This is a genomic window from Sphingobacterium siyangense (assembly GCF_023277505.1).
Taxonomy (GTDB): domain Bacteria; phylum Bacteroidota; class Bacteroidia; order Sphingobacteriales; family Sphingobacteriaceae; genus Sphingobacterium; species Sphingobacterium siyangense.
Window position 1 is genome coordinate 3629959 of the sequence record NZ_CP080574.1, and the last position, 57671, is coordinate 3687629.

The 57671-nt window shown below is 41.4% G+C and carries 52 protein-coding genes and 3 tRNA genes (2 of these 55 only partly in view); 24 read left to right on the top strand and 31 right to left on the bottom strand.

Going from position 1 to position 57671, the window contains the following annotated elements; all coding sequences use genetic code 11:
* The 14 genes from K2F45_RS14995 to K2F45_RS15060 form a co-directional block, all read right to left on the bottom strand.
* Positions 1-1528: the 5' portion of a GMC oxidoreductase gene (locus K2F45_RS14995; protein WP_075992888.1), read on the bottom strand. It extends 158 nt beyond the left edge of the window; 1528 of the gene's 1686 nt are visible here — the first part of the coding sequence; it begins with the start codon at positions 1526-1528; its stop codon lies off the left edge, out of view.
* Positions 1529-1570: 42 nt separating this feature from the next.
* Entirely contained in the window at positions 1571-2815 is a 1245-nt protein-coding gene (locus K2F45_RS15000; RefSeq protein WP_075994834.1) for a nucleoside permease, read from the bottom strand.
* Positions 2816-2910: 95 nt separating this feature from the next.
* Positions 2911-3834 carry a hydroxypyruvate isomerase family protein gene (locus K2F45_RS15005; RefSeq protein ID WP_075992889.1) on the bottom strand — a complete coding sequence of 308 codons (924 nt, stop codon included), beginning with the start codon at positions 3832-3834 and terminating at the stop codon, positions 2911-2913.
* A 15-nt stretch (positions 3835-3849) separates the two neighbouring features.
* The gene (locus K2F45_RS15010; RefSeq protein ID WP_075992890.1) at positions 3850-4872 is read right to left on the bottom strand and encodes an FAD:protein FMN transferase; all 1023 of its coding nucleotides are present in this window, start codon (positions 4870-4872) and stop codon (positions 3850-3852) included.
* 12 nt (positions 4873-4884) lie between these two features.
* Positions 4885-6198, bottom strand: coding sequence for a Gfo/Idh/MocA family oxidoreductase (locus K2F45_RS15015; RefSeq protein ID WP_046672915.1), 1314 nt, complete (start codon positions 6196-6198; stop codon positions 4885-4887).
* A gap of 26 nt (positions 6199-6224) precedes the next feature.
* On the bottom strand, positions 6225-7193 hold the full coding sequence (locus tag K2F45_RS15020; RefSeq protein ID WP_248931753.1) for a formylglycine-generating enzyme family protein: 969 nt from the start codon (positions 7191-7193) through the stop codon (positions 6225-6227).
* A gap of 236 nt (positions 7194-7429) precedes the next feature.
* On the bottom strand, positions 7430-8020 hold the full coding sequence (locus K2F45_RS15025; protein ID WP_075992892.1) for a hypothetical protein: 591 nt from the start codon (positions 8018-8020) through the stop codon (positions 7430-7432).
* Positions 8021-8025: 5 nt separating this feature from the next.
* Positions 8026-8769 (bottom strand): hypothetical protein, encoded by a 744-nt coding sequence (locus tag K2F45_RS15030; RefSeq protein ID WP_075994835.1) that lies wholly within the window; start codon positions 8767-8769, stop codon positions 8026-8028.
* A gap of 324 nt (positions 8770-9093) precedes the next feature.
* Positions 9094-9357: a 50S ribosomal protein L27 gene (gene rpmA / locus K2F45_RS15035; RefSeq protein WP_046672918.1), complete on the bottom strand. Its 264-nt coding sequence runs from the start codon at positions 9355-9357 to the stop codon at positions 9094-9096.
* Positions 9358-9401: 44 nt separating this feature from the next.
* A complete protein-coding gene (rplU, locus tag K2F45_RS15040) occupies positions 9402-9713 on the bottom strand; it encodes a 50S ribosomal protein L21 (protein ID WP_028068281.1) in 312 nt (103 codons plus the stop codon).
* A 160-nt stretch (positions 9714-9873) separates the two neighbouring features.
* Positions 9874-11916, bottom strand: a complete 2043-nt coding sequence (locus tag K2F45_RS15045) for a M13 family metallopeptidase (protein WP_248931754.1) — start codon at positions 11914-11916, stop codon at positions 9874-9876.
* 29 nt (positions 11917-11945) lie between these two features.
* Positions 11946-13454: a carbon-nitrogen hydrolase family protein gene (locus tag K2F45_RS15050; protein WP_248931755.1), complete on the bottom strand. Its 1509-nt coding sequence runs from the start codon at positions 13452-13454 to the stop codon at positions 11946-11948.
* A 418-nt stretch (positions 13455-13872) separates the two neighbouring features.
* Positions 13873-14214, bottom strand: coding sequence for a DUF3467 domain-containing protein (locus K2F45_RS15055; protein WP_046672455.1), 342 nt, complete (start codon positions 14212-14214; stop codon positions 13873-13875).
* Positions 14215-14250: 36 nt separating this feature from the next.
* Positions 14251-15369: a M42 family metallopeptidase gene (locus tag K2F45_RS15060; protein WP_248931756.1), complete on the bottom strand. Its 1119-nt coding sequence runs from the start codon at positions 15367-15369 to the stop codon at positions 14251-14253.
* Positions 15370-15640: 271 nt separating this feature from the next.
* On the opposite strand from K2F45_RS15060, the gene lgt reads away from it, so the two are divergent.
* From lgt to K2F45_RS15080, 4 genes are all read left to right on the top strand, one after another.
* Positions 15641-16456 (top strand): prolipoprotein diacylglyceryl transferase, encoded by an 816-nt coding sequence (gene lgt, locus K2F45_RS15065; protein ID WP_075992897.1) that lies wholly within the window; start codon positions 15641-15643, stop codon positions 16454-16456.
* Positions 16457-16610: 154 nt separating this feature from the next.
* Entirely contained in the window at positions 16611-17801 is a 1191-nt protein-coding gene (gene trpB / locus K2F45_RS15070; RefSeq protein WP_216640366.1) for a tryptophan synthase subunit beta, read from the top strand.
* Positions 17802-17895: 94 nt separating this feature from the next.
* A complete protein-coding gene (locus K2F45_RS15075) occupies positions 17896-18438 on the top strand; it encodes a L,D-transpeptidase family protein (protein ID WP_075992898.1) in 543 nt (180 codons plus the stop codon).
* A 422-nt stretch (positions 18439-18860) separates the two neighbouring features.
* Positions 18861-19427: a helix-turn-helix domain-containing protein gene (locus K2F45_RS15080; protein WP_075992899.1), complete on the top strand. Its 567-nt coding sequence runs from the start codon at positions 18861-18863 to the stop codon at positions 19425-19427.
* Between the two features lie 166 nt (positions 19428-19593).
* Here the strand turns inward: K2F45_RS15080 and K2F45_RS15085 are convergent, their stop codons facing one another.
* The 7 genes from K2F45_RS15085 to K2F45_RS15115 all read right to left on the bottom strand — a co-directional run bounded on the left by K2F45_RS15085 (position 19594) and on the right by K2F45_RS15115 (position 30904).
* Positions 19594-21774 carry a DUF4954 family protein gene (locus K2F45_RS15085; protein WP_075992900.1) on the bottom strand — a complete coding sequence of 727 codons (2181 nt, stop codon included), beginning with the start codon at positions 21772-21774 and terminating at the stop codon, positions 19594-19596.
* An 8-nt stretch (positions 21775-21782) separates the two neighbouring features.
* Positions 21783-23624 (bottom strand): glutamine--fructose-6-phosphate transaminase (isomerizing), encoded by a 1842-nt coding sequence (gene glmS, locus K2F45_RS15090; RefSeq protein WP_075992901.1) that lies wholly within the window; start codon positions 23622-23624, stop codon positions 21783-21785.
* 150 nt (positions 23625-23774) lie between these two features.
* Positions 23775-26957 (bottom strand): efflux RND transporter permease subunit, encoded by a 3183-nt coding sequence (locus K2F45_RS15095; RefSeq protein ID WP_248931757.1) that lies wholly within the window; start codon positions 26955-26957, stop codon positions 23775-23777.
* 64 nt (positions 26958-27021) lie between these two features.
* Positions 27022-28077, bottom strand: a complete 1056-nt coding sequence (locus tag K2F45_RS15100; RefSeq protein WP_088161778.1) for an efflux RND transporter periplasmic adaptor subunit — start codon at positions 28075-28077, stop codon at positions 27022-27024.
* A 14-nt stretch (positions 28078-28091) separates the two neighbouring features.
* Positions 28092-29435, bottom strand: a complete 1344-nt coding sequence (locus tag K2F45_RS15105; RefSeq protein ID WP_075992904.1) for a TolC family protein — start codon at positions 29433-29435, stop codon at positions 28092-28094.
* Positions 29436-29463: 28 nt separating this feature from the next.
* Positions 29464-30063, bottom strand: a complete 600-nt coding sequence (locus K2F45_RS15110) for a TetR/AcrR family transcriptional regulator (RefSeq protein WP_088161779.1) — start codon at positions 30061-30063, stop codon at positions 29464-29466.
* Positions 30064-30232: 169 nt separating this feature from the next.
* Positions 30233-30904, bottom strand: a complete 672-nt coding sequence (locus tag K2F45_RS15115; RefSeq protein WP_075992906.1) for an NUDIX hydrolase — start codon at positions 30902-30904, stop codon at positions 30233-30235.
* 185 nt (positions 30905-31089) lie between these two features.
* On the opposite strand from K2F45_RS15115, the gene pfkA reads away from it, so the two are divergent.
* The 13 genes from pfkA (at position 31090) to K2F45_RS15180 (ending at position 39761) form a co-directional block, all read left to right on the top strand.
* The gene (pfkA, locus tag K2F45_RS15120; RefSeq protein WP_075994837.1) at positions 31090-32067 is read left to right on the top strand and encodes a 6-phosphofructokinase; all 978 of its coding nucleotides are present in this window, start codon (positions 31090-31092) and stop codon (positions 32065-32067) included.
* A gap of 17 nt (positions 32068-32084) precedes the next feature.
* A complete protein-coding gene (locus K2F45_RS15125; RefSeq protein ID WP_075992907.1) occupies positions 32085-32936 on the top strand; it encodes a hypothetical protein in 852 nt (283 codons plus the stop codon).
* A 4-nt stretch (positions 32937-32940) separates the two neighbouring features.
* A complete protein-coding gene (gene gap / locus K2F45_RS15130) occupies positions 32941-33939 on the top strand; it encodes a type I glyceraldehyde-3-phosphate dehydrogenase (protein WP_070561154.1) in 999 nt (332 codons plus the stop codon).
* 176 nt (positions 33940-34115) lie between these two features.
* A tRNA-Phe gene (locus K2F45_RS15135) sits at positions 34116-34191 on the top strand.
* 50 nt (positions 34192-34241) lie between these two features.
* Positions 34242-34314: transfer RNA gene (locus K2F45_RS15140), tRNA-Gly, on the top strand.
* Between the two features lie 5 nt (positions 34315-34319).
* A tRNA-Leu gene (locus K2F45_RS15145) sits at positions 34320-34404 on the top strand.
* Positions 34405-34594: 190 nt separating this feature from the next.
* Positions 34595-34924 (top strand): ArsR/SmtB family transcription factor, encoded by a 330-nt coding sequence (locus tag K2F45_RS15150; protein WP_075992909.1) that lies wholly within the window; start codon positions 34595-34597, stop codon positions 34922-34924.
* Positions 34925-34963: 39 nt separating this feature from the next.
* Complete coding sequence (locus K2F45_RS15155; RefSeq protein ID WP_248931758.1) at positions 34964-35533, top strand: DUF6428 family protein; 570 nt, start codon at positions 34964-34966, stop codon at positions 35531-35533.
* 15 nt (positions 35534-35548) lie between these two features.
* Positions 35549-35968 carry an arsenate reductase ArsC gene (locus tag K2F45_RS15160; protein ID WP_248931759.1) on the top strand — a complete coding sequence of 140 codons (420 nt, stop codon included), beginning with the start codon at positions 35549-35551 and terminating at the stop codon, positions 35966-35968.
* A 22-nt stretch (positions 35969-35990) separates the two neighbouring features.
* Entirely contained in the window at positions 35991-37064 is a 1074-nt protein-coding gene (gene arsB, locus K2F45_RS15165) for an ACR3 family arsenite efflux transporter (RefSeq protein WP_248931760.1), read from the top strand.
* 45 nt (positions 37065-37109) lie between these two features.
* Positions 37110-38018 (top strand): SMP-30/gluconolactonase/LRE family protein, encoded by a 909-nt coding sequence (locus tag K2F45_RS15170; RefSeq protein WP_248931761.1) that lies wholly within the window; start codon positions 37110-37112, stop codon positions 38016-38018.
* 163 nt (positions 38019-38181) lie between these two features.
* On the top strand, positions 38182-38520 hold the full coding sequence (locus K2F45_RS15175; RefSeq protein ID WP_248931762.1) for a YciI family protein: 339 nt from the start codon (positions 38182-38184) through the stop codon (positions 38518-38520).
* 5 nt (positions 38521-38525) lie between these two features.
* A complete protein-coding gene (locus K2F45_RS15180) occupies positions 38526-39761 on the top strand; it encodes an RNA polymerase sigma factor (protein ID WP_237241692.1) in 1236 nt (411 codons plus the stop codon).
* Between the two features lie 88 nt (positions 39762-39849).
* On the opposite strand, the gene K2F45_RS15185 is transcribed toward K2F45_RS15180, so the two are convergent.
* Together K2F45_RS15185 and K2F45_RS15190 are read right to left on the bottom strand one after the other, a co-directional pair.
* Positions 39850-40446: an FMN-dependent NADH-azoreductase gene (locus tag K2F45_RS15185; protein ID WP_248931763.1), complete on the bottom strand. Its 597-nt coding sequence runs from the start codon at positions 40444-40446 to the stop codon at positions 39850-39852.
* A 141-nt stretch (positions 40447-40587) separates the two neighbouring features.
* Positions 40588-41541, bottom strand: coding sequence for a hypothetical protein (locus tag K2F45_RS15190; RefSeq protein WP_075992916.1), 954 nt, complete (start codon positions 41539-41541; stop codon positions 40588-40590).
* Positions 41542-41667: 126 nt separating this feature from the next.
* On the opposite strand from K2F45_RS15190, the gene K2F45_RS15195 reads away from it, so the two are divergent.
* From K2F45_RS15195 to K2F45_RS15225, 7 genes are all read left to right on the top strand, one after another.
* The gene (locus K2F45_RS15195; RefSeq protein ID WP_248931764.1) at positions 41668-42789 is read left to right on the top strand and encodes a hydroxymethylglutaryl-CoA reductase; all 1122 of its coding nucleotides are present in this window, start codon (positions 41668-41670) and stop codon (positions 42787-42789) included.
* 1 nt (position 42790) lies between these two features.
* Entirely contained in the window at positions 42791-43372 is a 582-nt protein-coding gene (locus K2F45_RS15200) for a CDP-alcohol phosphatidyltransferase family protein (RefSeq protein ID WP_075992917.1), read from the top strand.
* A gap of 2 nt (positions 43373-43374) precedes the next feature.
* Positions 43375-44085: a phosphatidate cytidylyltransferase gene (locus K2F45_RS15205; RefSeq protein ID WP_083663652.1), complete on the top strand. Its 711-nt coding sequence runs from the start codon at positions 43375-43377 to the stop codon at positions 44083-44085.
* A 10-nt stretch (positions 44086-44095) separates the two neighbouring features.
* A complete protein-coding gene (locus K2F45_RS15210; protein ID WP_248931765.1) occupies positions 44096-44767 on the top strand; it encodes a diacylglycerol/polyprenol kinase family protein in 672 nt (223 codons plus the stop codon).
* A gap of 146 nt (positions 44768-44913) precedes the next feature.
* Positions 44914-45771: a retropepsin-like aspartic protease gene (locus K2F45_RS15215; RefSeq protein WP_088161791.1), complete on the top strand. Its 858-nt coding sequence runs from the start codon at positions 44914-44916 to the stop codon at positions 45769-45771.
* A 43-nt stretch (positions 45772-45814) separates the two neighbouring features.
* Entirely contained in the window at positions 45815-46819 is a 1005-nt protein-coding gene (locus tag K2F45_RS15220) for an alpha/beta hydrolase (RefSeq protein ID WP_232475543.1), read from the top strand.
* Positions 46820-47032: 213 nt separating this feature from the next.
* Positions 47033-49363: a GAF domain-containing protein gene (locus K2F45_RS15225; protein WP_248931766.1), complete on the top strand. Its 2331-nt coding sequence runs from the start codon at positions 47033-47035 to the stop codon at positions 49361-49363.
* A 529-nt stretch (positions 49364-49892) separates the two neighbouring features.
* Here the strand turns inward: K2F45_RS15225 and K2F45_RS15230 are convergent.
* From K2F45_RS15230 to K2F45_RS15265, 8 genes are all read right to left on the bottom strand, one after another.
* Positions 49893-50735: a helix-turn-helix domain-containing protein gene (locus K2F45_RS15230; protein WP_075992922.1), complete on the bottom strand. Its 843-nt coding sequence runs from the start codon at positions 50733-50735 to the stop codon at positions 49893-49895.
* A gap of 221 nt (positions 50736-50956) precedes the next feature.
* The gene (locus K2F45_RS15235; RefSeq protein WP_248931767.1) at positions 50957-51712 is read right to left on the bottom strand and encodes an SDR family oxidoreductase; all 756 of its coding nucleotides are present in this window, start codon (positions 51710-51712) and stop codon (positions 50957-50959) included.
* Positions 51713-51962: 250 nt separating this feature from the next.
* Positions 51963-53282, bottom strand: coding sequence for an NAD(P)-dependent benzaldehyde dehydrogenase MdlD (mdlD, locus tag K2F45_RS15240; protein ID WP_248931768.1), 1320 nt, complete (start codon positions 53280-53282; stop codon positions 51963-51965).
* A 124-nt stretch (positions 53283-53406) separates the two neighbouring features.
* Positions 53407-54333 (bottom strand): helix-turn-helix domain-containing protein, encoded by a 927-nt coding sequence (locus K2F45_RS15245; RefSeq protein ID WP_248931769.1) that lies wholly within the window; start codon positions 54331-54333, stop codon positions 53407-53409.
* A gap of 58 nt (positions 54334-54391) precedes the next feature.
* On the bottom strand, positions 54392-55168 hold the full coding sequence (locus K2F45_RS15250; RefSeq protein ID WP_248931770.1) for an SDR family NAD(P)-dependent oxidoreductase: 777 nt from the start codon (positions 55166-55168) through the stop codon (positions 54392-54394).
* 132 nt (positions 55169-55300) lie between these two features.
* A complete protein-coding gene (locus tag K2F45_RS15255) occupies positions 55301-56395 on the bottom strand; it encodes a sensor histidine kinase (RefSeq protein ID WP_172840701.1) in 1095 nt (364 codons plus the stop codon).
* A 263-nt stretch (positions 56396-56658) separates the two neighbouring features.
* Positions 56659-57309, bottom strand: a complete 651-nt coding sequence (locus tag K2F45_RS15260; RefSeq protein ID WP_145326927.1) for a transcriptional regulator — start codon at positions 57307-57309, stop codon at positions 56659-56661.
* Between the two features lie 326 nt (positions 57310-57635).
* Positions 57636-57671 carry the final stretch of a hypothetical protein gene (locus K2F45_RS15265; RefSeq protein ID WP_248931771.1) on the bottom strand. The gene runs 408 nt beyond the window's last position, so only the last 36 of its 444 coding nucleotides appear in the window; the start codon falls outside the window, past its right edge; its stop codon occupies positions 57636-57638.

Genomic DNA, 57671 nt, shown 5'->3' on the forward strand with positions numbered 1-57671 from the left:
TTAATACCGAAGTTTTTGGATCACGCCCCATACGGGCAGTTCCCATTTCGTGGATACCTTGACCCAGACCATATACGTTATCGTATGTATAGGTATCCTTTACGCCAATGCTTTCCAACATTTCCTTCATTTCATTTTGCATGTCACCACGCATCTTCAATTCATTATCCTTGATCTCAGCGTCAAAAGACAATACAGGTAAGCCCCATTTATCTTTTTTGCTCTTGTCAAGTGTAATTTTATTTTCGTGATATGGCAAGGTTTCCCCAAATGCGGTGAAGCCAACCGTCCAGTCGCCTGGCTCACAGATTGCATCTTTCCAAGCGCCACCTACTTCCATCTCGGCAACAGCACCAGACCAACGTCCACGACCCGCAGCACCTTGGTAGCCAAATCCGCGTACATAGTCTCGTTTTTTGGTATCACCTTCGACGTTCACGAATCGTGGTACATATAAACCTGTTGGTCTACGCCCATATACATAGCTATCCAAATAGCCATCTATTTTACCACCAGCACCACAACGGAAATGGTGATCCATCAAATTGTGGCCCAATTCACCGCTGCTACTACCAAGTCCGCCTTCCCAAACATCTGTAGCCGAGTTCATCAATACCCAAGTCGAGTTCAATGCAGATGCACAAACAAAAATCACTTTAGCAAAAAATTCATAAGTTTGGTTTGTTTCAGCATCAACAATCTCAACGCCTTTTGCCTTTTTCGTGTTTTTATCGTAGATAATTTTTGTTACGATGGAAAAAGGACGTAATGTCAAGTTATTTGTCTTTTTTGCCGCAGGAAGAGTCGCCGATTGTGTACTGAAATAAGCACCAAAGTTACAGCCCAACCAACATTGATTTTGATATTGACAATTTACACGGTCATGATGCGGAACGGTAATGTTTGCTGTTCTACCCATGATGAAATGACGTTGACCACCATATTGTTTTTTCAAACGCTCAGCCAGGTCTTTTTCAACAATGTTCATCGCCATTGCAGGCATGTAATCTCCATCGGGCAAAGATGGCACACCATCTCTATTTCCAGAGATACCCGCAAATTTTTCAGCATAACTATACCAAGGGGCAATATCCTTATAACGAATCGGCCAATCCACACCGTGGCCATCTTTCAAGTTAGCTTCAAAATCCAAATCACCCAAACGATAAGATTGTCTTCCCCACATTAAAGAACGTCCACCAACATGATACCCACGGTACCAGTCAAAACGTTTTACTTCGGTATATGGACTCTCTTTTTCATTTACCCAAAAATCCAGGTTCTTCTCATTCAAAGGATAATCTCTACGCAAAACCGGATAATCTTCGATCATTTGTTGCGTACGACCGCCAGCATGAGGCCATTCCCATGGATTTTTATTTGGCGCAGTATAATCCTTGATGTGTTCAATGTTACGACCACGCTCCAGCATAATTGTTTTCAGCCCTTTCTCTGTCAATTCTTTCGCAGCCCATCCACCACTTATCCCCGAACCGATTACAATTGCGTCATAAGTATTTGTTGCCATCTCTCTTCTAATTATTTGTTTTTAAATAGTTATTTTTTCTGTTTAATGTGCAGCATTTGTACTGTCGATCTTTTCGTCCTTAAATAAAGCTAAAAAGATAAAAAATACAACAGCTGCGATAATTGCAGGTACAACCCAAGTATGATTCCAGAATGCCGCCATATCAGTTGCTTTCAATTCTTTGTACTTGTCTCCGACATAACTTGCTACCCAGAAGCCGATCAATTGTCCAACACCATAGGTTGCCAAAGTGATCAAGCCCTGTGCTGCTGATTTGTATTTAACACCAGCTTTGCTATCTGTATAAATCTGTCCCGAAACAAAGAAAAAGTCATAACAGATACCGTGCAATGCAATACCGATCAACAACATGAACGATAATTCACCCGCATTGCCATAAGCAAATAACAGGTAACGGATTACCCAAGCCAACATCCCCACAAGGATTGTTTTCTTAAAGCCAAATTTTGTAAAAAATACAGGTAAGGCTAATAAAAACAATACTTCCGATGCCTGACCGATTGTCATTTTACCCGTTGGATTTTCCAGACCTATTTCTGAAAGGAACAAATTTGCATTTGAATAGTAAAATGCCAAAGGAATACAGATCAATACCGACGAAATGAAAAAAATCAAAAAGTTTTTGTCTTTCAATAATTTGATCGCATCCAGACCAATGATTGATGCAAAGGATGGTTTTTCATTTTCATCCAGTTTAACCGGCGGTGTTTTAGGCAATGCAAAAGAAAACACCCCGAGTACCAATGAGGCAACACCTGACATTAAGAAGGTATTTTTCAAGGCTCCCTCTGATGCAGCAGCATCCCATCTAAAGATATAACTGATTGCAAGACCTGCAACAATCCAACCGATTGTTCCCCAGATACGTATACCTGAAAATTGTTTTTCCGGATTGGTTAATTGGCGAAAGGAAACCGAACTAGCCAAAGCTAATGTTGGCATGTAAAGTATCATATAGGCCAATACATACGGATAAAATGTCGACATATCTGCAGCACCATACATCTGATACATCAATACCGCACCGACCAAGTGTAAAACACCCAAAATACGCTCCGCATTGAAATAGCGATCTGCAATCATTCCGACAATAAAGGGAGCAATAATAGCACCCAATGACTGTGTTGAAAATACATTGGCCATTTCAAAATCCGTTGCATGTAGATTTTTGCTCAAGAAAGTACCTAATGTGACAAACCATCCCCCCCAAATAAAAAATTCGAGGAACATCATGAAGGATAGTTTAAATTTTATTGTTGATGAAATCATAAAAAAAATGGTGTTTTACAATACTACTAATTGGTTTTACCTGCTCAATTTAAGAAATTAAATCTAATTGTCAATAGTACACTATTAAAATATTACAAAAAGCTATCGACCTCCCGATAAGCCGCCACCAAGCGATCCTCACCCTCTTTACCAGGTTTGGAAATACCATGTTCCATCCCCATGATACCCTTATATCCTTTACTATGAATGTGTTTGAATACGTTTTTATAATTGATCTCTCCTGTAGTCGGTTCTTTACGGCCTGGATTATCGCCGATTTGAATATAAGCAATTTCATCCCAGCAACGATTCATATTTGCAATTAAATCTCCTTCGGTACGCTGCATATGATAAATATCATATAAAATTTTACAGGATGGACTGTTCACGGCCTTACATAAAGCATACGTCTCATGTGTTTGCTGCAAAAATAAATCTGGTGTATCACTTAAGGTTTCCAACACCATCACCAAACCATGTGGTTCAAAGATCTCAGCACCCTTACGCATCGCAGTAAGTATGTTGCTGAACTGATTACCCCAAGGCAGTTTTCTTTCATAAAAGCCAGGGACCACAGTCAGCCATTTTGCATTGCAGCGCTTGGCAGCTTCGACAGACTTCTTGCATGTTTCGACAAACTTGTCTAAATACTCTTGTTTACCCGTCGCTAAAGAAGGCATCCAGTTTTGTCCGCCATCCACAACAAATACACCCATTGTCATGCCTAACTTAGCCAATAAATCACCGATCTTCTTCTGCTCATCCAATGTTCTGCCCAAATAGCCATTATCTTCTATTCCACGAAATCCCAAATCATACATATACCGAATTTCATCCAGGAAATTGTCACCTGCATGATTTTTGAACATCCCCTGATGGGGGGCATAATTTAAGTTAAATGTCTTTCCTTTATCCATCGTATTTGCTGTATTTTGAGTGGTTGACGCAAAAGTCTGCCCAGCTAGTCCTGCCCCGGCGGCCAAAAGACTACCTTTAATAAAATCCGATCTCTTCATTTTATTTATAATTGATTAATTTTTAAATAATTTACCAAATCCATCCGAATAAATCGCTTCAATGGACTGATTTTTATTTTTAAAAATGACAAAAACCTCCACACCCTTCAATTTTTTGGCCTTTGTCTTAATTTGTTCGGGTTCCATGCCCATAAAATAATTATCCAGTGCATCTGCTTCCATAGCAGTCTTCGCATAGACGCTGACACTCAATATATCGGTCATGTATGGAAAACCCGAAACAGGGTCGATATGATGACCCAATTTTTTCCCTTTGTACTTAATAAACTTTTCAAAACTGCCGGCCGTTGTGAGCGCCCCTTCTTTGAGCTGCGCAACAGCGGTCATCAATTCCTCCCCGCCCGCATCATCGGGCTGAACAATACCAATGGAAAAGCCCTGTCCACCTGGCGGAGTCCCCAAAGCCCTGATTTCACCACCGACCTCTACCATATAATTGGCAATTCCCTTTCGCCCAAGAAAGTCGGCCAAAACATCCACCGTATAGCCCTGGGCAATACCATTGACATCTATTTTAATCCCTTTCTTCTTTTTGAACAGCCGATTGCCGCTAACCTTCAGATAGTGCATTCCCATCAGTTCCCTCGCTTTTAGCACTGTCGCCGAATCTGGGGCGACCGGACTCTTATTAGCACCAAAGCCCCATAGGTTGACTAGCGGGGCAATAGTAATATCGAATTGACCTTTCGATAATTTATGATATTTAAAGGAAGCTTTTATCACCTTGGCCATATGACTATCCATCACGATAGACATTACCGTATCTGTATTGAACTTGGATATTCTCGAGTCCTTCCGATAAATTGACATCGACAAATCGATCGCCGTTAAAATACTGTCAACTTCCGACCGTCTAACAAGACTGTCGGAAGCGAAGTAAGTGATATGGAATTGAGTGCCCTGCGCGGGTCCCTCCAGCCGAATTTTATGGAGTTTCGTTGATGGTATTTGCGCCTGTACATCAATGCAACAAATCGTGACAAAAAATAGAAGACACAAATTCCACCTTAATCCCATCGGCCCCAAAACTTAAATATATAGGTTTGTGTTTTGACCAGGCATCGCTACAGGGTAAAAACCTTCTGCATCCGGAAGTAACTTTGGTTTAGCATCCCAGGCAAGTACATCTGGCCCCAGTTTGATAGTAGATTTCAAGGCTTCATCCCATTTGATCACCTTACCTGTATAACAAGCGATACGCCCGATAATACCTGTCAACGTACTATAAGCACCATATTCTGCATTATCAAATTTATATTCGCCTTTCGAAATTGCTGTAAAAAGTTCTTTATGTTCTTGTTGATAAGGATTTGGATTGCCCTTGGCATCATGGCGATAGATTTCTTTTCCTTTCCAGTCGTACAATACAGCCTGTCCACCTGCAGAAAGATAAGCACGTCCTTTTGTTGCCTGGAATTGCTCGTCTACACGGTTATGTATACCCTCAAAGTGTCTACACTGACTATAAACAACACTGTTATCAGCATAGGTTAATTCTAATGCAAAATTATCATAGATTTCACCATACTCTTTGCCTGTACGGTGTGCTCTGCTCCCTGTACCTTGGATCGATACGGGATAAGCGCCTTTTACCCAATTGGCGATATCAATATTGTGCACGTGCTGCTCAACGATATGATCGCCACACAACCAGTTAAAATAATACCAGTTACGCATTTGGTACTCCATTTCAGTTTGCTCTGGCTTGCGCGGACGCACCCATACGCCACCTGAGTTCCAGTAGACTTGTCCAGAGGTAACATCACCGATAGCACCTTCGTGAATACGTTTGATAGCCTCACGGTAATTCGTTTGATAACGGCGTTGCAAACCAACCACAACATTCAATTTTTTACGTTTAGCTTCTGCAGCCACACGTAAGACCTGTTGTACACCAGGTATATCAACCGCTACCGGTTTCTCCATGAAAACATGTTTACCTTGACGGATCGCTTCCTCAAAATGCATTGGTCTAAATCCTGGAGGAGTTGCCAAAATAACAACATCGGCCAATTGAATTGCATCTTTATACGCATCGAACCCTACAAATTTATGGTTGTCACTTACATCGATCTTATCTTGCCATTTTTCTTTCAGCGTTTTATAAGTACTTTCTAAATTATCTTTAAAAGCATCTGCAAGTGCCACCACTTTAATGTTCATTCCCGAACTTAACGCATCAAATGTAGCTCCAGTTCCGCGGCCCCCACAGCCCACTAAGGCAACTTTGATAACATCTGAACCAGCAGCATATGCACCTGATAAAGGCATTGAGCTCAACACAGCGCCCCCAGCAACTACAGCAGAAGTTTTAATAAAATCTCTTCTTTCTAGATTTTCCATAACAGTTTTATATTGATTATTTTATATTAAAAGTCTTTGATTGGCTGTTTGTCGTAATAAGCCATAATTTCTTCGTGACTGGGTGGATTAAGGGGTCTTACCAGTCTCATACCCACAAATGGGGCTTCCGGAAACCACCAGTTACTTTTTGGAATTTGTGGATCCAACTGTTTCCACATGGGATCTGAAGCACCACGCGCTGCAGAGCGCATGTCCTCGGCCCCACTGTCAAAAGCACCACCTCGTACAACATGTGGATACAGGGTTGTCGGAACAACTACGGGGTTGGTCAATACCTTTCCTTTGCCTTCATTGTAACTATCGGCCTTATATTGGTCATAAGTCCACTCAGCAACATTGCCATAAATATCATAAAGGCCCCAAGGGTTCGGTTTCTTCTGTCCTACAATATGTGTTTTCTGTTCACCGTTATCTTTAAACCAGGCATAATCTGCTAATGGCGTTGCTTGATCACCGAAAAAATAAGTTGTCTTTGAACCAGCTCGGGCTGCATATTCCCACTCAGCCTCTGTTGGTAAACGATAAAACACACCCGTACGGACATACAACCACTTACAGAATTGGATGGCATTGTAATGGGTCATCGCCAAGGCCGGGTGTCCTTCTTTTCCAAAACCAAAAGTCATATCCAAATAGGGTTTGGTAGGTCGCGTAACGGCATCAATCTCTTTGGATACTTTACCGTCCTTACTCTTTGCGATCTCATAATCTTTATACAGAAACGGTTCAAAGAGATCCCAGGTTACTTCATACTGCCCCATCCAAAATGGGTCCAACTTCACCTCATGTGCAGGTTTTTCATCTTCTTTCCCGCCGCTTGTAGTTCCCATTTTAAAACTACCACCAGGGATTGCTAGCATTTTGAACGTCAGATTGGTTCCTTCAATGGGTTGCTCATACGGTTCGAACGTCTTCTGAGCCATAGCGTGCACGCCAGCAAATAACAAAACAGGAATAAAGATTCTTTTTAACATATTTAGGTTTGTAATTAGAGACTAAAATATAAAATAAGGTGTATACTTTACACTTTGACACTATAACTTTTTTATTACAGTTTAATTCTTAACATAATAGTCCATTCGTAATAACGATTTAGCAAGATACTGATTAGGATCCTCGGGGAACTTAATTAGCCTGAAAATCAAGATCAATAAAAAAGGTTTTCCATTTTCATGGAAAACCTCGATATCTTATCACAGCATGCCTGTGTCTAAAGCAGAATCTTACGACTTACCGCCTTATCGATGGTAATATACCCCGGGTAGAACACCGACTGCCCTGCGATATTGATAGAAGGTTTAACTTTTAACGTAAATATTCCCTTTTTATTCTCATCGCTTGACATTAAAAAATCCTGCAGGTCCGAATTCTTCAACAAATCATAGATATTGGTGGCTATACGCACATTGGCCACTGTAGATTCTCCGGGCTCTATTTGTAATGATTGATTCACAATCCCTTCCACAAGCTGCTGTCCGCCGTAAAGAATGATATACTGGAACTTATTAATAGACGCTTTTTTGAGCGTCGGGTTATCAATTTTAAGTCGGATAACTGCATCCAATGGAATATCTTTCCGCAAATAGGCCAATGCCAAGCTCGGCGCCGCTCCCAGGTCAATTTGATTATTCCTGATCAGTCGTTGCAATGATGTTCCAGCCAACCGAATACTATCTACCGATTCCACATCGAACTTACATTTCGCCAAATTTTCGATCTGTGCCTTTTGTCGATTCACACCACAGCCGGAAATAAACAAACCCAGCAGAACCAAACATCCAAATAAAATTTTCTTGCTCATAGCCACTATTTTCCTCCAAATTTATATAAAACTCCCAGTGTAAACAATGGGTAACCTGCTTTTAAATAGGTATTACTTTTAAAACCGAATACCATACCGTTCGTATATTGCAACTTCCATCCTTTCCCTAACCCCATTCTTGTATAAAATACAGGTTCAATAAGCATATTATCTTCTTTCTCTGCCGGAAGACCATCAATAGCAAAATTTTTCATACGCATATTGCTCAGCCGGATAATGGTACCGTAATCGATATCATGCCGGTTGCCGAACAATTTCAGAGCATCCTTTTTCTCCGATGAAAAGTTCACCTGCACAAACACCTTGTCAAAATCCATGTCCTTCGTTTCCACAACGGCCTGTCCCATCGTCGACGAACGCTTATCAACCACGCTGGTATTACCCAGCCCATAGCCCCCGTAAACCTCAAATACACGATTATTTTTTCTACCAAAGCGTGTAAAATAACCTATCCCCGCTTCACCCATCTTTTGTGCATAGTCTTTGATATTGGATCTATTATCGACATATGAACCATTGGCAATGACAGCCACATGATCAGTTACAGCTACCCCCAGGTTGGCCGATACATTGGCCTTTGAATTGATATTGCCGGAAACATAGACCTCGCCAGCTTCTGCAAACATCGGCGCTGAAGGCACATTGGGCATGTAAATCGAACTACAGGAATAAAATGAACAGGCAAATAACCCGGCACACAAACCATATCCAAACTTGTTGTATTTCATATGTAAGTATTTATTCAATCGTGCTTGCATCCAGTGATATTTACGAATGCTTTGCCTATTGTCTTAAAAACACCTATCCTTTATAAAAATTGTACCAAAACGGTTACATTTAACAGAAAATAACAATTTAAACAGCCCAAAAAGCTTAAAAAGCTCAGTACCAAGCACGATAAATTCAATATACCAGGTAGCAATTCCGCAGAGCAGCCTGCTATCCTGCTCCAGCATCACCCGATAGCAGACACATCGGAACAGTAGCTAAAAGTATAAACAACAAAAAAAGGCATCAATTTCTTGATGCCTTTCCAATATTGTTGCAAAACCTTACGCTTGTTCTGTAGGAACTACAGATACATAAGATTTATTGTTAGCTTTTTTACGGAAAACTACTTTACCGTCTACTAAAGCGAACAATGTGTGGTCTTTACCAATACCAACGTTTGTGTCAGGATTGTGTTGTGTACCGCGTTGGCGTACGATGATGTTACCAGCGATTGCTTGTTGACCACCGAAGATTTTGATACCTAAACGCTTGCTATGTGACTCACGGCCGTTCTTAGAACTACCCGCACCTTTTTTGTGTGCCATTTCTTTATCTTAATTTAAGACTATTTGTCTGATTAAAAATTCAATTATAACGTAATACCAGTGATCTGGATTTTAGAAAATTGTTGACGGTGACCGTTTTTCTTTTTGTAGCCTTTACGACGTTTTTTCTTGAAAACGATAACTTTATCGCCTTTTAAATGAGACAAAATTTTAGCCGAAACTTTTGCACCAGCAACGCTAGGTGTACCAATGGTAAATTTACCACCGTCTTCTGCTAACAATACATTGTCAAATTCAATACTAGCGCCTTCATCTCCTTGTAAACGGTGTACAAAAAGGAACTGGTCTTTTGCAACCTTAAATTGCTGTCCTGCTATATTTACTATTGCGTACATTGTTAATTAATTAAATGTGTTATTAAATGAAGGGCAAAAGTAATCAGTTTTTATCATAATTCAAAGACAAATTTACTTTTTCGTTTCCAATTAAACGTTATCAGTTGAACAGCATTGTCTTAATCCGTATCGGGACAATGCTGTTCACCCCAGTTTTCGCTTACCAAACCAAAATTCTCTTCTCAGGTGCTACATACATTTTTGCCGTAGGTTGTACATTAAATGCTTTATAGAAGGCCCCCATATTGTATACGGGACCATTTACCCGAAATTGTTCGGGGCTATGTGGATCAACTTTTAAACGTAACCGCATGCGCTCATCGCTGCTCTTTACGCGCCACACTTGCGCAAAACTCAGGAAGAAACGTTGATCTGGTGTAAAACCATCAATTTTATCCTGTCCCTGCCCTTGCTTGGTTAATTTGAAAGCATCATAAGCAATATTCAAACCGCCGATATCTGCCAGATTTTCACCTAAAGTAAGCTCACCGTTTACATGTTGATTGTCCAACAGTGTAAAGCCACCATATAACTTCGCTACCTGATTGGCGCGTTCCGTAAACTGTTTCGCATCCACTGCCGTCCACCAATCGTTCAAGTTACCGTCTTTATCATATTGACGCCCCTGATCGTCAAAACCATGTGTCATCTCGTGTCCGATAACGGCACCGATAGCGCCATAATTGATCGCATCGTCCGCATTGGCATCAAAGAATGGGAACTGCAAGATGCCGGCCGGGAATACTATTTCATTATATGGTGGATTGTAATAGGCATTCACCGTAGGTGTCGTCATCAGCCATTCGGCCTTGTCAACCGGTTTACCAATTTTACCTGCCATTTCTTTATAGGCATGCTTTGCAGCAGACTGTAAATTGGCATAGTAGGTATCTTTGGCAACCTCCACATCACTGTAATCTTTCCACTTCTCCGGATAGCCGATTTTTTTGGTGAACGCTTCCAATTTTTCAATTGCTTTCTTTTTGGTTTCAGGCGTCATCCAGTCCAATTTCTCGATACGGCTCTTATAGACTTTTTGCAAATTGTCGACCAATTCGAGCATTCGTTTTTTTGCCTCGGGTTTGAAATACTCATCCACATACAGCTTCCCGACAATCTCGCCAAGGTTCTCGTCGGCCGAGCTCACCATCAGCTTCCAACGCTCTTTCTCCTGTTTCTGTCCATTCAGGGTTTTTCCGAATAATTCAAACTTTGCATCTCTGAAACCTTTGCTCAGTGCCGTCGCAGAAGCATTCGCTAAATCTGCTTTTAGTTTTGTTTTCCAACTATCTAAGGACTGTGATTTCAACAAATTATTCAAAGCAAGATAAAATTTGGGCTGCTGTACCAAAATGGTATCGGTCTTTACATCCAAACGTTGCAAAATATCTTTCCAATTGAGGTTTGGTGTTTGCTTTTGAAATTCCTGTACCGCAAATTTATGGTAGTTTTTGATGGGATCGCGCAATTCCACCGGTGTAGCATGCGATTTGGCTATTTCTGTTTCCAAGCGCAGCACTTCCTCTGCCGACTTTTGTGCATTTGCCCCTTCGCCGATTAGTCCGAATAATTTTACCAGATACGCAACATAGGCCTCCCGGATTTTCTTCGCTTTGTCATCCTGATCCAAGTAATAACTTGCTTCAGGCAGGTTAAGTCCCCCCTGGAAAAATTGCAATGCATTTTTAGTGCTGATACGGTCATCTGCAGCCACATAAAATGTAAAAAGATCACCATCACCCTCTTTAAATCCATCCGCAGCATAAGCAATCAATTCATCGATACTTTTCAACCCATTGATTTTTTGAATGGCCCCTTCGATCGGTTTCGCGCCCAATTTATCAATCGTCACCGTATCCATACCACTCGCATAGAAATCGCCGGCCTTTTGTTGATCGGAACCTTTTTTGTTATCAGACTTCGCCGCACCTTCCAAAATAGATTTCAGGTTTGCCAGGTTTTCATCAGCAAGAATATAAAATGAACCCCAGCCAGTTTCAGAAGCCGGGATCTGGGTATTTTTCATCCAGCTTCCATTCGCATATTGGAAGAAATTATCTCCTGGATTCACTGTGGTATCCATGCCTGAGACATCAAAAAAATTTGTGCGGACCTCCTGAGCAGTATCGCTTTTCTTATTTGACTGACATGACATCATCATTAAGACTATGGATAGCGTCCCCCATTTGACTTTTTGTATCATATTTTAAGAGATTAAAAGAGTATTTAAATTTACTTCAAAAGTTTAACTTCATACAAATCCTTCCGTCTATCCTTCTTGACTTTAACGGTACCGTACTCATGCAGGTCTCTCAGGGCATAAAGATCAACGTCAGCAATAAGCACCATTTCGGCATTCGGTGTCGCCTCAGCTTTAATGGCATTATTGGGAAAGGCAAAGTCCGAAGGGGTAAAAACAGCGGACTGCGAATATTGTATATCCATATTATTCACACGCGGCAAATTACCTACAGAACCGGCAATAGCCACATAACATTCATTTTCTATCGCCCTAGCCTGTGCACAGGTACGCACCCGGATGTATCCGTTTTGGGTATCCGTCATAAAGGGCACAAATAGGATCTGCATCCCCTGATCGGCCAAAATACGGCTCAGTTCAGGAAACTCTACGTCGTAACAGATCAACAGTCCCACCTTACCACAATCGGTGTCAAACACCTTCACCTCACTTCCGCCCACCATACCATAATATTTAAATTCATTTGGGGTGATGTGAATTTTTTTAAACGCATCCAGCTTACCGTTGCGATGACAGAGGTAGGAAACATTATACAGCTTTTTGTTTTCCATCAAAGGCATCGACCCGGCAATGATATTGACATTGTAGGATACAGCAAACTGTTGAATACGATCGATAATCTCTGAGGTATGTTGCGCAAGCCTCTCCATTGCCAGGCGCTCGGGAAGATCATTATACGGACTCATCAACGGCGTATTAAAGAATTCCGGAAACATAATAAAATCGGTTCCATAATCACTCACCGTATCCACAAAGAATTCTATCTGATCGTAAAATGCCTCAAGATTATCAAATAAGCGCATCTGCCATTGCACCAGTCCCAAGCGGATCGTCTGCTTGGTCGTCGAAATGGAACGCGTCTCTGACTCATAATAAATATTATTCCATTCCAACAGAGTAGCGAATTCCATGGATTCAGCATCTTCGGGCAGATAATGCTTAAGTATTTTTTTGACATGAAAATCATTTGAAAGCTGAAAGGTCAGCGTCGGATCATAGATCTCTTTACGTTTGACTTTCTCGATGTAAACCCGCGGACTCATTTTATCCGCATAGTTATGGTAATTGGGAATACGCCCCCCGGCAACAATACATTTGAGGTTCATCTGTTCACACAGCTCCTTACGTGCATCATAGAGACGGCGTCCAAGACGTAGGGCCCGATGTGCCGGATGGACAAATACTTCTATTCCGTACAGTGTATCTCCATCATCACTATGTTTGGTAAACTTACCGTCATCGATAATATCATAATAACTATCGTAAATATTATTCTTCTTTGAATTCAGGATAATCGACAAGGCACAAGCCACCACATGTCCATCAATCTCCACACATAACTGCCCTTCGGGAAATAATTCTATCAAATCCTGAATATTTTCCTTTGACCAGGTTTCGCCAACACCATCGTAAGCCTCTTCCATCGATTTTTTCAAATCAACATAATCCTTCTTTGTCAAGTTACGCACTTGAATATCCATATAAATCTCCTTTTTGAAATTAGTTATTTAAATTTAGTAAAACTAAAGGCCAAGTCCAAAACTAGCAGGTGGCAACAAGCGAACGCCAGATGGCACCCAGTTTCATATTTTAGACAGTGCTTACTCAGTGATTGTTCAGTGCTCGTTCAGTGATTGCTCAGTGTAGACTGAATATGCACTGACTTATTACTGTTTAAACACTGATTAAAAAATGTTAATAGATACTATCTGGTATGCAGATCTTTCAATTTTAATATAGATCTTGATGATCTTATACCTTAACAGGCAGTTAGGGCAATCGTCTTTTTCATACATGAACCGAATCGGAGTATCGGAAAGACTTTGCTAAAATTAAGGACATAAAAAAAACGCCAATGTTCAATTGGCGCTTCGATATCTCAATGATAGCTGCTATCAACTATGCTTGACCTTGTGGCGTTCCAAAAGGGAATGCAACTGTAGGATCGCCACCTTGTTGAGGTTGTTCAGCAACACCTAAGTCCATTTTAATTGGGCCATTTAATGCTTCGAAACGGTTCACGTTATCAACCAATGCACCTAACAAGCGTTTTGCATGCTCTGGAGTCAAAACGATTCTTGATTTCACTTTTGCTTTTGGCACTCCTGGCATCACACGGATAAAGTCAACCACAAATTCAGTATTAGAGTGAGTGATAATCGCAAGATTTGAGTAGGTACCTTCTGCTACTTCTTCTGTCAACTCAATGCTCAATTCGTTTTGATTTTGGTTATTTTCCATAATAATTCTAATGATAAGTTAATATATTCTTAAATTCTACTTTGTAAATGTTCTAAAGTCTTGTCCGTTCTCAATATTCAATAATGTCTCGTAGATCAATCTGATCACGTTGTCAACATCTTCTTTATGTACCATCTCCACTGTTGTGTGCATATAACGGAGCGGTAAAGAAATCAATGCCGACGGTACACCACCATTGCTATAAGCAAATGCATCCGTATCAGTTCCTGTAAAACGAGAGGAAGCCTGACGCTGGAAAGGAATATTATTCTTTTCAGCAACCTTAACCAACAGTTTATTCAGATTGATCTGAACCGCTGGAGCATACGACAATACAGGGCCTTTTCCTGAAAACAGATCTCCCTGCGTGATCTTATTGATCATCGGAGTTTGTGTATCATGTGTCACATCGGTTACGATAGCGACATTCGGTTTGATACGATCTGCAATCATTTCGGCGCCACGTAAACCAATCTCTTCCTGCACCGAATTTACGATATATAATCCAAATGGCAATTTCTTTTTATTCTCTTTTAGCAAACGAGCAACCTCAGCGATCATAAAACCACCGGCACGATTGTCCATAGCCCGCCCAACATAATAACGGTCGTTGAGGATAGAGAATGTATCTTCGTAGGTAATAACACAGCCCACATGTATACCTAGGGCTTCAACCTCTTCTTTGGTACTACAGCCGCAGTCCAAAAAGATATTTTTCAGCGAAGGATTTTCTTCTTTCTCTCCCGAACGTGTATGAATTGCCGGCCAGCCGAATACAGCTTTGATAATACCCTTTTCCGTATGGATATTCACGCGCTTAGACGGTGCAATCTGGTGATCTGAACCACCGTTACGAATCACATAGATCAGTCCATCTTTTGTAATGTAATTGACAAACCAAGAAATCTCATCCGCATGCGCCTCTATAACGACCTTGTACTCCGCTTTTGGATTGATTACCCCTACAGCTGTACCGTAGTTGTCAACGAATGTATCGTCGACATAAGGCTTCAAATAATCCAACCACAGTCGCTGTCCTTCCCACTCAAATCCTGTAGGAGAAGCATTATTGATATATTTTTCAAAAAATGAAAGCGAATCTTTAGTCACAACCGCGTTGTGCTTCGGCTCTTTTTTCTTGTTTTTTTCTGCCATCTTTTCCTTTTCTATTTACTTTCGTCAAAATATGAAAATTTCAATGAAATGCAAAAGTAAAAATGTTTTTTGAAATATTGTTTGCGCAATTTATTTTAGATCATAGCCCCTTATTTTAGTAAAAAGGATCAGCAAAAGACAATATTTCATTCACGATGAATCAATTAAGTTCGCAGCCCAATGATATTATATTTAAAAACAAATTGTAGGAATAAAAAATGAGATTAAAGCTTATCTTTACTCCAAAGTAATTTAAACAGCTATAAAATTTATGAATTCAATATTAAGTGCAATACATTGGAATATTGACCCGGAAATGTTCAACTTTGGCGCCTTTGCCCTTCGCTATTATGCCTTATGCTGGTTATTAGCGTTTTTTGTTTCATACGTGATCATGTTGCGTATATTCAAAAAGGAAGGCCGCACACAAGAACAGCTGGATCAGCTTTCAATTTATATTTTCCTGGGCACTTTGATCGGAGCTCGATTAGGACACTGCCTATTTTACGATTTTGACTATTACAAAGATCATATACTTGAAATATTCCTTCCATTTAAATGGGATAAAACAGGATTTCATATCACCGGCTTTGCAGGTTTGGCTTCTCACGGCGGCGCCATCGGCATTATTCTCGCGCTATATTTATTCTGCAGAAAAACAAAAACCGACTTTCTATGGCTAGCGGACCGATTGGTTGTCGTAGTCCCTATTGCCGGTGCACTTATCCGTATCGGAAACTTCTTCAATTCTGAAATAATTGGTACCCCTACAGATTTACCTTGGGCTATTGTCTTCGAACGTGTCGACAATGTACCGCGCCATCCGGGACAGCTTTATGAAGCAATCGCTTATATTTTGATCTTTATTATCATCGGTTCCCTATTCAAATCGAATCCCAATCGCCAAAAAGGTCAATTATTTGGCATATTCCTGGTCTTATTATTTGGCGCCCGTATGGTCTTGGAACATTTTAAAATTGATCAGGAAGCCTTCGAGCAAAGTATGGCTTTAAACATGGGCCAATTGCTGAGTATACCTTTTATTCTGGTGGGTTTCTACTTTATCTTCCGGAAAACCAAAGCTTAAAACAGGGCGCAATAAGCCCTTATTTGCAAATACAAGATTTAACAGGCATCTTTTCTAGAAAAGATGCCTTGTTTTTTTCCAATACCTGCAAAGATTACTATATTAGGCTTCAATAAATAATATATCCTTTTACAACAAGAAACTTAAGCCTAAAATGAGTCTAACACAAGCAGCATCTGTCGAAGCAAACGAAAAGATGCTCCAATACAATGGTCAATATGGAGCGTACGGCGGATCTTATATCCCCCCGGTACTGGAAGAACAATTAAATAAACTGGCTTCTTTTTTCGATAGCCATGTCCAAAAAGAAGAATTTCAGAAAGAGTTTATTGCGATCTTAAAACATTATGTCGGTCGCCCCTCACCTTTATATTACGCCAAGAATTTAAGTGAGTATATTGGCTCCAAAATCTATTTGAAGCGGGAAGATCTCAACCATACTGGTTCCCACAAGATAAACAACTGTATCGGTCAAATTCTTCTGGCCAAACAGATGGGAGCAACAGAGATCATTGCCGAAACTGGCGCCGGTCAACACGGTGTTGCAACAGCAACAGCGGCTGCATTGTTAAACATACCATGTAAAGTATTTATGGGCGAAATTGACGCTGCACGCCAGGCGCTGAACGTCAAACGCATGGAATTGTTAGGCGCCGAAGTTGTAACGACCAACTTAGGTAGCCGTACATTGAAGGATGCCGTCGATGCGGCCTTGATGTATTACGTTGAAAATCCAACATCCTATTATCTACTGGGATCTCATGTCGGCCCGCACCCCTATCCAAAAATGGTCGGCTATTTTCAAAGCGTTATCGGTAAGGAAGCACGCCAGCAGATACTTGATCAGGAAGGGCGCCTTCCAGACAGCATCTTCGCCTGTGTAGGTGGTGGCTCAAATGCCATTGGCTTATTTTCGGGTTTCCTCGATGATCATGAGGTCGAAATTCATGGTGGCGAAGGCGGTGGAACCGGAACTTATCCAAAAACAGCTGCGACACTTTCTTTTGGCAAACCAACCGTATTCCAGGGAACCTTTTCGTACTGTTTGGTCGATGATGAGGGCAACCCGATCCCGTCAACCTCGGTGTCTGCAGGCCTTGACTACCCGGGGATATCGCCACAACATGCCCAGCTAAAAGATAGCAATCGTGCAAACTATCACCCCGTGACAGATGCAGAAGCGATTGAAGCCTACAAGCTACTTTCCCGACTGGAAGGTATTATTCCGGCCATTGAATCATCCCATGCTGTTGCCCTTGCGGTGAAATTGCTAAAAGACAAAAACAAAGTCGCTATTGTGAACCTCTCGGGACGTGGCGACAAAGATGTTGACCGCGAATTCTAAGCTGCAGCATCAAAATACATGAGTAGGCCGAGTGCAGGGCCCTAGGTTAGGCACTCGGTCTAAACGTTTTATCCATTAGCTAACAATCTCCAAGATGAAGCGACCAAGAAATCGTCGAATAGTTTTAAAAACAGTAATCAGCCTCGTCATCTTACTTTGCCTGGGCCTGATAGGCTATAATCTTTATCCAGAACCAACGTTGGATCAGCATGCCAAAGTAGACAAGCTTATCGTCTATAAATCAAAAAGAACACTATTGGCCTATAGTAAGGGAAAGCTCCTAAAATCTTACCGTATTTCATTGGGCGGCCAACCTGTGGGCGCCAAAGAATTTGAAGGCGATTTAAAAACACCCGAAGGGCTTTACACGATCAACGATAAAAATCAATATAGCAGCTATCACAAAAACCTGGGGGTCTCCTACCCAAATGAACAGGATATTGCCCACGCCAAAAGTTTAGGAAAAGATGCCGGTGGCGACATCAAGATCCACGGACTTCGAAACGGACTAGGCTTTATCGGTAAATTGCAGCGCCACATGGACTGGACTTTCGGTTGTATGGCACTTACAAATGCAGAGATTGACGAACTTTTTGATGCTGTTCCGATAGGCACAGCTATTGAAATAAAACCCTAACTGGAATAAAGACATAACTAAAATAACTCTTGACTGAAACATACCCCTAACGTCCTCAAGGCTAAAGCGTCGAATGGCCCGCCCATTACGCTCATCCGCTGGCCGCTTAGCCGTTCCCCCTATTTAACCCTATACCCCGTTTTCAAAATACTACAAGATAAACCCGAAATATTACAACCCCATGTCTAATAAATTATCGATTTTTGAGTTTACATTAGTAACTTGTATTTAAAATAATTCCGATGGAATATCCAATGTGATAAACACAAATACCGATGACCACATCACAGCATGCACGGCATCCAAGAATTAAATACACCTGCACAAAATCAACAGGAAATTCCATAGGACCTCTAAACGACAATATGTGAAGCATTCATAACTACCATTGGATGCAGACTTAAATCAGTAATAATTTATATATGAAACTTGCAATAAAGAATATGGTATGCAATAGATGCATTATGGTTGTTGAAAATGAATTGGCTAAGCTCAATCTCCATGTTAAGCATATTTCTTTGGGCCAGGTTGAGATTGAAGAAGAGCTGACCAAAGCGGAGAGCAAGCAACTTGCCTCAAATTTTTCGGCACTTGGTTTTGAATTGATTGACGATAAAAGAACCGTCATCATCGAACAGGTAAAACATATCGTATTGGATCTTATCCGTAATCAACATAACGACACCACCCTTAATCTTTCCGAAATCATCAGCACGAAAGTTCACCATGATTACAACTACATCTCCAATCTTTTTTCGGATGTTGAAGGCATAACCATCGAAAAATACGTCATCGGCCAGAAAATTGAATATGTCAAAGAGTTATTGGTTTACGATGAACTTACGTTGAGTGAAATTGCCTATAAACTCAATTACTCCAGTGTTGCTTATTTAAGCAATCAATTCAAAAAAGTAACCGGATTGACGCCAAGCCACTTTAAGCAGATCAAAGACAATAAACGCAAACCACTTGATAAGATCAACGACTAAGGACCTGCGATGCGCTTCACAGCACAGGAAGAAATCAAAGTTTGACCACTTCTGGCTATCGCAGAAAAAGAATATACAACGCCACTTTTGGGATATTACCAGCTGTCAAGACCGTTAATACGTGGTTCACAAAAAAAGAAAAGGCTTCCGAGCGGAAGCCTTTCTTTTAAAATTGCCCTTTCAAATTAGCAACCCTTATCTTAAATATCTCTAATTCTTTTTGTTGTTGATTGATAAAAGAATTTTCCTCTAGTTTTCCTACCACAATATCACGTTCTTCATCATTGGCATAAACCATGTTTTTGAACTGATTTTTGTAGTCTTTGGCACGGGATTTATAAATCTGTTCACCAATCCAGATACGGTGTCCAAGCGCCTGATCCAACAAAGATACAATTTTATCTGTTGATAAAACCATACCTTCCAAATTTAAGATTTCTATTAAAGACAAGAGTGCATGTTCACGTTTATCTAAGGGGTATGCTTTACTTTTATCATGATAGAATTCATGAATATCATCCCATGAATCTATTTTTTTTGATTTGACGTCATCTAGGAAAGTTTGCAGGGCATTGCTTTCGATCAGCTGTCCACCTATATTTTCCCAGCTCGTACGCGATCTACCCGATAAGGTTCCAATAATATCCTGCAGTGACAGGTCTTCCTCGAGGGCATCCATCAGGTGCAGTACACCATAGTATTTAATAAACGAACGATATAAATGATAAGCCTCGCCAACCTTCTGAATAACAGTCGGTCTGCGTGAATTTTCGGCTCCTTGCAGCAAAATTGTCTGATCTTTTAGGTCCATGTTGTTGGCAAGCAGTGCCCGGCCGGCAACAATACGTTCGTGCTTATCCTTCCCAACTGCATTGTGGAGACTATCTGCCACGGCCAAGGCCAGCATATCCATCCCTTCAAACATTTCATTCACCGTATCCGGTGCCAACATATCGTATTCAAAATATTGGTTTTTAAAATGTCGATTGTCCCGCGCCGCATACTTATTGGCATTCCGTACCAAAGCATACATATTGTACATAAACCAATACCCCGGAATCAAGACCAGTTGATCATGTTGTACGTCATTGCTCACTAAGGTAAAAGGCAACTTGATATCCAGTTCATGCAGAAAATCCCCTTTTACAATAAGGCAATACGATGCAAACCTGGAGTTGTGTTTTAGGCTCACACAGAGTCCAGGCCAAAAACCACGTCCCGCAATAATTTCACCGTCCGCAGCTCTGGAGTTGTGATTGGATCCTACGGTTGCTCCAGCAGCCATATTACTTTGGCCCATCACCAATGCCGCACATAAAAACGAGTTGTTATGGTGCTGTTCGTGCGCTGGAAAAATCAAGGAATTTAACACTTCACAACAGGAAATTGTCGAGTTGTCTCCCAAATAAGAGTTGATTAGGCGCGCGCCATATTTCAACTGCGAATAGGAAGCCAGGATAAAACGTACAGCTTTAACGCCGTAAAATATACGACAGCCATAGCCAATAATTCCATTAACAAGCTCACAACCCTCTCCGATCTGTGTATACGATTCTTGCGAGGAATTGACGGTTACATTTTTCAGCTTACTCACCCCTTTGATATAAGCATCAGTTCCGATCTTGACATTCTTGATCGTTAACGTATTTTTGATGACGCAACGGTCGCCAATCTGACTGTAATAGCCCCGTTGACTTCCAAATTTCTGATCAGTCAGTTCTCCAAATCGCTGCTGTAAAGTATGATCATGTCGATTGCGGGTCCATAGGTACACATCTGCAGCCTGCATACCATCAAAAGGGTAAACCGAACGGGCACCATTTTCGTTGCAGAGTTCCAGCTCGATCCGTTTTTCTGACTCTTCACCATCACGGAGAATACCATTACCGAATTTGGCTGTACTACCGGTCTCCATTTCCTTGATCTGGCTCAACAGCACTTCATTACCAACAATAAAGTAGGACAAGTAACCCACATGGTGGACAGCAACATCGTCGCCAAAGTCCGAACTGATGATCGTCGAATGATACAGGCCAATGGGCAGCTGCAAATTGCGGTAATCCAGGTAACTCGGACTCAAATTGCCAATACGGACCAGACCATAGAATTTACAGTGCTGAACCTGATTCGGATCAAAGACTGCCGATACTTTGACCTTGGACCAGTCTCTGGACCAGTTTCCATTGTTAATCAACTGTTGAACCTCCGTTTCCGTCAGATCACGATAGTCATTACGCGGGTTTTGCTGAAAGCGCAGGGTATATTCGTCCTGTCCTGTTGGAATAAACTCATCTGGGATAAATCCATAGCCCAGCTGTTCCAAAGGTTTCTTCTTCAATACACTCATCGGCCTCCTTACTCTACAGTTACCGACTTCGCCAGGTTACGTGGTTTGTCCACATCCAAGCCTAGCTCTACACCAATATAATACGATAGCAGTTGCAATGGTACAACCGAAATCAATGGAGCAATGATCTCATCGGCCTCCGGAATTTCCATAAAATCATCCGATAGATTTTCTGAAACAGCATCGCCTTTGGTAACCACCGATATAATCTTTCCTTTACGCGCTTTGATCTCCTGAATATTTGAAACAATCTTCTCGTGATAAGCATCTTTTGTAGCGATAAAAACAACCGGTAAGTTCTCGTCAACCAATGCAATAGGCCCATGCTTCATTTCTGCTGCAGGATAACCTTCGGCATGGATATAGGAAATTTCCTTGAGTTTAAGCGCACCTTCCAAGGCAACCGGGAAATTATACCCCCTACCCAAGAAAAGGAAGTCTCGGGCATCTTTGTACTTTTTGGCGATGGTTTTGATTTTATCAACCTGCGTATCCAAAATCCACTGGACCTTTTCAGGCACCTCATTTAATTCCTGTGCAAGTTTTTGATAACGTTCTTCGCTGATCGAGCCTCTCAAAGAAGCAATCTTTAAGGCGATCAGGTTCAATACAGTCAACTGTGCCGTAAATGCTTTTGTACTCGCCACACCGATTTCAGGTCCAGCATGTGTATAGGCACCTGCATCCGAAAGTCGTGCGATAGAAGATCCAACAACATTGACAACCCCCAATATAATAGCGCCTTGTTTTTTCGCATTTTCCAACGCAACCAATGTATCAGCCGTTTCACCACTTTGGGAAATCGCCAAGATAACATCCCCTGGATGAATAACCGGATTACGGTAGCGGAATTCCGACGCATATTCAACTTCTACATTAATACGGCATAATTCCTCAATAACATATTCTGCAATAAGTCCGGCATGCCAGCTCGTACCACAGGCAACAATCACAATGCGATTGGTATTGCTGATCTCATTCGCAAATTTTTCAATGCCACTCAATGTAATCTGATGGGATTGCAGATCCAGACGTCCACGCATGGAGTCAAAGATCGTTTGCGGTTGCTCGAAGATCTCTTTCAACATAAAGTGATCAAAGCCACCTTTTTCAATAGCCGACAACTCCAGATCCAATTTTTGGACATAAGGCGTGATGCGCTCATTACCCAGATTTTTAAGGATCAACTCCTCCGGAGTGATAATAGCCAATTCGTAGTCATTGATATAAACGACTTCTTTGGTATATGCTAGCATCGGGGAAGCATCTGAACCCAAAAAATGCTCATTTTTACCGATACCAATCACCAAAGGACTTCCTTTACGCGCTGCAATAATACGATCCGGATGACCAGCCTCCAATACAAGGATCACATAGGCCCCTACGACCCGTTTCAAAGCAATACGAATCGCTTCTTCTAAAGAACATTCATTCTGCACTTGGATCTCTTCGATAAAGTTGACCAGAACCTCTGTATCGGTATCACTTTTAAATGTATAACCTTTATTGATTAATTCTGATTTTAAGGAAGCATAGTTTTCAATGATGCCATTATGAATCATCGCAATACGCCCGCTATTGGAATAATGCGGATGTGCATTCCGATCAGAAGGCTCACCATGGGTAGCCCAACGGGTGTGGCCTATCCCTGTGGTCGACTGTAGATCTTTGCCATACACAAACTCCTCCAAGTTTGCGACTTTACCTGTCTTTTTGTAAACATCGATCTGCTCACCTTTATGCAATGCCACTCCAGCACTGTCATAACCACGGTATTCTAACTTTTGTAATCCGTCAATGACGATACCATACGCCTGACGATAACCTGTGTATCCTACAATTCCACACATGTATGTCTCAATTTTAAGTGTATATTTTGTTAATGCGCCGCAATGTAATAAAAAATATCTACGCAATCGATTGATTAACCTAGAATTAACACAAAAAAGGCGGCTAATGTTTTATTAGTCGCCTTTTTCTATTGTAAAATGTATTATTTTTTAGTGTTCTGCCACATCTACATGGTCATAATCTTCCTTCATCAAGGCTTCATAATTTGTTTTTTCCTTCTTGCCAAAACGACGTTGAAGACTGTCAAAAATGGAGTACACCACTGGTACAACAACCAGGGTTAAAAATAAAGAAGATAACAAACCACCGATGATAACAATCGCAAGACCTCTATTCATATCGGCACCGTCTCCAGTAGCGATTGCAATAGGAATCATACCAAATACCATGGCAATTGTCGTCATTAAAATCGGACGAAGACGTGCATGATTGGCTGCCACCAATGCATCGTGCGTGTTATCGCCAGCTTCCTTACGATGGTTGGCAAAATCAACCAGCATGATCGCATTCTTGGCCACTAGACCAATCAACATGATGATACCCAAAATCGTAAAGATATTCAAGGTCTGATTTCCCAAAGCCAAGAACAACAGGGCTCCGATAAACGACAATGGAATCGAGAACAAGACCACAAATGGTGTGATAAAACTATCGTATAAAGCAACCATTACCAAATATACTAGGATAATAGATGCCAATAAGGCAATTCCCAAAGTACCAAAACCTTCGGTTTGGTTCTCCATGTTACCACCCCAGATAAAGACGATTCCCGGTTTACGCGGCAATTTTTCAAACTGTGCCTGCCACTCTTGCGCTACGGTACCCATCGGTCTACCGATGGCCTGTCCCTGAATGGATACTGCCGGCGACTTGTCGCGACGTTCCAACAAAGTAGGTCCCGAGCCATAAGTTACATTGGCAAATTGATCCAAAGAAATGGAAGCACCCTGATTATTGATAAATTTCAGATCACGCACGTTGTCGATATTGGCACGACCATTTTCCGCATAGCGGATATTGATATCGTACTCATTATCGCCGGCTCTGTATTTGTTATCCGTGTTTCCTGAAAATGCCGTTTGCATCGTCATACCCACAGTAGAGACATTCAGCCCCAAAGAGGTCATTTTATCACGGTCGATCTTCACATTGATCTCGGGGTTTCCCGCTTCAGAAGTCAATTTGACACCCGCTGCTCCAGGGATCTTGCGCAATTGATCTGCCGCCTTCTCCGCAAATTCCTGTGCATCTTCGACAGAAGCACCTATAATGGTCAGCTTCAATGGCGCCTGCTCCGCTCCCATGATACCCACATTGACCGTTTTGATTTTTGCACCGATCAGTTTATTTTCGAGTTCACGCTTCAGCGTCGCTGAATATACCTGTGAGTTGCCTTCAAAATTTTCTTTGTCGAGGATCACGTGGATCTCCGATTTGTAACGCGAACCCGTTGTCGAGGCCATACCGTCCGAAGACTGCCCCACTGTCGTAATAATTTCTTTGACATCGGGTTTCGATTTAATATAAGCTTCCGCTTTCTGCGTCAATAAGTTGGTCTTCTCCAGGGAAGCGTCTTTATCGAGTTCCAACTGGATGAAAAACTCCTTACGGTCGATACTCGGGAAGAAGTCCGAACCGATATAACCCATACCGACCAAAAAAAACGATGCCACAAGCAAACCAATAGCCAAAAACAAAGTAGCTAGTTTTGTACCAACGTTTTGTAAAGCCCATGTCAATAATCCTGCAACCCAATGTGTGAAGCTGTTCAAACCGCTTTCAAAGCCATGAATAATACGGCCAAAGAAAGATGTTTTGCTCAAGTGCTCCAATTTACCGAAACGCGAGTATAACCAAGGTACTACCGTAAATGACACCAATAAGGATAATAAAGTCGAGATGATTACAGTCACACAGAATTGCGCCAGGATATTGGCCACCAAGCCCGTAGACATAGCGATCGGAAGGAACACCACCACGATAACTAAGGTGATCGCCGTTACCGTAAATCCAATTTCCGAAGCACCATCAAATGCTGCACGAACCTTGTTTTTACCCATCTCCATGTGACGGTGAATATTCTCGATAACAACGATCGCATCATCCACGAGGATACCTACCACCAGGGATAAACCTAGTAAAGACATCAAATTCAGGGTATAGCCCATCAAAAGCAAGCCAATAAAGGTAGCAATCAAAGATAAAGGAATCGCCACCATGGTGATCGCCGCATTACGTAAACTCTGCAAGAAGAACAACATGATAAAGCCCACCAAGGCAATGGCAATCATTAAGTCGTGGATCACGTTATCGGCCGCATTCAATGTAAATTCTGAAGAGTCATTGGCCACCAGAATTTTAATATTCTGTGCCGCATAATCCTTCTCTACACCACTAATTACTTTTCCACTTTTATCGTGTACAGCAATCGTTTTCTTGACCGCTTCGGACACCGCTACCGCATTTGCATCAGACTGTTTAAAGACCTGCAATAAGATTGTATTCTGACGGTCCAGACGAGCTACTTTTTCAATCTCTTTGATACCATCCCGTACATCGGCGATATCGCGCAGATAGATCTGCACCCCTGCCGGCGTTGTGATCGGAAGGTTACGCAGCTCCTCGATCGAAGTTACTTTACCCGAAAGACGGATGGTTGTCCGGTTATCGCGGGTACTTACGTTACCTGTCGGGAAATCGAGATTGGATGCAGCTACTATTTGCTGTACCTGAGAAATTGTCAGTCCATAACCTTCAATTTTCTTCGGATCTACAGAGATCTGGATTTCACGCTCCTCACCACCGATCAGGTCTACTTTTGCAACACCATTGATCCGCGCAAAGACCGGCTGGATTTTATTATCCAAAAGATCATAGAGTTCTTTTTCCGATAAGTTGGACGTGACGGCCAAACTCATGATGGCCACATCATCCAGGGAGAATTTGGAGAGTGAAGGTGTCTTTACATCATCCGGCAAATCGTTGATCACGGCATTGATTTTCCGTTGAGCATCGGTAAGCAGGAAGTTGACATCCGCACCGTTGTTGAGGGTAATCATGACAATCGATACCCCTTCCAACGAAGTAGACTCCACCTTTTTGATACTTTCTAGGGATGAAATGGCATCCTCTATTTTTTTGGTCACCGAACTTTCAACCTCTGCAGGTGAAGCTCCCGGATAGACCGTCTGTACCGTAATGACGTTAATTTCAAATTTAGGGACCAATTCATAGCCCAATCGCGTATAAGAAAACAACCCGCCTAATGTCAGTATTATAAATAATACGATAATTATACTGGGGCGTTTTATCGATATTTCGGTAATTTTCATTCGAATAATTTATTTTTAATAGCCATGCAACCGGGGTTGCATCTGCTACTGATTACAGTATGCTCTATTTAATAATCTCTACAGGGCTTTGGTCAAATAGATTGATCTGACCCGAAACAATCACCTGATCGCCATTTTGCAAACCACCTAAGATCTCGATGTAATCACCAAAGTTTCTACCCGATTTGACATTTGTTTCGATTGCTTTACCGTTTTTCAGCACAAAGATCTTGTTGTCGCTCACACTACCCACAAAAGCATTTCGTGGTACGATCAATGTATTGCTGGCAACGCCCTCGCCGAAGATGGCCGTGCCATACATACCAGCACGCAATTGGTTCGATGCATTATTTACCTCGATTTCAACCGGGAAATTTAAGCTACCGTCCGATTTAGGTGCGATAAATGTTACTTTACCGGTAAAGCGTTGATCTGCATACACACTCGCTGTCACATCAACAGATTGACCGATCTTTAAGGTAGCTACATTCTTTTCGTCTACATTGACACGCAATTTCAAGGTCGCTACATTCACAATATCGAAGGCCGCAGCACCGACATTCAGGTAAGTCCCCGGTTCGATTTTACGTGAATTGATAATACCCGATACCGACGTTTTTATGGTTACATCGCCAGCATTTAATTTAGAAGCTTTTAAGTTATTTTTCGCATTCTCAAATTGCAATTTCACCTGATCTAACTGTTGTTTGGTTACACCTCCCGTAGAAAAAGCACTTTCAAAACGATTCAGATCAGCCTGCGCATTGGTATATGCCGCTTGCGCATTCGCCACGTTAACATTCAGTTTATCACCCTCGATGATTGCCAAAGTCTGTCCCGCACTCACATGCGAACCCTCATCAACCAATACTTTCACTACCCGGCCGGCAGTTTCAGCCGAAACAGTTACTTCCTGTTTCGGAGAAAATGTTCCGTTAGCAGTATAGCGTAAATCCATGGAAGATACTTTTGCTGTATCGATACGCACAGCAATAGCCACATTTTTTTTGGCTACTTCCGCAGTTTCGGCTTCGTTTTTCTTTTTATTCTTATTTAACACAAAAAATATTCCTGCTAAACCAGCAGCAATAATAAGTAGGGTAATAATTCCGCGTTTCATATTGTATTAGTCAATTATTCGTTAATGAGTGATTTAAGTTTTCCATTTGCTTTGATCAGCTGAACTTCAGCAATTTTATAATCCAGCAAGGAAGTGTTTAAATTATTTTGTGCATCTGCATAAGCGTTTTCTGCATCCAAAAGATCAGTCAATGTCGCTAGACCATTTTTATAGTTGTTGTTTGTATCTTCCAATACCGATTTCGCCAAATCCACATTTTTGCGATTCGACTCGATCGTCAACAAGGAGTTTTTGATCTGAACCTTTGAATTCTCTGCTGCCATACTTAAGGCCAGTTTCGTATCAGCAATATCCACCTGTAACTTATCAATATCAATTTGCGCCTGACGAACTTTCGAACGTGTCAGGAATCCGTTGAAAATAGGAACGGTCAGATTAAGTCCGATACCCGAAAAGCCGGACCAATTTACACCTTCAGCTTTAGAAAATATTGGGAAAACAGGTCCCAAACCCTGTCTTCCATAGTTGGCAGTCAACGACAGCGTCGGATAATATTTGGAGATCTCTGCTTTTTTATTTAATTCAAGCAATTCATTTTGTTTTGCCAACACCTGAATCTCCGTCCTGTCAGAAACGTCTAGCGGATTATATACAGCATCTAAGGCAACGGTCTCAAAGGTGGAGCTCGGCATGGAAATCTGCTCCGACATGGACATGCCAATCACAAATTTCAACGCATTTTCCTTTAGCTCAACAGCATTTATCAGCTGTTGTCTAGAGGCTTTTAAATTCGTCACGGCAACGTTTGTACGGTCCAAATCAATCTTCTTGGCTAACCCATTTTTAAACAACCCCTCGATAACATCCCTTGTTTTTGTTGTGCTCTCCAAGTTGTTATCTACAGTTTTCAATTGCAATTTGGACTGATAAACATCATAATAACTATTTGCCACTTTCTCAATCAACTGCTCATCTGTTAAAGTCTTGTTGACTACATAAAATTCGCGTGTAGTTTTAGCAGCCTTCAATCCAGTAAATACCGTTTGATTAAACAGCTGTTGGTTTAAACTTATTGAATTTGTGGATTGCCATTTTTGTCCAAAAGCTGCCATCACGGTTGTCCCTGGCTGACCAACAAGCTCTCCTGGTAAAGCAACTTTTTGGATCATTGGATTGTAGGTAATTCCACCATTAAAATTCACTTGTGGCAATGCGCCTGATTTAACTTCCGCGATTTTATGTTCGGCATTTATGACATCGAGTCCTGCCTTTTTCGCATCAGCTTTGTTCTGCAAAGCAAATTTAATCGCATCACTTAAGCTCAATTGTTGCTGTGCATGACTCTGGAAAACCATCGTACCTAATAAAAGGCTGGCTAGTATTCTGATTGTTTTCATTCCTAATTTATTTGTCCTAATTTTATATCTACTTTTTATTTATACCATTAAAAAACAGCTTGGTAGCCAGCTTTTGTTTCTGCAATACTTCATCAAACCGATCCTGATTTGGAATCCCCGAAATGATATCGGAAATATTGCACATCAAGGATAAGCTTTTCATCAATTCCACATAGATTTCGGCTGTTTCATAGAGATGCTCCCCATCGATTTCACCTTTTTCGGCACCGATCTGAAGGATCTCAAACAAGGCTTTCACATCGCGGTCGTGGAGACATTGAAAAAAATCCTGCATGGAAAGTCCCTTGATCCATTCCAGATTTTCGTTCATGTGCAGCATATAGTATTTCCGGACGAATGCATCGCGCAGTTCCAGTATTTTCATGATCAGCTCGTAAGTGGTGCCCACGTGCACCGCCACCATCTTCTCCTCCTCTTCCCTATATTCATCTGTCAAACGCACAATCACATCCCGTATAAGTGCATTCTTTTCCGAATAATAGTAGTACAAATTCGCTTTGGTAATTTTTATATCCTCCGCAATTTCATTCATCGTAGTCTTACTAAAACCGTAATGCATAAAGCGTCTTATCGCCGCATGAATGATTTGATCTTTTCTATCTTCCATTCTTCAAAAAACTCCTTTCTACTTTCTGACTTTTATCAAAAATTGTTCAAAAATATAAAAAGTAACATCTTGGGCAAAATAAATTTTGAAATTGTAATAATTTTGATATTAACCTGACAACAAAAAAGGCAAACTCTCGAGTTTGCCTTTTATTATACGAACAGATCTGTTAGAATGCGACCGTGTTCTGAAAATGTTTTAAGAATTTTCGTTTATCCAGTTTATAGAGCCGTGCTGCGCGATAGGCAACTCCAGTCTGCACTTCGTCGAGCTCTTTTAGAAAGCCATAATTTTGCATTTTCTTTCTAAAATTGCGTTTATCGAGTGGTTTATTCAAGATCCCCTCATACACCAGCTGTAACTGTGTGAGGGTAAATTTTTCGGGCAGCAACTCAAAAGCAATCGGCTTATAAGCAAGACGCCGCTGCAATCGCTCCAGACAGAGGTCCAAAATCTGCTTATGGTCAAATGCCAGTTCAGGTACATTCCGAACGGGAAACCATTTCGCCTGCTTCATATAGTTTGTAACAGGTTTGGTTTTCAATTTGGTATTGTCCAGCTGCACGAGGGCGTAATAGGCCACCGTCAGAATGCGCCCCTTTGGATGCCGTTTTAATCCGGCAAAGGAATGCAGTTGATCCATAAATACATCTTTCAAACCTGTATTCTCATACAAAATTCGTTTTACGGCATCTTCCATCTCTTCGTCATTATCCACGAAAAAACCTGGCAATGCCCACCAATCCTTAAAAGGATATTCATTTCTTTCGGCCAAAAGAACTTTTAATTCTCCTTCGTGAAAGCCTAATATGACACAGTCAACGGTAAAATTACTATACAAAACTTCTAAATTTATTTATGTGCAATATACTGAGCTAAATTTAGCGGTTACTAATCATCGGGTTATCTGTAACAATTATACGCTTCCTAAACGTGATGCGCAAAAAAATATTGAAAAATTTATTCAAAGTGTAGAATATACACTATAAAAATCTTATATTCGTAAAACCTAAAATATAGCGTGTGATAAAAGAAATTAAAAAAATAGGTGTATTAACGTCGGGAGGTGATGCTCCTGGTATGAATGCCTGTATTCGTGCTGTTGTTCGAACAGCATTACATAAGGGATTGCAAGTAACGGGTATTTATCAAGGATACCAAGGTCTGATCGATGCAAATTTCATAGAAATGGATACGCGTTCGGTCAGCAATATTATACAACGTGGTGGTACGATATTAAAAACAGCGCGTTGCATGGAGTTCAAGACGCCGGAAGGCCGTCGAAAAGGCTATGACAATCTGATCGCTGCCGGTGTGGATGCATTGGTGGTTATTGGTGGTGACGGTACCTTTACAGGGGCTAATTTTTTCTCCAAAGAATTTGAGATACCTATTATAGGTATACCTGGTACAATAGATAATGACCTTTACGGTTCTGATTATACCATCGGTTATGATACGGCCAACAATACAGTCATTGAAGCTATTGATAAAATCAGAGATACTGCGGCGTCACATGAACGTCTTTTCTTTGTTGAAGTAATGGGCCGGGATTCAGGTTGTATTGCGTTGAATGCAGGTATTGCAGGCGGAGCCGAAGCAATCTTACTTCCAGAGAAAGAAACGGCCATTGACGATTTAATCCGTCATTTAGAAGACGGCGCCATTAAAAAGAAATCGTCATCTATTGTTATTGTTGCAGAGGGCGACCAAAATGGTGGTGCTTATTATGTCGCAAAAAAAGTAAAAGAAAAGTTTGATCATTACGACACGAAAGTTAGTATATTAGGGCATTTGCAACGAGGTGGTTCTCCAACGAGTTTCGACCGCGTGCTTGCGAGTAGATTGGGCTTTGCTGCTGTCAATGAATTATTGGCCGGAAACACACGAGTTACTGTTGGGCTTCGTGGTAATGAAATCAAGACAACTCCAATTGAAGAAGCAATCAGCAATAAGGAAATTAAACTTAGCCCTGATTTATTGGAAATGGCTGAGATTTTATAATCATAATTTGAACAGACATGATAGCAGTAGTATATAGTGGATCTCGATTTTCAGACTGGAGATTGGCCGACAAGGGGCGGATCACTACGGGGTTCCGCATGAACGGGATCAATCCTTATCTTCAAGATGAGCGCTCCATACTACAGCATTTGCATAAAAACACCAACCTGATCAACAACGCCGAAAAAATCAGACGGATCTATTTTTTCGGAGCGGGATCTTCGTCGAAGGAACGTAAAGATAAAATAAAAAACGTCCTCGAACGTTTTTTCGTCAATGCGCGCGTACGGGTTGATCATGATGTCATTGCTTCGGCAATTTCCACTTTCGGCGACGAAAGGGGAATTATTGGCATCATTGGGAGTGGATCAAATGCAGCTTATTATACAGGGAAAAAAATCATTGACAATAACTATGGTCTAGGTTATATTCTGGCCGATGAGGGGGCGACAAACTGGAATAGCCAGCAGCTGCTCAAACATTATATGACGGATACCTTACCTGTTGATCTGCGGGACAAACTGGAAAGAGAATTTAACATCGATAAGAAAACCATTTTGGAAAGGGTGTATATTTCCCCACAACCGACAAATTTTCTGAATTCATTTACCGACTTTGTCCTCGAAAATAAAGATCATCTATTCATTAGTCAATTGGTTAAAAATGGGCTTCGTACGTTTATAAAAACCTACATCAAGCCCTTAATGAAAGAATATCCGGACAGTGACGTAAACTTTACGGGTTCAGTAGCGTTTAATTATGAGCACTTGCTTCGGGAAGTTGCCACAGACGAATTTAATATCAGTATTGGTACTGTTGTAAAAGAACCGATACATAATTTAATTAAATATTATATCAATAAAAATTAAGAATATGAAAATTGGAATTAACGGATTTGGCCGTATTGGTCGTTTAGCATTTAGAGCGGCTATCAATCGTCCAGAAATTGAAATTGTTGGTATCAATGACTTAGTTGAACCAGATTATATGGCTTATATGTTGAAATATGATTCAACACATGGCAAATTTGACGGTTCTGTAGAAGTAAAAGACGGTAATTTGGTTGTTAACGGAAAAACTATCCGTGTTACAGCTGAGAAAGATCCGGCAAACTTGAAATGGAATGAAGTAGGTGCTGAAGTAATCATCGAATCTACAGGTTTCTTCTTGACTCAAGAGTTGGCTCAAAAACACATCGATGCAGGTGCTAAAAAAGTAGTGATGTCTGCTCCGGCGAAAGACGACACCCCTACTTTCGTAATGGGTGTAAACCACAAAGAATTGAAAGCTGATCAACACATCGTTTCAAACGCTTCATGTACAACAAACTGTTTAGCACCTATCGCTAAAGTATTAAACGATAAATTTGGTATCGTTGAAGGTTTGATGACAACAGTACACGCGGTTACAGCAACACAAAAAACTGTAGACGGTCCTTCAGTAAAAGACTGGAGAGGTGGTCGCGGTGCATACCAAAATATCATCCCTTCATCTACAGGTGCTGCTAAAGCAGTAGGTTTGGTTCTTCCAGAATTGAAAGGTAAATTGACAGGTATGTCATTGCGCGTTCCTACAGCAGACGTTTCAGTTGTTGACTTAACAGTACGTTTGAACAAAGGTGCTTCATACGAAGAAATCAAAACTGCAATGAAAGAAGCTTCTGAAGGCGAATTGAAAGGTATCTTAGGTTATACTGAAGACGAAGTTGTTTCTTCAGATTTCTTAGGTGATGCACGTACATCAATCTTCGATGCAAAAGCAGGAATTTCATTGAATGATAACTTCGTTAAAGTTGTATCTTGGTATGACAACGAATGGGGATATTCAAACAAAATCGTTGACTTGGTATTAGAAGTTGGTAAATTGTCTTAATCAACTCGACCAGTAATCCTATAAAGGGGCTATTCTACACGAATAGCCCCTTATTTTTTTTCCTTAAAAATCAGCAGGTTGGCGTTTAAACGCAAAAAAAAGCGCTTTTAGCTTTCGTAATTCAAATAATCCGTCTATATTTGCATCATCAATAAGGCAGACAGCTAAATTGAAAAGGTGCCATAGCTCAGTTGGTAGAGCAAAGGACTGAAAATCCTTGTGTCGCTGGTTCGAATCCAGCTGGCACCACCAAAAAGGAAGAACGCAAGGTTCTGACAGATTGAAAGAATAATAATTCCAATGCGAAAATAGCTCAGCTGGTAGAGCACAACCTTGCCAAGGTTGGGGTCGCGAGTTCGAATCTCGTTTTTCGCTCACCTGCCTAGGTGGTGGAACTGGTAGACACGCAGGACTTAAAATCCTGTTCCCGTTAAGGGAGTGCGGGTTCGATTCCCGCCCTAGGTACAAAAAGAGACGCCGAATATCGGTTGTCTCTTTTTTTTTATACCAATATAAACCCTTTGCCCCAAATTTAATATTAGGCCATTTCGAGTTCGATTTGAACGCAATACTACGATTAATATCATCGTAACATAATTTTTATGTTTCCAATTTGGGATTTTAGAAAAATTAATCGTAATATTGCAATAACATTATGGGACTTACTAAGACAGAAATATTCACAGAAGAGCAGAATCAGCTCGCCACAATGCTCAAAGCGTTGGGCCATCCTGCCCGTATTGCGATCCTTCAATCCATCATCCGTGCAAATTCGTGTATATGTGGTGATCTGGTTGAGGAACTAGGATTGGCACAGCCAACAATTTCCCAGCACCTTAAAGAATTGAAGAATGCCGGTATTATCCAGGGCACCATTGAGGGTGTACGGGTATGCTATTGCATTGAACCGAAAGCCTGGAAATTATTGAAAACAAACCTGGCAGCTTTCTTTGACTCTTATAAAGAGAACACAAACTGTTGCTAAAAAAATTTACATCAATTAATCGTTAAATTGCAATATAACATGAACAACTCCGCATTTATCAACTGGGAAACGTTTAAAACGCAGCTCCAGCAAAACCCGAATCAAATTTTACAATTTGAATATGCAGCAGGTAAATGGGTAGATCCCTCCTACCATATCACAGAAATCAAACAGGCTCCGATCGTATCCGTCGATTGTGGTGGCGTAATGAACTCCTGGACTGAAATCATTGTCCAACTATGGGAACCAAGGGAAACAGAAGAAGGCCGTGCAATGCAGGCAAGTAAAGCGATGTCTATCGTAGATATCGTTGAAAAGAAATTATCGCTTAATCCCAATGCTATTGTAAAAATTGAATTTGGCAACTCGCAGTTCGATACACGCCAAATGTATCCGGGTAATTTTACCGTATCCGGACAAGATTTAATCGTTAACCTTACTCCAGATTATACCCAGTGCAAAGCCATTAATCGAGGGGGAAGTTGTGGCACCACCTCAGCTGGAGAAGAATGCTGCGCACCCGTTGCTAAAGCCGAACCTGTAAAGCTGGAAATGGTTAATCTGGCTGCTGATGGACCCGTTTGTAAACCTGGTGGCGGCTGCTGCTAATCAAAACATTAAAAAATGGAAAAAATATTGGTACTCTGCACCGGCAACAGTTGCCGCAGCCAAATTGCAGAAGGATTTTTAAGACATTTCGCAGGTAGCCGAGCCGAGGTTTATAGCGCCGGCATAGAAACGCATGGCGTTAACCCTAAAGCTATTCAGGTTATGGCTGAAGCCGGCATTGATATCTCATCCCACACCTCTAATCATGTCAATGAGTATGCGGCAATAGACTTTGACCATGTAATTACGGTCTGTGATAATGCCAAAGAGAGTTGTCCATATTTTCCTTCAAGGGCTAAAAAACTACATTACAATTTCCCAGACCCGGCAAAAGCTACCGGGACGGAGGAAGAAGTTATGAATGAATTCAGAAGGGTACGTGATCTTATCAAAACATACAGTGCTGAATTTGTAGCGGAAAATCTCGACAAATAAACATACCCACTAACAAAAAAATATGTCAGCCAACAACTGCGCCCCAGCACATGAAAGGAAAAAATTGAGTTTCCTCGACCGATACCTTACCTTATGGATTTTCCTGGCGATGGCAATCGGAGTATCTATTGGATTCCTTTTCCCGTCTTCGTCTGATTTTATCAATTCTTTCTCAAGCGGCACCACCAATATTCCACTTGCTATTGGCCTGATCCTGATGATGTATCCACCACTTGCCAAGGTGAAATATGAAAATATGGGCAACGTATTTAAGGACACAAAGATACTGGGGACTTCCCTACTCCTGAACTGGATCATAGGGCCTATTTTAATGTTTATCCTGGCGATTGTATTTCTTCGGGGCTACCCCGAATATATGATCGGCCTTATTCTTATCGGGCTAGCCCGCTGCATTGCAATGGTCGTTGTATGGAATGAGCTGGCAGAAGGAAACCGCGAGTATGCTGCTGGACTCATCGCCCTCAATAGCATTTTTCAGGTTTTATTGTACAGCGTCTATGCTTATATCTTTATCACCGTTCTACCCCCAGTATTTGGGATGAAAGGTCTTGATGTCAATATTTCGATCGGTCAGATTGCGGAAAGTGTCGGAATTTATTTGGGTATTCCCTTTGCAATGGGCATAATCAGCCGTTATGGCCTGATTAAGTTAAATGGAGAAGAATGGTTCCAAAGCAAATTTGTGCCGCTGATCTCTCCCATCACCTTAATCGCGTTATTATTTACAATTGTAGTCATGTTCAGCCTGAAAGGTGAACTGATCGTTCAGATTCCTATGGACGTTGTCAGAATTGCGATTCCTTTGGTGATCTATTTTGCCATTATGTTCCTGGTGAGCTTTTTTATCGGTAAACGAATGGGCGCAGATTATTCCAAAAATGCAGCCATTTCTTTTACAGCTTCCGGTAATAATTTTGAGTTGGCTATTGCTGTTGCTATTGGCGTCTTCGGCATCAACAGTGGCCAGGCATTTGCCGGTGTTATCGGTCCACTCGTGGAAGTGCCCGCATTGATTGCCTTGGTCAATGTAGCTTTTTGGTTAAGAAAGAAATATTACAAAGGCCAGGTGATATAGCCCAAGAAAATTATTTATTGCCAGAAAATTGATAAATTAGTTGATATGTTCCATTCAGCTCATTCTCGCAGGCACTGGTCTACACTCCTGCTGTCCGTACTCTTCTCCTTAAATGGCTTAGACCTCAGCGCACAGTTGTTTCATCAGGACAGCCTAAAATTAATAGCCCGACAGTTTGCCTTTACCGAAGGGCCGGCAGTGGACAAAGCCGGGGACATCTATTTTACCGACCAGCCCAATAACAAAATCTGGAAATATAGCACCAAAGGGCAACTTTCGCTTTTTAAAGATTCTGCAGGCCGCGCAAATGGATTGTACTTTAACCATCAGGGTCAGCTCCTTGCCTGTGCCGACGAAAAGAACGAGATCTGGTCAATCAGCAAAGATGGTCAGGTTACCGTCCTGCTGACCGCTATCGACGGAAAGAAACTGAATGGTCCAAATGATCTTTGGGCAGACAAGAAAGGTGGCATCTACTTTACAGACCCCTTTTATCTGCGCGATTATTGGACCCGGAAAAAGCCAGAAATAGCGGGGCAGAAAGTCTACTACCTTCCTCCAGGAAAAGCGAAAAAACCCATCGTAGTAGCTGATGATGTAAGCAAGCCGAACGGCATTGTCGGCTCGCCCGATGGAAGATACCTCTATGTCGCAGATATCGAACGGAATAAAACGTATAGGTACACCATTGAATCTGACGGCAAGCTCAGCGGACAGACAGCGCTTATCGATAAAGGTTCTGACGGGATGACATTGGACCATCAAGGAAATATTTACCTAACGGGCAAAGGCGTCTTTATTTATAGTCCGACCGGTCTATTGATCGGCCATATTGAAGTAAATGAACCATGGACATCCAATGTCTGTTTTGGAGGTAAAGATCGTACGGTTTTATTTATCACCGCTTCAGCAGCCATCTATAAGATCCCCATGCATACCCAGGGAGTGGATTAATACCAGCAAAAGAAAAAAACATGCACCCGATATTTCGTAACTTGCCATACACCGCAGCGTTTTAAAATGGACTGTTTCCAATGTTATTTTTTCAATTATCAGCACAGATGTCCCCTTTTGTAATGCTCGATCGTTTGATGGTAAATACTAAAATTTAAAAACGATGAAAGAATTTATGCTAATCTTCAGACTAAAGGCCGGCGCTGATTTCAAGCCTTCTCCAGCACAAATACAGGAGCGTATGAACTGGCTGGCCAGTATCGCTGCTCAGGAAAAATTGGTGGATAAGGGAAAAACACTTTTACCGACGATCGACAGTGGACGACATATATCCGCTGATAAAGTAGTTACCGACGGTCCCTTTACCGAATTAAAGGAATACGTCAGTGGCTTTATTGTAGTGGGGACCGAAAACATTGATGAAGCTGTAGAAATTGCCAAACAGAATCCAATATTTAAAATTGGCGGAAGTATTGAAGTGCGTGAGCTCCTAAAATCCTAATTCCGTTGGAAAAGCCTACATCAACAGCTGAGTTGATACCAGGTCTGTTTCGCGACCTATATTCCAAAATGACGGCTGTATTATGCCGTCATTTTGGATTGTCCGACATCCAGCTTGCGGAAGATATTGCCAGCGATACATTTTTAAAAGCTTCGGAAGTCTGGCCGATTACCGGCATCCCAGCAAACCCCCAAGCCTGGCTCTACACTGTCGCCAAAAACAAGGTAAAAGATTACTTTAAACATAAGGCTGTCTTTGAACTTAAAGTCAAAGACAATATCTTAAAGGAACTGAATGAAAAGACGCTGCCAGACGACATAGACCAACGTACCATTAGCGACAGCCAATTGGCGATGCTATTTGCCATCTGTGACCCGATAATACCCATAGCGGGGCAGATTAGTTTAGCATTGCAGATCTTATGCGGATTTAGTATCCTAGAGGTCGCCCAGGCGCTGCTCACAAATAAAGAAACCATAAAGAAGCGCATATTTAGAGCAAAAACAGCCTTAAGGGATAGCAAATTTGAACTAAAAGAATTATCAGATAGCCAAATAAGCGCTCGCCTAGCCGCAGTATTGAAAACGATATATCTTCTCTTCAACGAAGGATATTATGCTCAACATGAAAATCACATCATTCGAAAAGAACTATGCATGGAGGCCATACGATTAGCTCTCCTGTTGACAGCACATGAAACAACCAACCTGCCACAGACCAACGCTTTAATCGCGTTAATGTGTTACCAAAGCTCGCGGCTTGATGCCCGAATGGATAAGGATGGGGCAATCGTACTTTTTGAACAACAGGATGTGCAACAATGGGATAGCGATATGATCGATCAAGGTAATTTCTACATGGTACAGGCGACCGATACGCAGGAAACCTCCAAATACCATATCGAAGCAGCCATCGCTTATTGGCACACCGTGGTGGATAACCAATCGAAATGGGAATACATTTTAAAATTTTATAATCAGTTGATTCTGATCGAATACTCGCCCGTGACGGCACTCAACCGGGCATTTGCCTATGCCAAGGTGTATGGCACAGAAACAGGTATCGAGGAAACAAAAAAACTTAATCTCATTAAAATGTCCCATTATTTTGGATTATTGGGCTACCTCTATCGGGATCTTGACCAAGTCGAAGCAATTGACAACTATACTAAAGCGCTGAATTTAGCTTCTTCATTAACTGAACAGGATGTTTACCAAAAACAAATCCTTGCGCTCCAGTGATAATCGATACCAGATCCCAAGGCAAAAGTCTTGAGATCTGGGCTGAAAACAACGGTTTAGGTATCAGCTTTATTCCCTTGTGTTGACCTCAGTGGGGAAAGTCAGCCAATATCGCGTTGTAATCGGGTGAAAAATTAGGAAAAGCCGTACCCTCTATCCGATACGTCTGGATTTTCGTTATCCCAACATAGGTTCGGAAGACAGCAACTAGATAATCCGCTATGTAGTCTTGTACCGGCGATGAACTTTGCATTCCACCGGAAGCAATAGCCAAATAGACATCTTTATCCGCGATAAGTCCAACACGATTACCGGTGCCATCATACGTGTAGGTAACACCAAAACGAACCAGTTGATCGATCCATGCTTTAAGGTGAGCAGAAATGCCGAAATTATGCATTGGCGTACTGATGACGAGCATGTCTGCCGCATTAATTCGCTCAATTAAATCATTCGCATAGGCCAATGACTTAATCGAACAATAATTTGGCGTATCTACTGGAGTATAAAATCCCTGAACCATCTCATGGGTATACAAAGGTGGAGGTGTATCAACCAGATCCCATGTGATCACGGAGATTGAGCCGTATTTTTTTCTGATACGATCGATAATTTCTTTGCCCAAATTTGTGCTATAGGAGCTGTCTGCTCTTGCACTTGATGTAATGTGTAAAATGGTCTTCATTCGTTTTAACTATTTTACGACTTAACGACCAAGAAAAACAAAAGGGGACACTCCATTCTCAGAAATAGCACCCAATCCGAACATCACTCTCGTTCCGATTACCCAATTCAACCTTAACGATGTACCAATCGCGCTCTCTTCTTACATTTCGTTATCCGCACTTACCTGTGCTTTATAGCGATCAATCTTTTGGTAAACTTTGTTAAAAAACATTTTCTTGTCCCGTGTTCCGGCCGTATTTAACAACCTGGAATTTTTGAGCTGATGCTGATAGAAATTGAAAGCGTGTCGGCAGCTGTCTTTATCATTGGTAATGAAATAGCCCAGCATCGTATGCGGAACGAATAATGACTTTCTGTCGTTATTTCCAACTAGGACGTTATTGTTTAAAATCAATAGCTCATGGTAGTAAAGCTGGTACTGGTCATTGTTTGGCACACAACTTTTCTCCAGTGAAAACAGCAGTTCTTTAAGCTGCTCACAGAGCATCTTTCCGTTTTCGGCGGTCAGTAAGCCGGCCTGGGAAAAATAGATGATCTGCTGGAGTGTACTGTTAATTGTGGTATCATTCCAGATCTCTTTCACCCGGATGGACGAATAATAATCGTAAAGCTTCTGGCCTCTACTATCGATGGGTGTTTTCGACAAAAAAGATTCGAAAGACAATTCCAAACCGTCTGGACTCAACAAATTGAGCCATACATATTTTTTGAATATAGACAAAAGCCCTGTATTGATGGTATAAAAGATCGGAATATCCTTTGCCGAGTAATACAGGTAGGTCTGAAGATTGGATTCAAACTCCGTTAACGATTTAAACGAATGCTCTAGATAATTTGACAGATCATTAAAGGACTGGATTTCCGCTGTTTTTTTTACTAAGATGTGATCACTTTGCTGAAATAGCTTATCCAAAGAAAGTGAAAAGCGATTTGCAAGCTGCACCGTCTCTCCTATTGAAAATTTGCTCTTCATTGAAATTCTGCGGTGCGCCGCATCATAACTAATATCAAGCGCGTCTGCAATCACCTCAATAAGAGATTTCGAAGGATCAATTTTCCGCTGTATTTCCTGAATCAACTTTTCCTGATACATAAGCCAATTATTATTTTGCGATAATCACAAAAATAAAAATTTATATTATTGTTTCCCACAATTTTAACTGCGATTATCACAATAACTTTGGAAGACAATAAACACATATTTTATTAAAAGCCAGCTATGAAAACCGTAATAAATAAACAAGAGGAATTAGCAAGCCGATTCCCGATCTTGACAGACACCCGTCTATCGCCATCGCTCTTCCAGGGCAACATTGAAAACTTCATCGGCATGAGTCAAGTCCCTACAGGGGTCATCGGCCCCCTTAAAGTTCATGGCACTTCAGCCAACGGAAATTACCATATTCCACTTGCCACAACTGAGGGTGCATTGGTTGCATCCTATCACCGCGGATCTAAAGCCTGTTTGCTCGCCGGCGGGATTACCTCGATCTGTCTGCAAGAAGGAGTTCAAAGAAGCCCCGTATTCAAATTTGAGAACATCAAGGATTTAAGTCTTTTCGTTTCCTGGTTCCTCGCAGAGAAAGAAAACTTTCAGGAAATCGTCAAACGCACAAGCAGATTTGCTAAGTTAACCGATACCCGCATACAGATTGAAGGCAACCATTTAACCATATCCTTTGAATATTTCACTGCCGATGCGGCTGGCCAGAATATGGTTACCATCTGCACAGAGGCCATCTGCCGCTTTATGATTGACTCTTGTCCTATTAAGCCCAGTCACTGGTTTATTGAGGGAAACAGCTCGGGAGACAAAAAAGCGACCGCCGCAGCTTTCAATCATGTCAGGGGTAAAAAGGTAACCGCTGAAATAACATTACCGGCCAACATCGTGTCCGAAATCCTTAAAACTTCAGCCGAGCTGATGGATCGCTATTGGCGTACGTCCACCATGGGTGTTATCCAAAGTGGAGCTATAGGTGCACAGGGGCATTATGCCAATGGATTGGCTGCTTTGTTTTTGGCAACGGGCCAGGATGTCGCCTGTGTTGCCGAAGCCGCAACGGGTATCACGCGAATGGAGCAGAATAAAGACGGATCACTCTATGCAGCCGTGACTTTACCCAATCTTATTGTCGGCACTATCGGTGGTGGAACAGCACTTCCGACCCAAAGAGAGTGCCTGGAAATGATGGACTGTTATGGCGAAGGGAAGGCCATAAAATATGCCGAAATAGCTGCAGCCCTTGCGCTCGCCGGAGAATTATCTATTGCCGCGGCCCTTTCGGCAGGTCATTTTACACAGGCGCATCAAAAATTAGGCAGAAAAAAATCACTATAAAATGGAAACTAAAAAAGAAAACAGATGGAATGTGCCCAATGCACTTTCCGCCTATCGTATACTGGCATTACCCTTTATCAGCTATGCCCTTTTAACGGCAGACAGGGATCTGTTTATCCTATTGCTGTCCATCAACCTGATCAGCGATATTCTCGATGGATTAATCGCCAGGCTATTTAACCTTCAGACGGAATTTGGTGCCAAAATAGATTCGATCGCAGATATCGGAACATACCTCATGGCATTCATCGGCATGATAACATTGGAAAAAGGATTTGTAATGGCCTATAAAATCGAATTTATCCTACTTATTGTCCTGTGGATTGTTCCCCAGATCTATGCTCTTATCCGATTTAAACGCTTTCCCAGCTTCCATTTATGGTCCTATAAATTAACAGGCTATCTCCAGGGGATATTTATCTTTAGCTATTTTGTACTCGGATTTAACACCTTTTATTTCCACCTGATGCTAACCGTAAGTTATTTGGCCTATTTGGAAGAATTGGTCCTCGTGATTATTCTCCCGAAGCTGCAATCCAATCTGAAAAGTATATTTCTTATCCAATTACAAAAAAAAGCTTGATTATGTATGTATTAATGGCGAATATAGTGTTGTTATTTTTTGGCATCGGAGCATTGGTCACAGGCTATCTCAATAAGAATAGTCAAGTTGCACAAACCAGAGAACGCTGGTTAAAACTGGGTTTTTACTTCCTGATTTTGATCCTTGTCTTTTTTTCCATTTATATGGACTATGTCAGACTTTTGGCTATTTGCATTGGAATAGCCGGTTTTTACGAAATTGTCAAGGCCCACCTATATTCAGAACGACCACTGCTATTCTTATGTCCCGTAGTGGTCCTTTACGTCGCTCTTATTGCTGCGTTTATAAACTTCGGGCACAGGGCATCGACAGAAAAGGTTTGTTTTATCTATTTTATGGTGGTGATTTTTGATGGATTCAGCCAGCTCTGCGGTCAATTATTCGGCAAAAGAAAACTTATTCCCTCGGTTAGTCCCAATAAAACTGTTGAGGGTCTAATTGGTGCTTTGGTCATTGCCACTGGCACCAGCCTTTTCCTCTTTCCATCCATCGACCTGTCCATCACGCAAACTTTAAAGACCGCCCTTTTTATTTGCTTTTCCGCATTGCTGGGCGACCTATTGGCTTCGTGGTACAAACGAAGCTGTCAAATTAAAGATTACGGCACCCTCATTCCAGGGCATGGCGGAATACTGGATCGATTTGACAGCTTTATATTCAGTGGAGCCATGTACGGACTAATTTATCTTTAAAAACAAGATTATGAAAAACGATTTAGAGAACATGCTCCTATTAGGCACCCTTTTCTTGCTGCTATTCGCGCTTGCTGAACTATTGTATCAACAGTTTAAGGTCAAAGCAGAGTTTACCCGAAAACTCGTCCATGTAGGTACGGGGATAATCTGCATGTCATTTCCGATTTTGATCAGCAGCCACTGGTCTGTTTTCATCCTATGCGGATTGTTCACTTTGATTTTATTGCTGTCCATCAAGTTCGATTTATTAAATTCTATCCATGCAATTGACCGAAAATCTGTCGGTAGCCTGGCCTATCCTGCGGCAGTCTATCTTTGCTTTCTCGCACAGACATTGTTAGACAAAGGGGCTATTTTTTATTATTTGCCCTTGCTCACCTTGGCAATATGTGATCCGATGGCGGCATTATCTGGCAAAAAATGGCCTTATGGTTCTTACCGCCTATTCGGTGCGCGAAAAACACTACTAGGGTCCGCAGTGTTCTTTATATGCGCTTTGATTACCGTGGTTGTAATTGGACACTATATGCAAGAGCCAAGCCTGCACATGAGCGAAATCACCATGATAGGTACCCTGGCTCTGGCCGCGACCATAGCCGAAGCATGTAGCAAAGACGGTTACGACAATATAAGCATTCCGGTCAGTAGCATGCTCAGTCTGTATATTCAATTTCCCTGATAAGTAACAGTCCAGTTTTAAAGGTAGATGATGAAACTATAAGCAATTTTATTTATCTTTATATTGAAATAAAGATTCGCTTAGCTATTCTGGCAAAAGCGATTAAAAATGACCATTTCATCTTTAATTCTAAAAATCACTCCAACATGTATAAAACCGTATTAACGAGGCAATTTTATTTAAGCGTAATCGCCATCATAATCCTACCATTTGCCACCTTGGGCCAAAGCCTTCCATTACAACTATTACCCTCCGGTCATATTGTAGTAGAAGCTGAAATCGAAGGAAAGAAAGGAAATTTTATCTTCGATACAGGCGGGGGGATTAATCTTTTTTTTGAAGATTTTGCCAAAGACCTGAAAAAAAATGAAAGCTATAATTTTCTCACGGCATTTCGCGCAACAGGTGAAAAAATGACAATCCCTCTTTATAGATCCTCTACCATTAAATTCAATGGTAAAGAGTTTAATGATATTCCGTTTTCAACATTCGACATGAAATTGGCCGGTATTAATGGCCTAATTTCCCTTCCAATGCTTTACGACACGGAGTTTATAATAGACTACACAAAGAAACAGCTTATTTTTCCGAAGGCAAAACTAAAAAGTGACAAAATTATTCCGATACAACTGACGACCAATGCCGATCAATCCCTTGATATCTCCACGTACATATATCTAAACGACAAGTACAGGATCAACATTTTATTAGATTCAGGGGCTGGCGATGATTCATTTTGGTTTAGCGATCGGTTTATCCCTATCTTGGGATTGGATCCGTCCAAACTGGAAATAACGGAGAGAGCTAGTGAGTTTAATCCCGAGATAAAAACAAAATATTACAAAGGACATATAGCATCCATCTCCAATTCTTCTGTAAAAGTAGAGCATCCTACAGTCTCATTTGTTGAAGGATTGATCTATGAAGGAAAGACCAGCATCAATTGGCTGGGCAAAAAGCTTGGATTCAATTTAAAAGAAAAGAAGATCTATTTATTGGATTAATCACTGTTAGATCTATATGAAATTTGGATTATTAAGAAAATGTATGATGAATACAATAAAACCTCTATTGATCATTGTCCTATTTTTACTATGCAATCTTAAGCACCTACAGGGTCAGCAATTTACCCAGTATGGAAAATCCGATACCCTTTCAATTAAATCACAAATCTTTAATTCCGATAGAAAAGTCATACTGACCAAATCGTTAATGGGCAAATCGGATACGTTGGCAAGGAAGACCGTTATCTACTTCGATGCTGACGATACCCACATAAACGGAACTGTTTTGCAATCTGCCGATAACCTTACCGCAACTGGTGAAATGCCCAAATCAAATCTGGTCGGTATTATGCAGGTCGATAGAAATACAGAATTTCTTGAAAAAGAAAAGTTAGCAGCTTTTCTCGTAAAAGAATTGATCCCCCACCTAAAAGCAAATCAATACGACACACAAAAAATTACGCTTATTGGGCATTCTTTTGGTGGATATTTTGCTACCTATCTGTACCTGACAAACAATGAGCTGTTCAATTCTTGCATTGCTGTAAGTCCAGCATACTGGCCCAATAAAAAAGACCTATTCAATGATCTTAACAGTTTAGGAAACAACTCAATTTCAGGTGATTTTTACATGGCTATCGGAAACAAACGTTGGGACGATATTTCGATCACAAAATACATCGATGAAATGGACAGGTTGCTGACTAAGCATCAGCGACAAATCAGGTACAGACTAAACCGGCTTGATGGATTCAGTCACAACGCAACACCAACTGTAGGCATTGGATTGGGATTAAGCTATGTTTTCGATCTGTGGGAATGGCAAAATATATTGCAGGAACAAGAACGGCGTTTAAAAAGCTCACCTGACTTTTGGGGGCATCTGGAAATTAAAGCCGATGCGCTCTATCATTTAAAAAGATATTCGGAAGCGAAAGAGGGCTATCTTAAATCGCTGCATTTCTTAATCAACGACAAGGAAGAACAAAAGGAGAGCATCAGAACTGCAAGCAAAAGGCTAAAAGAAAAAATCAAAAAATGTAAGTAATACGCACTACAAAAACTGCTGAAACCGCATCAGTTCGTTCATATTCTTGCACTGCAGTTTTCGAAGCATACAACATTATTTGGAAACACAGTTCAATGGCGCCAATGTCATTGCAGTGTTTTTATCCGTCCGCTTTGGGTTTTCTTTTCGCCGATTATTTTATATTTTTGTACATCTTCCAGCAATAATCTAATTTAGTCGGGAACAACCATTATGCAGTTTAACTTCGCCTTTGATTCCAGTCCGTTTAAAACCCTGATCGCTTTTCATAAGATTATACCATCCTTTGAAGCAGCGGCTCTATCGCCGGTTGGCTTTCAGGCCAGCTATGCCCGATCGCTACTGGAAGAAATCAGCAAATACCCCGAACTTATCGATGGGGTCGAAAAAGCAGAAGAAGTGCTGCGCTATGAGCCTATTATCAAGGTGCTGCTGGCCGACCTGTTCCCGAGCTCACTGACACATAATGAGATCAAGGCCATTACCATTCCCTTCCATCTCTATACGTTCAACCATACCGCAAGACTGGAAAAAATATTAGCGGATGCCGGCGATCACTATGAATTTAGTCTTCGTGATATCTCGCCCGATACCTATTATATTCTCAATTGCTGTGTTATTATCAGCCAGTATTACGGCTTTAAGGTGGATGCTATGGATGCCCCCCTCTTTTTGGATATTCCAGACAAGAATAATATCATCCATCACTACCGCGTCCTATTCAATGCCGATTTTATCGATGTCCTTCCAACAGAACGGGCACTCGATCTTACGGCTGAAGATATTACCGAACTGGTCGACAACTTTTCGGATATTGCCCTATGGAAGTCCAAATTTCCCGAGCAGAGCTGGATCCTAAAAGGCTTTTCCATTATGACGCTTTTTGATGCGACCATTGAAAATGCGGTGTCAAGCTTCAAAAGCAATCTGCTGCGCGAAAAAAGTGCTGTCCAGCTGGCAGAAATAGAAAGCATTTTCAGGTCGATTTATAAAATAAATGATCTGCGCATCGGATTGACCTCCTTTGAAAAGGTCAGGAACGAGTACAACTTACGGATTGTCGAAAAACAGCTGTACAGTCATCTACTTTACGATTCGACGATCGAAGAATGTGAAAACATGCTCTGCAGCGAGACCTTGGAGAACCTGCTCACCAAGGACGAATATTTTGTTGTACCGGATATTGACAAGGTGCCACTGGATGATCCAAAGCAGGCCTATTTTATCAACAAGCTCAAGCAGCAACAGGTGAAGAGCTTTATTTTTGTTCCCCTCGTCGAAGGCGACAAAGTGCTCGGTCTATTGGAAATGTCCTCATCCAAGGTGCGAGAACTCAATTCGGTCAATGCCAACAAGCTCAACTTCATCTTGCCCTTTATCAAAGATAAAGTCTCGAAAGCCTTTGCAGAAACTGAAAATCAGATCGAAGCGGTGATCCAAAAGGAATATACCGCTATACACCCGAGTGTCAAATGGCGGTTTCAGGAAGAAGCCATGCATTTCCTCAACGACCGCGCCTTTGGAAAAGACTATGCCCTGCAGGAAATCGTCTTTGACCATGTTTATCCGCTCTATGGGCAGATTGACGTACAGGGCTCCTCGGAATCTCGCAATCAGGCCATCCGCCAAGATCTGATGAATCAGAGCAAGGAACTGATCGCATTGTTCACTGCGGTCAACCAAACGCAGCGATTACCGCTCTTTGAGCAAAAGGTCTTCGACTTGGAAAGAAACCTGACGACGCTGCAGCAAGTGCTGCTGACCGATACGGAACAGCTTATGCTCGATTATTTTAACCAGGATATTCACCCTATTCTGGAGAATTTCAGGAAAAACAACAAAAATAGCGTCGCCACCGAGGCCATCGACCGCTATTTTGAGCGAATCAACCTCTCTATCGGCGGTTTTTATGAGGCCCGACAGGATTATGACAACTCCATCACCCTGATCAACAAAAAGCTGGTGGCCATCCTCGACGAAAAGCAGGTAGAAGCCCAAGAATACTTTCCTCATTATTATGAGCGCTACAAGACAGATGGTATCGAGCACAACATGTATATCGGGGCCTCCATCGCTCCCGGTCGGAATTTTGAACTCTACTACCTACGCAATTTACGGCTGTGGCAGCTGCAGGTGATGTGTGCGATGGAACGCGAGTTTAGGCAGCTCCAGCCCGCCCTTCCGCATCAGCTGGAGGTGACCTCATTGGTGCTGGTCTTTGCCACCCCCATTTCCATCCGCTTTCGTATGGACGAGAAGCAGTTCGATATCGACGGCTCCTACAATGTGCGCTACGAGATTGCCAAGAAACGCATTGATAAAGCCAAGATCAAGGGCTCGACGGAGCGCATCACACAAAAAGGCAAACTGGTTATTGTCTACTCCAATATACATGAAGAAACAGAATACCTGGGATACATTAACCTACTACAGCACAAAGGATTACTAGACAACAACATCGAGCAGTTTGAGGTGGAAGATCTACAGGGACTGGTTGGCCTGAAAGCGATCCGTGTGGGATTCAATTTTCAAGATCTGCACTAAAGCAATTCCCGGTGTTCCATCAGATAGGCCAAGGAGAGTATCATCTAATAATCTGTTTGCGGATACGGCTTAAACTTTTGGGGTTCATGCCGAGGAACGATGCGATATATTGCATGGGTACGTTGTGCAGCAGATCCGGCTGTTCGGCCATGAGCTTGAGGTACCCTTGCGCTATGTACATTCCTCATGCTTTGAGCGTGATATTGCATCCGGGGAAACGTTTCGTTGACTAAACAAATATACTAAAAACGATTGACATACTAATAAAATTAGCAAACAAATATCAATTTATTGAAATAAATACTTGATTTGAATCACGATTTGAAAAAGCAAAGTCACGCTTTGCGAGAGCCTTTTATGAAGCAGTGGATATTGCTTCATAACAAATGAAGCAGCCCGGGGGCTGCTTCATTGAAAAAATAGTCTTTGCGAAATGCCATTTAGGGTTTGCGGTTGCTTGCCCTCACCGGTCTGTCTGGTTTATACTCATCCCAGCCCTTAGACCGCAAATGATATACGATATCCAAAATTATTGATCTCTTTCGTTACGGAACAAATGGGGTTGTTTGCCGGTATGTTTCTTGATGAAACTTCTGAAATTTGCGACATTACTAAAACCTATTTCGAAAGAAATCTGTAAAATGGATAGATTCGAATGTCTGATCAAGCGGATAGCCTCCTGGACTACAATTCCCGAAATGAATGCTTTTGCAGATTTTCCGCTGTTAGCTGCGCATAGCGCGGAAAGCCTTCTGCTTGTAAGTTTTAATTTATTGGCATAAAAACTGACGGACGTACTTTCACGATAATACTTGTATACCAAAATGTTAAAGCTATTAAAAACAATCTGCTCCGATGAACTGCACAGCTTTGATAGAATCCCCTGAAGAGAGAGCCTGTAATGTCCTTCCAACAAAATTGACTCGACACAGTGATGAGCGACCAGATCCAATATTTCCGGTCCCTGTACCCGCGCCATTTGTATGCGTTCAATAATAGCCCCATCAAAATAGGCCTGATTTCCCATTTTACCTTCAATCTGTATGGCATTCTGAATGCCATAGAACAATATGGAGTTGAGCATCTTCACGTCGGATTTCGATCTCAGATAAAACGCCGCGGTAAATGATAGCACATAGCCCCCTATTGGCGCATCGTTCATGAATTTGATTCGCTTCCTAGGCCCTACAAATAGTAGCTGTCCGCTATTCAGCGTATAAAACTCCCTATTTACAGCAATGACGATCGGTTCATCTATTTTTATGATGTAATAAGTATCACTTGCTATATCACTTTCGGTTTGTTGGAATTCGGCGAGTGTACAAATCCCAAAATCCTGTAGCCCTATTTCTAGGTCCTTACTATTCATCATCGTCTCGATAAGCGTTTATACAGTTATCAGCACTAAAACCTCCTGCAGATCATCTTCACTTGTCTGAGATCATAAGCTGATCCTATTTGGAACCCACATCGGATTGGAAGCTGTGCTATGTTATGAAGCTGTGCTGTATTATGAAGCTGTGCTATGTTATCATGCTCTGTTATCTGTGTATCAAAAGACAGTCAGCTTTGACTGCCTTTTGCTTACACATGTTATCTTGTGGTATACCCGCCATTGGCGAAAATAGTCTGTCCGGTTATCCACCAGCCATCCGTTACCAGAAACTCAATCAGTGGTGCAATGTCCTTAATATCGGTCAGTCCACCCAACGCAGACGCCGACTTGTGATAGGCCACAGCATCTTCAGATTCCTGTCCATAGAAGAAAGGTGTATCCATCGGACCAGGAGCTACCGCCGTAACTGAGATTCCACGCGGTCCGAATTCCTTAGAAGCAGCCCTTGTAAAATGTTCTACAGGAGCTTTCATTCCCGCATACGTCGAATAAAGGCCTGTATAGGCTGCTAATAAAGACGTAACGACAGTACAGATTTTGCCATTATCGTTGATCCGCTTGCCGGCTTCGAGAATAAAAAAATAAGCGACCTTCGAATTAATATCACTCATGCTGTCGTACTCAATCTCTGAAGTCTCCACAAATGGTTTTTTCAGTACTTTACCGACTGTATTGATTGCGATATCAACCTTTCCGAACTTTTCTTCGGCTTGGTCGAATAGCGCTTTTATATTTGATAGCTGTGTAAGGTCGCCCTGGACAAGCAGTCCCTCGGCACCAATCGCCTGTACATCCGACAATGTTTTTTCTGCCTCGGCTCTTGTGCTCTCACTATTGTAGTGAATGACAAGCTTTGCTCCTTGTGCCGCAAAATCCCGGCTCAACAGTCCTCCTAAGTTTTTCGCACCACCTGCGATCAAAACTACTTTTCCATTTACTTCTTGATTTGCCATAAATTTGAAAATTTGAATCCATCACCCACTGATTTGCCGTGGACGTGCTGGATTACAGGTTTAGATTCTATCAGCGCTTATTCTGGCCTCTCAAAGCCATTTTACCCCGCTAGAATCTCTCAAACCAAATATCAATAATTGAGCTGCCAATCAAAAAAAACAGGGTTTCACAATGCTATCACACTTATCAAAATAGCAGGTAGTCCCCTGGTTATCAATCCATATGCTTCGATAGCTAGAAAGAGTAGCGCTATTTTACCTGCAGGATCGAACGCTGGTGACTAAAGTTTTCCAGACTAAATCTGCCGTGATATTTTCCCATTCCTGAAGCACCTACGCCACCGAAAGGAAGATAATGCGATCCGACGTGGATCAATGTACTATTGATCTCCGCATCGCCGCTGGTGGTTCTTGCGATCACATCATCGGCAAATTGCTGACTTTCAGAAAACACGTACAGCGCCAATGGTTTGGGTCTACTATTGATCTCTTTCAGTACTTCATCAATATTCTTGTAAGTTAAAATCGGAAGGATCGGACCAAAAATTTCCTGCTGCATCACCGCATCATTCCAGTTAACACCATCCATCAAAGTTGCTTCAAAATGGCGCGTTTCCAAATCATATTTTCCCCCATAAATAACTTTTTCGGGAGCGGCATCCAGGTATCCCGCTAAATTCCCTATCTGATGCTGGCTAACAATCTTGCCGATTTTCCCTAAAGATTCGTCGTTGTATGTAGCTTTAAGATAAGATTTCAACTGATCAATAAAGGTCCCCTTCACAGATTCATGCACATAAACGTAATCCGGAGCAACACAGGTCTGTCCGCAATTGATCCATTTGCCGGCAGAAATGCGCTGAACTGCTTTTTCGATGTCCGCATCATGGTGCACGATCGTTGGGGATTTCCCCCCCAGTTCCAGTGTAAGCGGAATCAGTTGTTCGGCAGCGGCTTTCATGACAATTTTGCCAACATTCGGACTTCCCGTAAAAAAGATGTAATCAAAAGGAAGGCTCAATAGATAGGTATTTTCTTCGATAGCGCCCTGAAAAACGGCAACATATTGTTCATTAAAAGCTTCGCTAACAATATCTTCAATAACCTGGGCAACATGGGGCGTGTTTTCAGAAGGTTTGATGATAACTGTATTTCCGGCCATCAGGGCACCGATCAACGGACTGAAAGTCAACTGCACCGGATAATTGAAAGGACCTATGATATAGTTTACACCATAGGGTTCATAGATATATTTGCTGATGACTTCCGCTCCCGAAGCATGCGGTTTTGATTTGACATACGTGGGTTTTGCCCATTCTTCCATATTTTCGATCATATCATCGAGTTCATCGAGAACAATCTGAACTTCGACGTACTCTGCTTCTGCCCTGCTTTTTCCAAGATCGATATTCACTGCTTCACAGACCGCATCCGTATAACTCGCAAAAACTTTACGGAAATTTTGCAACTGTCTTTTACGGAATGCAATTTCCTTCGTTGCTTGCGTACCGAAAAAGTCTTTCTGTTTTTCGAATACTTCTTTTATTCTGTTTTTAATTTCTGTAGTCATTTGTTGGTGATTTATGCATTTTAAAACACATATAGCGCGTAAAGTGTTTGTTTTAATAAAGTAAAAGTATCTAGCGTGTTTATATCTTGTAGAACAAGATTATGGTGCTTGGCTACTCAACTTCTTACTTTGACTTAAACATCCCTCTAAATTCCAGTGGCGTCTGAGCCGTTTTCTTTTTGAACAGTTTGCTGAAACTCTGTGCATGCTCAAAACCCAGTTCGTAAGCAATTTCATTTACGGTAAGTTGTGTCGTTGATAATTTCTCTTTTGCCCGCTCAATAAGTTTATGGTGGATATACTGCTGCGTGCTCTGGCCAATGAGCGAGCGTAGCATATCGCTTAGATAACCCGCAGACACATTCAACTGCTCCGAAAGAAAATGGACCGTTGGAACTCCCAGAATTACCGAATGATCCTGATCCAGATAATCATCCAGCAGCGCTTCTGCCTTCAGTAGAATATCATTGTTTATATTTCTTCGCGTAATGAACTGCCGCTTGTAAAACCGGTTTACGTAGCTCAGCATTAACTCCACCTGCGAGATAATGACTTCTTGGCTAAATTCGTCTATCCGATTGTCAAGTTCATTTTTCATGAAATTCAAGATCGCGATCATCGTTTCTCTTTCCTGATCAGATAGATGTAACGCTTCATTCACAGAATAGGAAAAATAACCGTACTTCCTAATTTTATGGGCTAAGGGGGAACCCAGGAAAAAGTCAGGATGGATCAGCAGCAGATAAGCATAGGTATCTCTATTATATTCTGTGCTGCCCACCAATTGATTGGGCGCAAAGAAAAGCATACTTCCTTCATTAAAATCATAATAACCCCTGCCGTACTTGAGTTTTCCGCTGTTTTTTGTTATAAAAGTTATCTTGTAGAAACTTAGGACATCGTATATTGGTGCCATATCGGTATTGAATGGATTATCCTGATTGAAATGGACCAGGCTAATCAGGGGATGCTGCGGTTTTGGTAGGCCAAAAGCTTCGTGACTCTCGGATATGGATATAAAGCGTTTTAACTTATCCTCTTTCTTTTTCATAAAATAAATTTATAAAAAAACCTGTAGCTTATAGCTACAGGTCTTCCTTTGTGTGATTCTACCATGGCACTTGATCGCCTTGTTCTGTGCGATAGGTCGCCGGTCCAGTAAAGCTTCCATTGGGTATATCTTCCGCCAGTGCCACGCGTATCGGTTCAAGTGAGCCTTCCTCCACCGTATCTGTACCTTCAAAGTTATTCAGGGCTGTCGCTGTAAAACCCGGACTTACCAGATGCACCTTAACATTTGTATTTTCCAATTCATTTGCAAGAGAAAGGAAAACACCATTTAAAGCGGTTTTCGAAGCGCCATATACGGCATCAAATCCACTTCGGAATGTATTGTCCGGATCTGCATTCAGGGTCAGTGAGCCTAGAGAACTTGAAACGGTTACGATCCTAGATTGTTTTGCATTCCGAAGTAAGGGCAACAAGGCCTGTGTTATGGCAAGCGTGCCAAAGACATTGGTTTCCCAAACCTGGCGCATTTCATCTATGGATGTGACGCTTGCCTTCTGGGCACTAAGAATTTCCCACAATGTACGGCCGGGGATCCCTGCGTTTGAAATTGCCGCATTATTGACCAGCAGAGTAAGGTACCCAAACTCATTTTCTATTTTACTGACAGCATTCCTGATTGAATTATTGTCGGTAATATCCAGCTGAATGGCATGCGCTTCACCTTCTATCTGATTGGCGGCATCCTTTCCTTTTTCTAAATCTCGTGATCCAACAAACACATGATATCCATTTTCAGCAAGAGCTTTGGCAATCTGAAAACCAACACCTGTATTGGCACCTGTAACTAGGGCTACTTTTATTTCATTTGTCTGCATGTTAAACTTATTTAAATGTAACAGGACAAAGTTCCGCAACTATGGGCGGACAATTGTAGCTGAATTGAGGATATTTCTAACCAAAATAAGGGTAGATATAAATTCACGGCTAACCTACAATCCTTACAAACTTCAGTTGAGTTGCATTGTAGGAAAAAATAAACGGACGACGGTTCCTGTCCCTATTTTACTGGAAATATTAATAGATCCACCTAAACGCTCGATAAGTTCTTTTACCAGAGGAAGGCCTATTCCTGAAACCTGATCCGGTTGGAGATGTAATCTTTCATGGGCCATAAACTCCAGATTGAGATTTACATCGGGAATACCGACGCCATTGTCTTCCAGATAGTATACAATTCCTTTACTTGTCTCCTCACTGTAGATATGTAGATAATCATCGGCTGTCTGTGCCGCATATTTTATGGCATTTGAAATAAGGTTAAAAAATATCTGATAAACAGCATTGGCATCTGTACGCAGTGCGAGAAGCTTTCCCAATTTAAATTTCACCTGCGAATTTGGATATATCAAATTGACTTCTTCCGTCCATTCCATCATTCTTTTATCCATCTCCAAGTACTCTATCACAGGTTTGTGGTCTCTTATTTTATTTAGCTGGAGTTTTTTATCAAGTATAGATTCGATATTCTGTATAGCCATATTCATGTTTTCAAGCCATTTTTGGTTAACATCTTGTGGCAGGTTAATGTTTCTGCTCAAAAAATGATTTCCCAATTTTAGAACTGACAATGGATTTTTTAAATCATGAGATAACGTATTTGCAAAAGCATCAAGCTTTCTATTAAAGATCAACTGTTCATTTTGACTTTCGGCAATGTCATAAGCTAGCTTTCGCTCGGTCACGTCCCACGAAGAATGAAGAATGCCATAGGTATTCCCATTATCATCCAGGAGAGCTTTGTATTCAAAATCAAAATAGCGCTTTACAACTTGATTTCCACAGACAATATCTGCTGGAGTATCCTTTGCGGTGTACGTGATTCCCGTCTTCCAAACATTTTTCAATATGGATGAAAACCCTTCTTTATGAAAACTCGGAAAACATGAACAAAACGTTTTGCCGACTATACTGCTATCAGCTCGCCAGGTTTCTAGCATAGACTTATTGACGTAGGCTATATGTAGATCGGGGCTGCTGTATATAGCAGTTGCCAAGGGAGACATATCAAGTATCGGCAGCAAAAACTGATCGTTGAGCATCATAATTAACTAATTGTGTAAAAATAAATCAAAAAATATGGGAATATCGTTCAAATACATTCACACAAATAGTGCCATATTGGAAGAATAAACTGCTTTTAAACTATCGTATACACAAATTATGCCGCAAGGAGCCGATCCAGCTACCCAGTTACCGGCAAAAAAATTACATAAAATAAAGGTTTACACACTTTATCATGGGTAAAGTAGTTAAATAGGTAAAGAAATGGAATAGCCAAAGATAAAATTCAATTCATGTGGAATAATTAATTGCGCGCGGGATAGGTTGGCGCGGGATAATCCCTGTCGACATGCATCTGATTGATCAAAATCTCCTTGATCAGGTGATTCATTCGCTTATCATTGACGTCGATTTTTACGATTTTGTGGCTGTAATAGCTGTCGCTTTCAAACTCACTTTCGATTTTCTCGGCGAATGCAGGCGATAATGATTTGTAGTTAAGTACAACTTCGGTTTCCTTTTCTGCTATTTTTTTTAACGTCAAAGTCCAGATTACCCCATATTCCGGAGAGAAAAAGACTTTTCTTGGCGGCGGTACTTTCAATTTTTTATTCTTTAACGTGTACGTATACAGCATATGAATACTTGGTTTGGAAACATCTTTTGCCGCAGCCGTGACCAATTTATGATACTCTTTTTCGTTATCCACAACCGTTTCAATGCTTATCCCCTGCTCCTCGATTTCAAATCGGGCAGTCGAATCTGTACTTCCCAGGGATGTGATTTTCATCTTGCTGTCGACAAACTGGCCGGACATATCCGGGATGGCCTCTTTTACGCGGTCAAAACTTGCAGCTAAACGCATCGGGACCAATTTCGTAGTCAGCGTTTGCGCATGTAGGCTACCCGCTGCAGCAATAAAAAAGAGTATTATACCAACATATTTTCTCATCATGATTGTTTTAATTTAGCGATTTCAAAACGATTAAACTCTGGTCTTGAGACCTAATATTAATGTAAATTACATTTTTTGTCCGTTGTTTTCTGCTACTGTTCGAAATCTGGCTAATCACATTTACAATCCGCTGGATATTAATTCATATTCGCAACAGTTGGCTAATCAGTTCAATAAAATAGCGATACAGCACCGCGGCTAACTATCGTTGAATCGTAGCCGTTTAGCGTACAGTTGAACCGTTGTCGCATAGCGTACAGTTGAATTGTAGCCACGTAGCGTATAGTACCTAAAAAGGTGTGATCAAAGCCCGAGCTATAAAAAACTTAGCGTTTTTCCATCGCTTTCATGGCCAGTCCGGC

Bases quoted from the DNA above. Each gene is read 5' to 3' on its own strand.
- K2F45_RS15005 (WP_075992889.1), bottom strand. From the start codon at position 3,834: ATGAAGAGATCGGATTTTATTAAAGGTAGTCTTTTGGCCGCCGGGGCA.
- K2F45_RS15010 (WP_075992890.1), bottom strand. From the start codon at position 4,872: ATGGGATTAAGGTGGAATTTGTGTCTTCTATTTTTTGTCACGATTTGT.
- K2F45_RS15015 (WP_046672915.1), bottom strand. From the start codon at position 6,198: ATGGAAAATCTAGAAAGAAGAGATTTTATTAAAACTTCTGCTGTAGTT.
- K2F45_RS15020 (WP_248931753.1), bottom strand. From the start codon at position 7,193: ATGTTAAAAAGAATCTTTATTCCTGTTTTGTTATTTGCTGGCGTGCAC.
- K2F45_RS15025 (WP_075992892.1), bottom strand. From the start codon at position 8,020: ATGAGCAAGAAAATTTTATTTGGATGTTTGGTTCTGCTGGGTTTGTTT.
- K2F45_RS15030 (WP_075994835.1), bottom strand. From the start codon at position 8,769: ATGAAATACAACAAGTTTGGATATGGTTTGTGTGCCGGGTTATTTGCC.
- rpmA (WP_046672918.1), bottom strand. From the start codon at position 9,357: ATGGCACACAAAAAAGGTGCGGGTAGTTCTAAGAACGGCCGTGAGTCA.
- rplU (WP_028068281.1), bottom strand. From the start codon at position 9,713: ATGTACGCAATAGTAAATATAGCAGGACAGCAATTTAAGGTTGCAAAA.
- K2F45_RS15045 (WP_248931754.1), bottom strand. From the start codon at position 11,916: ATGATACAAAAAGTCAAATGGGGGACGCTATCCATAGTCTTAATGATG.
- K2F45_RS15050 (WP_248931755.1), bottom strand. From the start codon at position 13,454: ATGGATATTCAAGTGCGTAACTTGACAAAGAAGGATTATGTTGATTTG.
- K2F45_RS15055 (WP_046672455.1), bottom strand. From the start codon at position 14,214: ATGGAAAATAACCAAAATCAAAACGAATTGAGCATTGAGTTGACAGAA.
- K2F45_RS15060 (WP_248931756.1), bottom strand. From the start codon at position 15,369: ATGGCAGAAAAAAACAAGAAAAAAGAGCCGAAGCACAACGCGGTTGTG.
- lgt (WP_075992897.1), top strand. From the start codon at position 15,641: ATGAATTCAATATTAAGTGCAATACATTGGAATATTGACCCGGAAATG.
- trpB (WP_216640366.1), top strand. From the start codon at position 16,611: ATGAGTCTAACACAAGCAGCATCTGTCGAAGCAAACGAAAAGATGCTC.
- K2F45_RS15075 (WP_075992898.1), top strand. From the start codon at position 17,896: ATGAAGCGACCAAGAAATCGTCGAATAGTTTTAAAAACAGTAATCAGC.
- K2F45_RS15080 (WP_075992899.1), top strand. From the start codon at position 18,861: ATGAAACTTGCAATAAAGAATATGGTATGCAATAGATGCATTATGGTT.
- K2F45_RS15085 (WP_075992900.1), bottom strand. From the start codon at position 21,774: ATGAGTGTATTGAAGAAGAAACCTTTGGAACAGCTGGGCTATGGATTT.
- glmS (WP_075992901.1), bottom strand. From the start codon at position 23,624: ATGTGTGGAATTGTAGGATACACAGGTTATCGTCAGGCGTATGGTATC.
- K2F45_RS15095 (WP_248931757.1), bottom strand. From the start codon at position 26,957: ATGAAAATTACCGAAATATCGATAAAACGCCCCAGTATAATTATCGTA.
- K2F45_RS15100 (WP_088161778.1), bottom strand. From the start codon at position 28,077: ATGAAACGCGGAATTATTACCCTACTTATTATTGCTGCTGGTTTAGCA.
- K2F45_RS15105 (WP_075992904.1), bottom strand. From the start codon at position 29,435: ATGAAAACAATCAGAATACTAGCCAGCCTTTTATTAGGTACGATGGTT.
- K2F45_RS15110 (WP_088161779.1), bottom strand. From the start codon at position 30,063: ATGGAAGATAGAAAAGATCAAATCATTCATGCGGCGATAAGACGCTTT.
- K2F45_RS15125 (WP_075992907.1), top strand. From the start codon at position 32,085: ATGATAGCAGTAGTATATAGTGGATCTCGATTTTCAGACTGGAGATTG.
- gap (WP_070561154.1), top strand. From the start codon at position 32,941: ATGAAAATTGGAATTAACGGATTTGGCCGTATTGGTCGTTTAGCATTT.
- K2F45_RS15150 (WP_075992909.1), top strand. From the start codon at position 34,595: ATGGGACTTACTAAGACAGAAATATTCACAGAAGAGCAGAATCAGCTC.
- K2F45_RS15155 (WP_248931758.1), top strand. From the start codon at position 34,964: ATGAACAACTCCGCATTTATCAACTGGGAAACGTTTAAAACGCAGCTC.
- K2F45_RS15160 (WP_248931759.1), top strand. From the start codon at position 35,549: ATGGAAAAAATATTGGTACTCTGCACCGGCAACAGTTGCCGCAGCCAA.
- arsB (WP_248931760.1), top strand. From the start codon at position 35,991: ATGTCAGCCAACAACTGCGCCCCAGCACATGAAAGGAAAAAATTGAGT.
- K2F45_RS15170 (WP_248931761.1), top strand. From the start codon at position 37,110: ATGTTCCATTCAGCTCATTCTCGCAGGCACTGGTCTACACTCCTGCTG.
- K2F45_RS15175 (WP_248931762.1), top strand. From the start codon at position 38,182: ATGAAAGAATTTATGCTAATCTTCAGACTAAAGGCCGGCGCTGATTTC.
- K2F45_RS15185 (WP_248931763.1), bottom strand. From the start codon at position 40,446: ATGAAGACCATTTTACACATTACATCAAGTGCAAGAGCAGACAGCTCC.
- K2F45_RS15190 (WP_075992916.1), bottom strand. From the start codon at position 41,541: ATGTATCAGGAAAAGTTGATTCAGGAAATACAGCGGAAAATTGATCCT.
- K2F45_RS15195 (WP_248931764.1), top strand. From the start codon at position 41,668: ATGAAAACCGTAATAAATAAACAAGAGGAATTAGCAAGCCGATTCCCG.
- K2F45_RS15200 (WP_075992917.1), top strand. From the start codon at position 42,791: ATGGAAACTAAAAAAGAAAACAGATGGAATGTGCCCAATGCACTTTCC.
- K2F45_RS15205 (WP_083663652.1), top strand. From the start codon at position 43,375: ATGTATGTATTAATGGCGAATATAGTGTTGTTATTTTTTGGCATCGGA.
- K2F45_RS15210 (WP_248931765.1), top strand. From the start codon at position 44,096: ATGAAAAACGATTTAGAGAACATGCTCCTATTAGGCACCCTTTTCTTG.
- K2F45_RS15215 (WP_088161791.1), top strand. From the start codon at position 44,914: ATGTATAAAACCGTATTAACGAGGCAATTTTATTTAAGCGTAATCGCC.
- K2F45_RS15220 (WP_232475543.1), top strand. From the start codon at position 45,815: ATGATGAATACAATAAAACCTCTATTGATCATTGTCCTATTTTTACTA.
- K2F45_RS15225 (WP_248931766.1), top strand. From the start codon at position 47,033: ATGCAGTTTAACTTCGCCTTTGATTCCAGTCCGTTTAAAACCCTGATC.
- K2F45_RS15230 (WP_075992922.1), bottom strand. From the start codon at position 50,735: ATGATGAATAGTAAGGACCTAGAAATAGGGCTACAGGATTTTGGGATT.
- K2F45_RS15235 (WP_248931767.1), bottom strand. From the start codon at position 51,712: ATGGCAAATCAAGAAGTAAATGGAAAAGTAGTTTTGATCGCAGGTGGT.
- mdlD (WP_248931768.1), bottom strand. From the start codon at position 53,282: ATGACTACAGAAATTAAAAACAGAATAAAAGAAGTATTCGAAAAACAG.
- K2F45_RS15245 (WP_248931769.1), bottom strand. From the start codon at position 54,333: ATGAAAAAGAAAGAGGATAAGTTAAAACGCTTTATATCCATATCCGAG.
- K2F45_RS15250 (WP_248931770.1), bottom strand. From the start codon at position 55,168: ATGCAGACAAATGAAATAAAAGTAGCCCTAGTTACAGGTGCCAATACA.
- K2F45_RS15255 (WP_172840701.1), bottom strand. From the start codon at position 56,395: ATGATGCTCAACGATCAGTTTTTGCTGCCGATACTTGATATGTCTCCC.
- K2F45_RS15260 (WP_145326927.1), bottom strand. From the start codon at position 57,309: ATGATGAGAAAATATGTTGGTATAATACTCTTTTTTATTGCTGCAGCG.